A 57,671-nucleotide genomic window follows, 5' to 3' on the forward strand; every position below is an offset into this window, starting at 1 on the left:
TGGGCGTGCATGCGTTCCGGAGAAGAATTTAATACGGCCAAGCTTTTTAGCGAAAAACATCTCGCGAAAGCTTGACCGTGAACAGAGTATCTACAGGTCTTGCACGAAGCGCGGCTTGCCCGCGAAGACGATCGAACAAGCCAAACCCATCATCGGTCAGGGCTCCATCCCCAACTCATGCTTGACCAGCCCCAGCAATTTGCCGGTATCGATGGGCTTGAGCAAAAAATCCACCACGCTCAAATGCATGGCGGCGATGGCGTCTTTCACGTCGGCATCACCGGACACAATGATGATCGGCATCGCCGCCCGTACCGATTCACGGACCTGGCGGATCAGATCGAGGCCATCGACATTGCCCATCCGCAAATCGGTGATGATCAAACCAATCGCGGGTTTCTCTTCCAGCATTTTCAATGCTGTTTCGCCGCTCGCCGCGGTCAGGCAACGAATCCCGTCCAACCCGAGGATCTCTGACAGCAGCTCCCGGGCATCTTTATCGTCATCGACGATCAACACCCGTTGCGGCGGCAAGTCAGGTTCCTGCATGACTGCACTCAGCGCTTCACGCTCGGCGTCACTCAAAATATCGTGGTCGGACATGGCGTTCTCTACATGTTCAATTCATTTCCCTAGCACAGTGGTGAGACATCGCTAAGCAGACCTTCAATGTGCACTTCGTCGGAATATTTTCCAATAGGGGTTAGGTAAGGTTTTTCTCACATTTAGGTAGGGTTTTTCAGACGCAGCCTCACGTTTACGTCCTACCTAGACTTACGTCCAATGGGCACCCCGCTCGCAGGGGTCGACCATGGGTGAGTCATCCGACAACAACAACTCCAAAAAAGACTGCGGTAATGGTTATGAGTAAAGCGGACGCCTTCACACAGGCAGGGAAAACCGCGGTGTTGCAGAACATCCAGGGCACTCTGCAATTTCTTCAGCGATTCCCGCCTTTCAACCAGATGGAACACGCCCACCTGGCGTACCTGGTTGAACAATGTCAGCTGCGTTTTTATGCCCCCGGCGAAAGCATCATCAAGCCTGCCGAGGGCCCGGTTGAACATTTCTATATCGTCAAACAGGGCCGGGTCGTAGGCGAGCGCCCCCATTCGGCCAAGGGCGGTACCGAAACCACTTTCGAGATCACCACCGGCGAGTGTTTTCCCCTGGCGGCATTGCTGGGAGAGCGTGCGACGCGCACTGAACATCTGGCAGCCGAAGACACCTTTTGCCTACAGCTAAACAAACTCGCATTTATCAAGCTCTTCGCCATTTCCGGCACATTCCGTGACTTTGCCCTACGCGGCGTGAGCAGCCTGCTGGATCAGGTCAATCAGCAGGTCCAGCAGAAAGCCGTGGAAACCCTTGGCACGCAGTATTCGCTCAATACCCGTTTGGGTGAATTGGCCATGCGCCATCCGGTCATGTGCAGTCCGGCGACGCCCCTGCGCGAGGCCGTGACCCTGATGCACGAGCAGCAGGTGGGCAGCATTGTGGTGGTTGATGAACAGCAAGCGCCGCTAGGGATTTTCACCCTGCGCGACCTGCGGCACGTGGTGGCCAATGCTGCCGGTGATTTTGCCGAAGCCATCGAACGCCACATGACACCCTCGCCGTTTTACCTCACACCGGACCACAGCGCGTTCGACGCCGCGATCGCCATGACCGAGCGGCATATCGCCCATGTCTGCCTGGTCAAGGACCAACGCCTGTGTGGCGTGGTGTCCGAGCGCGATCTGTTTTCACTGCAGCGGGTCGACCTGGTGCACCTGGCGCGGACCATCCGCAACGCTCCGCGGGTGGAAAATCTGGTGGCCATGCGCGGCGAGATCGGCCAATTGGTCGAGCGCATGCTGGCCCACGGTGCGTCCTCGACCCAGATCACCCACATCATCACCCTGCTCAACGATCACACCGTGTGCCGGGTGATTGAACTGACCCTCGCCGAGAAAGGTGATCCGGGCGTCGCGTTCAGTTGGTTGTGTTTCGGCAGCGAAGGCCGTCGCGAGCAAACGCTGCACACCGATCAGGACAACGGCATTCTGTTCGAAGCCCGCGACGCAGCCCATGCTGCCGAAATCCGCGGCAAGTTGCTGCCCATCGCCCATCAGATCAACCAAAGCCTGGCGTTGTGCGGCTTCACCCTGTGCAAGGGCAACATCATGGCCGGTAACCCCGAGCTTTGCTTGTCCCGTGTCGAGTGGGCGCGTCGCTTCGCCGCGTTCATCCGCGAGGCCACGCCGGAAAACCTGCTGGGTTCGAGTATCTATTTCGATCTGCGTGTGGTCTGGGGCAACGAGCAAGGTTGTGAGCAGTTGCGCCGCGGGATTCTCGACCAGGTCGCCGACAACCGCTTGTTCCAGCGCATGCTGGCCGAAAACGCGTTGCGCAATCGCCCGCCTGTTGGGCGTTTCCGCGAGTTTGTACTAGCCCGAAAGAATGGCGAGAAAGCCACACTGGACTTGAAGATTCAGGGCCTGACGCCCTTCGTCGACGGGGCGCGACTGCTCGCCCTGGCCCATGGCATCGAAACCAACAACACCCTGGAGCGATTTCGCCAACTGGTGGACAAACAGATCATCGAGCCCCTGGACGGCGCGGCGTACGAAGAGGCCTATCACTTCATTCAGCAAACCCGCATGCAGCAACATCAGCTACAGACCCGGGAGAACCTGCCTTACTCCAACCGCGTCGATCCGGACAGTCTGAATCATCTGGACCGGCGGATCCTGCGTGAGTCCTTGCGTCAGGCGCAACGCCTGCAAAGCAGTCTGGCCTTGCGGTACCAATTATGAGCGATCAGCGATGAGTCTGTTTTCATGGTTGCGCCCGGGCGGCCCGAGCCTGTCCGGAGAACTGCAACAACGCCTGCAACGTTTGCCGGCGGTGAAAGAATTGAGCGAGTGCAGCCTGCGTGAACAACGCTGGGTGGTGCTCGACCTGGAAACCACCGGACTAAACCTGAACAAGGACCGCGTGCTGTCCATCGGTGCGGTGGTGATCGAAGACGGCGCGATCGACTTCAGCCAGCAGTTCGAGCGCACCCTGCAATGCGCCGAAGTCAAACTCGGCCCCAGCGTGCTGATTCATGGGATCGGCCCCAGCGCGATTGCTGCCGGCAGCGATCCGGCCCACGCACTGCTCGATTTCATGGAGTTTGTCGGCGACAGTCCGGTGCTGGCTTTCCACGCGCCATTCGACCAGCACATGCTCGGCCGCGCACTGAAAGAACATCTGGGTTACAAGTTGCAGCACCTGTTTATGGATGTTGCGGATATCGCCCCGCTGGTCTGCCCGCAGGCGCACATTCGCGAGGCCGGGCTGGACGAGTGGATCGACTGGTTCAAACTCGAAGTGTTCGAACGTCACAACGCCAGCGCCGATGCGCTGGCCACGGCGGAACTGGCGTTGATCCTGTTCAGCCGTGCACGACAGCAACAGATTCACAGTCCGTTGAATTTGCAGCAGCGGTTGAATCAGTGGAAACGACGGCAGCAAACCCCGTCGTTCTAGATTTTTTTGTCTGCTCTGGCGCCTTCGCGGGCAAGCCTCGGTCCTACAGAGATGTTTCGTTCAGGACGTTGACGAACGACACCATCTCTATAGGACCGAGGCTTGCCCGCGATGAACGAAGCCGCGGTCTTACAGCGAACAAGCATTTATCCCACCCGACCAGCGCCAATTGCGCACCCTCCTCGCCTCTGCCACAATCGCGAACAATTCTCGTTAGTTAACACTTCCCAAACGGTGATGCGGCGTGTCGTCAGTCCCAAGCCCTCAAAGTGAGCTCGTCGGTGCGTTATATCGCGACCATCGCGGTTGGCTATTGGCCTGGCTTCGTCGCAACGTCGCTTGCCCGCAACGAGCCGAAGACCTGAGTCAGGACACCTTCGTGCGTTTGCTCGGCCGTGAGGAACTCAAAGAGCCGCGCGAACCGCGGGCGTTTCTGGTGGCGATTGCCAAGGGCCTGCTGTTCGACTATTTCCGCCGCGCCGCGCTGGAACAGGCCTACCTCACCGAACTGATGCTGATCCCCGAAGCCGAGCAACCGTCGGTGGAAGAACAGCAAATGATCCTTGAAGACCTGAAAAACATCGATCGCCTGCTCGGCAAGCTGTCGAGCAAGGCTCGGGCGGCGTTTCTCTACAATCGTCTCGATGGCTTGAGCCACGCGCAAATCGCCGAACGCCTCGGCGTGTCGGTACCGCGTGTGCGCCAGTACCTGACCCAGGGCCTGCGTCAGTGCTACATCGCGCTGTACGGTGAGCCGACATGAACCCGCTCAGTTCCAAGCCAGTGTCGGCGCAGGTGCTCGATGCCGCCATTGCCTGGCAGCTGTCGCTGGATTCCGGTAATCCGGTGGAGCGCGAAGCGTTCAGCAAATGGCACGCCGCCCACGAAGAACATGCGCGTGCATGGCGCCAATTGGGCATGCTCGACCAACGCTTCAGCGTCGCCAGCGGCCCGGCCCGCACTGCCTTGCTGCAATCACGCGAAGGTATTCGCCGACGGGTACGCAAGCTCGGCAGCGGTCTGGCCAGCGTCGTAGCGGTGATCGGTCTGGCATTGTTTGCCGGTGAGCGGTATCTGCCGGTCGGTTACTGGTTGGCCGACCAACGCACCGCGACCGGTGAACAGCGCACCCTTCGCCTGGCCGACGGCACGCTGATCAACCTCAACACCCACAGTGCCGTGGACGTGCGCTTCGATGAGAAGCAGCGCCGGGTGGTACTCCAGGAAGGGGAAATCCTCGTTGAGACCGGCCATGGTGATGCCCGCCCGTTTATCGTCGAAACCCGCGAAGGCAGCATGCGCGCATTGGGCACACGGTTTCTGGTCAAGCGCGAAGAAGCAGGCACGCGCCTGAGCGTCTTGCAGTCGGCGGTGGCCGTTCATCCGCAATCGAGCGCTGACGAACAGATTTTGCGCGAAGGCCAGCAAGTACTGATTCGTAATGATGGCTTGGGATCGGTGGCTGCACTCAACCTCGGCGCAGATGCCTGGACCCGCGGCATGCTGGTGGTGGATAACGCGCGATTGGAAGACCTGGTGCATGAACTCGGCCGTTATCGCCGCGGGTATTTGGGCGTGACGCCGCAAGTAGCGGACCTGCGGATCACCGGCAGCTTCCCGCTGCATGACACGGACCTGGCCCTGAACGCGCTGTTACCGACGTTGCCAGTGCAGATTGAACAGCACACGCAATGGTGGGTGACGGTGGCGGCCAAGGCCGATGCCAAACCCTGAGAGGTGCTGTTTCTGGCATACGGCCTTCGCGGGCAAGCCTCACTCCTACCAGGTCGAGTCGTTCATTGAACGTGGGAACAACACAAAACTGTAGGAGCGAGGGTTGCCCTCGAAGAGGCCGTCAGACTTACAGTGATTGTTGAATCGAAATTATTTTCATCCAGCCCTATCACTTTTTGATTTTCGTTCGGCACCTAGGCAATTGAGAAGTATTCCCTTTCAGGAGCCGCCGTATGTCCCGTTCGCTAGACACCTTGTTGCGCCCCAGTTTGCTGGCGGTCGCCATCGCCCTTTGCACCCCTTTGGCCAGCAGTCAACTGGTCGCCGCTGAACAAGCGTCCAGCGTTCGCGCCTACAACCTGCCGGCCGCGCCATTGGCCAACACCCTGAACCAGATCGCCAGCCAGGCGGGCCTCGCCCTGTCGCTGAGCCCATCGCTGGCGGCGGGCAAGACGTCGGCTCCGGTCACCGGCCAATTCGATGCTGCCGGCGCTTTGCGTGAAGCATTGCGGGGCACGGGTTTGCAACTGGAACAGAGCGCCACCGGCAGCTACACACTGGTGGCGGTGCCTGAAGGTGTGATGTCGCTGCCGGCCACCAGCGTGATCGGCGTCGAAGCTGATCCTGAAAACGCGTGGGGGCCGGTGCAGGGTTATCTGGCCAAGCGCACGGCTGCCGGCACCAAGACCGACACCGCACTGGTCGAGGTGCCGCGTTCGATTTCCGTGGCAACCCGTGAGCAGATGGACGACCGTAACGTACAGAGTCTCGACGACGCCGTGCGCTACATGCCAGGCATCACCGCCAGCAGCTATGGCAGCGACACCCGCGCCGACTGGTTGCGAGTGCGCGGTTTCGAACCGACCCAGTTCCTCGATGGCCTGCCGCTGCCAAAAGGCGTGTATGCCAACCCGAAACAGGAAACCTGGAACCTCGACCGCCTTGCCCTGCTGCGCGGCCCAGCCTCGTCGATCTATGGTCAGACGCCGCCGGGCGGCCTGCTCGATATGGTCAGTCGCCGTCCCAGTGCTGAGTCGAGCAGCGAAGTCCAGCTGCAATACGGCAGCGACAATCATCGCCAGATCAATTTTGCCAGCACCGGCAAGATCGACGATGAAGGGCAATTCCTCTACGGTCTGAGCGGTGTAGTGCGCGACAGCGGAACCCAGATCGACCACGTCGACAACAAGCGCTACAACATTGCGCCAAGCCTGACCTGGAACATCGACGAAGACACCCGGTTCACCCTGCTCACGCAATTCACCCGGGACGATACCGGCATCACCAGCCAATTCCTGCCGATCCAGGGCACCAAAATCAACATGCCGTTCGGCGATGTTTCCCACCACAAGAACCTGGGCGACCCGGATTGGGAATACTACGACCGCACTTACTACGCGCTGGGCTACGCCTTCGAACATCGCCTCAACGATGTCTGGCAGTTCCGTCAGAACCTGCGCTACACCAAGTCTGACTTGTCCTTCCAGGGCATCACCGTCGGCGCGTACCCGTTCACCCAGGTCGACAATGAAGGCAACGTCGGCCGCTCGACCACCAGCGTCGACGAGGACATCAGCCAGTTTGCCGTGGACAACAACTTCCAGGCCGACTTCGCCACCGGCGATGTCAGTCACACCGTGTTGATTGGTTTCGATCACCAGCGCAGCAACACCAACTACACCTCGATCTTCGGCAGCGCACCGTCGACCAACGTGAACAACCCGGTGCGTGGCGTGGAAATCGTCCGTCCGCCACGCTCCAGCGCGTTCTACGACTACGACCAGAAAACCTATCAGACCGGTCTGTATGTCCAGGACCAGATGGCCCTCGACCAATGGCGCCTGACACTGGGCGGTCGTGAAGACTGGGTTCACACCGGCACCAAGTTCTTCAACAAGGGCGATGCCACAAATACTGAGCGCGACACCAACTTCAGCGGTAACGCAGCGATCAGCTACGTGTTCGACAACGGTTTTGTTCCTTACTTGTCGTACGCCGAGTCGTTCCAGCCGACCAGCAATGCCACGGCCTCGCCCACCGATTCGTTCAAACCGACCGAAGGCGAGCAGTGGGAACTGGGCATCAAGTACCAGCCGCCGGGCAGCGATACATTACTCAGTGCAGCGATCTACGACCTGACCCAGAAGAACGTGTCTGTCACCACCACCAACTCGGACAACGTTTCGATCACCAGCCAGACCGGTGAAGTAAAGGTCAAGGGACTGGAGCTGGAAGCCGTTTCCGATGTGACGGAGAACCTCAAGGTCATCGCCGCGTACACCCTGGCAAAATCCGAAGTGCAAAAAGGTGATTTCAAAGGCAATCGCCTGCAACTGATGCCAAACCAGCAGGCTTCGCTGTGGGCCGATTACACCTGGCACAACGGCGTGCTCGATGGTTTCGGCGTGGGCGGTGGCGTTCGCTACACCGGCAACACCTACGGCGATCAGGCCAACACCGAACTGGGCAAGGCCGATGCCTACACCGTGTTCGACGCAGCTGTTCACTACGACCTCGGCCGTCTGGACAACAGCTTGAAAGGCGCCTCGCTGGCGCTGAACGCGACCAACCTGTTCGACAAGGACTACATCTCGACTTGCGACAGTTTCTACTGCTACTACGGCGACCAGCGCAGCGTCGTCGCCAGTGCCACCTACAAGTGGTAAAGCGTTGATCTGACATGCCCTATGACCAGGCCGTCCTTAATGGGCGGCTTCGGTTTTTTCAAAGGCCAAGAAATGAAAAGCAAAACAATCCGCCGCTGGTCCTTTATCCACACCTGGTCCAGCCTGATTTGCACCGTGTTCCTGCTGATGCTGGCATTGACCGGCCTGCCCTTGATCTTCCATCACGAGATCGACCATCTGCTGGGCGATGCCCCAGAGTTGCAGGTCATGCCGGAGGACACCCCCCACCTGAATTTGCAGCAGTTGGTACAGGCGGCCGAGAAGCATCGCCCCGGCGAGGTCATGCAATATTTCGGTTTCGAGGATGACGAGCCCAATGCCGCCATCGCGATCATGGCTGCCACCGCCGGCACCGAGCCGAACTCATCCCATACCTTCATGCTCGATGCCCGTACCGGCGAAGCGCTGGAGATGCCATCGGCCAATGGCGGCTTCATGATGGTCATGTTGCGCCTGCACGTGGACATGTTTGCCGGCCTGCCGGGCAAATTGTTGCTGGCGTTCATGGGGTTGCTGTTCGTTGTCGCGATCGTTTCGGGCACCGTGCTGTACCTGCCCTTCATGCGTCGCTTGAAATTCGCCACCGTACGCCACGACAAATCCTCCCGCCTGCGCTGGCTCGACCTGCATAACCTGATCGGCGTGGTGACGCTGACCTGGGCACTGGTGGTCGGAGTAACCGGCGTGATCAGCGCCTGTGCCGACCTGCTGATCGCCGCGTGGCGCAACGACAGCCTGAGTGCGATGGTCGCGCCGTACCGCGACGCGCCACCGCTGACGCACCTGGCACCGGCCACTCAATTGCTCGATATCGCCAGGGAAGTTGCGCCAGGCATGCAACCCGACTTCATCGCCTTTCCCGGCACACGGTTCTCCAGTGAGCACCATTACGCCGTGTTCATGAAGGGCAGCACGCATTTGACCTCGCACTTGCTGACGCCGGTACTGATCGACGCCAGCACTTTGCAAGTCACCGCTGTGGCTGAACGTCCGTGGTACATGGACGCCATGGGCATGTCGCAGCCGTTGCACTTCGGTGACTACGGCGGCATGCCGATGCAAATTCTCTGGGCGACCCTGGATGTGCTGACCATCATTGTTCTCGGCAGTGGGGTTTACCTGTGGGTGGTCCGGCGCAAGGCTGCCAACCCTTTGCTGGAAAAAGCGGAGAGCGCGGCATGAGGCCTCGGCAGTCGAGTTTCTGGAAGGTATTTGCCACGCCCACGGTCATTGCGCTTTTCAGCGCGGCGGGATTGTTTGCCGCGTTGCTGGGGGATGGCGTCTGGGATTCGCTGAGCTGGCTGGGGCTCGGCATTCCTGCCGTCCTCGGCCTGCGGGGCTTGCTGCAACACCGCTGAACGTTGGAGCACGGCTTGCCGGCGATGGCGCCCGCAAGATCGCCATCGCGAGCAAGCCGGCTCCCGCCCGGATCGAGTCATGACGTTTGAGCTATGTGCTCAACACGCTATGCTGCCCGTCACCGCCACCGATCGAGACGCTGCCATGTCCGCCCCGAGCATGACCCTGTACCACAATCCGCTTTCGCCCTTCGTTCGCAAAGTCATGGTGCTGCTGCACGAAACCGGTCAACAGAATCGAGTGGCCCTGCAAAACTGCGTGCTCACCCCGGTCGACCCGGATCTGGCGCTGATCGACGACAACCCCTTGAGCAAAATCCCCGCCCTGCGTTTGGCCGACGGCAACGTCATCCACGACAGCCGGGTGATCCTCGACTACCTCGACCACCAGCACGTCGGCAACCCGCTGATCCCTCGCGAAGGTTCCGCCCGCTGGCGGCGCCTGACCCTCGCGTCGCTGGCCGACGGGATCATGGATGCCGCCGTACTGGTGCGCTACGAAGTCGCCCTGCGCCCCGCTGAAAAACACTGGGCCGCCTACCTCGACGGCCAACGCGACAAAATCCGCCGTGCTCTGGCGCTGCTGGAAAAAGACGCGATTGCCGAGCTGACCAGCCATTTCGACGTGGCGGCAATCAGTGTGGCGTGTGCCTTGGGTTACGTGGACTTGCGCCATCCTGATCTGGACTGGCGCACGGCCAATCCGCAATTGGCCGCGTGGTATTTCGAGGTGAGCCAGCGGCCTTCGATGATTGCGACGATGCCGAAGGTTTAGCCTGCGACGAGGAAACACTAGCAGTTCTGATAGTAGGCAAAGATTGAAAAAACTCCGAAGCTAAAGGCCGACGCTACCGACCTCGCCTGGAGCTCAGCCAATGCCTACTACAACTCGCGAAACCGTCCTCAGTCGCTACCGCTATGACCCACTCGATCGCTTGAGCGCTCAGACCGACATCCAGCGCTTTTACTGCAACAATCGTTTGGCCACCGAAGTGGGCGGCGGCGTACAGACCAGCCTGTTCCAGCACGACGACCAGTTGCTGGCTCAACGCCAGGTTCGCGCCGACAAGATCGACACCACCCTCCTCGCCACCGATCAGCAACGTTCAGTACTGAACGCCCTCGATGCAACCCGACCTCATGCCATTGCCTACACACCCTACGGCCATCGCCCGCCGGAAAACGGTTTGCTCAGCCTGCTCGGTTTCAACGGCGAACGGCCAGACTCGGTGACCGGGCATTATCATTTGGGTAATGGGTACAGGCAGTTCAATCCGGTGTTGATGCGGTTTAACAGTCCGGACAGTTGGAGTCCGTTTGGCAAAGGTGGATTGAATGCGTATGTCTACTGCGTTGGAGACCCCGTCAACTTTAGTGATCCGACAGGACATATGTTGAAAGGGAAAGGACCTATAGTGGCACCCGCTGCAGCAACAAAATCAAAAAACCTTATAAAGCAGAAAGCCAAATTGCTAAAAAAAATCGACGAACTGGAAAAAAAGGAAGTTGAAACAATTAAAAACCTTAGAGCTATTGATGAAAACCTGTCGAAACTCGGAGACCTGCCACCTAGTCATAAAACAAAAAGATTTAACCTCGACAGACTTACCGAAATTCAAAAAGAGCAAGAAAAACAAAAAGTCGAGTATTCAGACGCATTTACTCTCGAAGAACAAAAGTCACACTTGGAATTTGAAAAGCACCATACGAAACAGCAGATCGTAAAAACCGTAAATTCAGCCAAATCAATCGTAAAACAATTAACAGAAATCGAAGAAAATCTATCCTCCCAGCATCAACTAACAGCCGCCAACAGCCAATTAAACAAAAATATGAGCGCCATTCGTCATCCAAATCCAAATCCAAATCCAAATCCAAAGCAAGATTAGCAAGTCCCTTAGGGGCGGAAGCGGGTCGAAATTTACTTCCTGCAAAAAGAGCGTGGGATGACTTGGACTGGTGCTGCTGATCTGAATGGCAGACTGCGAATCCATTAGCGGCATTATTTTTGAGATGTGCCAGCCGGCTTAGATAATGGCGACAACGCCGAAGGTTCGATCCCATCCGAAATCAAACCCTGGCAATTCTGCCTTCCTTGCGCCCTCTTCATATCAACAATCCGGCTTATCCGCCGTAAACCGTCTCGCCGGATTCACCGCTGCCCCAAACTCACGCAACGCTTTGGCACCAATCAACAACGGATAATTAAAACTGCTGCGGTCAGTCAGGTTGACCTCGACTGTGCGTTTGACGTTACCCAGGCACAACTCCAGGTCAACCACCGGCCGCTTGGTCGGTGCAGCCACGTCTTCGTCTTCGTCCTCTTCGGAACGGGTCTTGATCTTGCTGATTCGTGCGACTTTGTGTTCGTAGACTTTGTTGCTCGCATCTTTGGTGGCGAGGCGGAACCGCACCCAGTCTTCGCCGTCGCGGGTGAAGGTTTCGATGTCTTTCGCCGACAGCGACGCTGTCAGGGCGCCGGTGTCCATCTTGGCCTTGAGCACTTCACCGCCGATTTCCGGCAAGGCGATGTATTCATAGCGCCCGTACAGGGTTGGCTCGGCGGCCAAAGCCGGCAGGGCGATGAGGGAAAGCAGGGCAAGGAGAGATTTCACGTAGTGGGCTTCCATGAGAAGTGAGCAGCGCAATTTTAGACCGTGGTTCACCTGATCGTTCCCCCGAGATTAGCGGCTCCATAGTGAAACATTCGTCACCACCGATTTGGCCTGCCGCCCGAAGCTGCTTATCATGGCGCGCCCAAACGCTTTCAAGAGTTGCCTATGCGCCGCCTGCTCACCGGCTGTTTCGTTGCCCTGCTGTTATTGCTCAACACCTTGGTCCTGATCGGGCCTTTGATGGTGTTTGCCCTGCTCAAACTGGTGTTGCCCGGTCGCCTGCGCGATTACGCCTCCTGGTCGGTGATGTGGATCGCCGAGACCTGGTCGGAAATCGACAAGCTGATCTTTCGCGTGTGCATTCCCACTCAATGGGACATTCGTGGTGGCGACGATCTGCGGCGCGACACCTCTTATCTGGTGATCAGCAACCATCAATCCTGGGTCGATATCCCGGCGCTGATCCAGACGCTGAACAGGCGCACGCCGTTCTTCAAATTCTTCCTCAAGAAAGAACTGATATGGGTGCCATTTCTGGGCCTGGCCTGGTGGGCGCTGGATTACCCTTTCATGAAGCGCTACACCAAGGCCTTCCTGACGAAGCACCCGGAGCTTGCCGGCAAGGATCTGGAAATCACCCGACAGGCCTGCGAGCTGTTCAAGCGCCAGCCAGTGACGGTGGTCAACTACCTGGAAGGCACCCGGTTTACCGCCGAAAAACGTGCGCAGCAGCAATCGCCGTTCACCCACCTGCTTAAACCCAAGGCCGGTGGCGTGGCATTTGTGCTGGCAGCGATGGGCGAACAACTGGATGCGATTCTCGACGTGACGGTGGTTTACCCACAGCAAACGATTCCCGGGTTCTGGGATTTGATCAGCGGCAACGTGCCCAGGGTCATCATCGACATCAAGACTCGCGAACTCGAGCCGACGCTGTGGCAGGGCGATTACGAAAACGATCCGCGGTTTCGTGAAACGGTCCAGAACTGGGTCAACCAGCTCTGGACCGAGAAGGACCAACGCATCGACGCCTTGCGCGCCGAAAGCCATTGAATCAACTGCTGGTACCGGCGCCCCAGATCCCGCCCAGGCTTTGCAACAGCGAACCACCGACACCCTGCTGACCGAAGTACTGCAGGATCACCGGGGCAAACACGCCGATCATGCCGGTGTCCATGCCCAGCGCGCTGAAGGCGTTGTTCAGGTCGGTGGTGTCCTTGATGTTGCCCAGGGCGTTGTCCAGGCCCGCGGCCTTGCCGCTTGATCCTAGTAAACCGGCGAGAGCACTCAGTTCACCGAGGCCGGACAATTGGTCAAGGCCCGGGACACTTTTGGCCAACGCCGAATAGTCGGTTGAACTCAACTGATTCTTCGCCAGCCCCAACATGGCCCCGGCGCCACCGATGGCTTGCTCCGGTGTCACATTCAATTGGCTGAGCGCACCCAGCAGGTCGGCTGTTTCAGCCGTCGGCGCGGCCTCGACGGCTGCGTTGTCGTCCTGCATGCCCGCAATCGCACTGGCCGCATCACCCAGGCTGAACTGAGCGAAGACCGGACTGGCGACCAGGGTCAACAGCGAAGCCAATGCTAAACCGCGTAAAATCTTCATCCGGGCATCCTCGTGTGTCACAAATAACGCCCGTTAACGAGCGCAAAGTTGCCGGTTTGACCGGGTAAGCGAGGGCATGTTCCGAAGGCTGGCATGCATTTCCTGCCCGCTCGTCACAAACACCTACGGCACTATCAGAACCGCTAGTAGGCAGCCCTGAACAGTTACTTCACAGTGAAATCCTGGATCGCACCTTCATTCAGTAAGCCCACCCATGCTGCCCAAATGCGAGACGCTGCTCTGCCGCTACCACTACGACCTTGGATCGACTGGTTGATTGCACGCCGACGGTACAAGCCACGACTCGACGCTTCTACCAGAAAGATCGCCTGACCACCGAGATTCAAGGCACGCTGCAACGGTCGATCATGCAGCACGACGATCAAGTACTGGCTCAGCAAAGTGGCGGGCTCACGCATTTGCTTGCCACCGATGAACAGCGCTCAGTGTTGAACGTACTCGACGCGGCTCGTCTCAATCCTCTCGCCTACTCCCCCTATGGTCATCGCCCGGCAGAGAACGGTTTGCTCAGCCTGCTCGGCTTCAACGGCGAACGTCCGGATCCGGTGACGGGGTGGTATTTGCTGGGCAATGGTTATCGGGCGTTTAACCAGGTGTTGATGCGTTTTAACAGCCCGGACAGTTGGAGTCCGTTTGGGGAGGGTGGGTTGAATGCGTATGGGTATTGTTTGGGGGATCCAGTGAATGAAAGGGATGATACTGGACATATGCCTCGTAGAAGTATTCTCCGGAAAAATACTAATGCGGCAAGTCGAAGTGAAGACCAAAGGCTACTTGGAACGTCTTCACAAAGCTTAACCACATCAAGGGACAGTTTGAGCGCGCCCATAGCCTCCACTAACCGGACAACTTCTCCCGATGCCGATATCACAGACAGAATAAAGTCAGATTTCGACATACTTAAAAATCCGGACAAAGCCTCCCAATACAGGGAAAGAATCACAAACGTCGATCTTAAAATTTCGGCAGCGTATGATCAGCCAGCAAACTACTACGCATGGAAACAAAAAAACAACTTACAAGAACAAGGTCTTTGGTTCAAACATAAAAACGATAAAATCAGCCCTCGCCCTTTAACCGCAAAACAAAAGAAAAGCTTAAATAAAGAAATAAACTCCCTTACGAAGCAAAAAGAAAAGCTCAACAAAAAACTGGAAAAAATACTATCTGAATCGGCCAAACAACAGGGAGCCTCAAAAAGAGACAACTGAGCTAACAATAAAATAAAAAAGGGCGACATCTCGTCGCCCTCCGCACACTTCAAAAATTTTACGCCGCACTAAACATCTTATGCGGATCAATCACAAACTTCTTCGGCACGCCCGCATCGAACTCGCCGTACCCTTGCGGTGCCTGATCCAGGCTGATTACCTGCACGCCCACCACTTCGGCAATGTTGATGCGGTCCCACATGATGGCCTGCATCAGTTGGCGGTTGTACTTCATCACCGGGGTCTGACCGGTGTGGAAGCTGTGGGATTTGGCCCAGCCGAGGCCGAAGCGGATGCTCAGGCTGCCCATTTTCGCGGCGGCGTCGACGGCACCTGGATCTTCAGTCACGTAGAGGCCAGGAATACCGATCTTGCCGGCTACGCGTACCACGCCCATCAGCGAGTTGAGTACGGTGGCCGGGGCTTCGTGTTTCACGCCGTCGTGGCCGTGGCCGCGGGCTTCGAAGCCGACGGCGTCGATGGCGCAATCCACTTCCGGTTCGCCCAGCAGCGCAGCGATTTGCTCGTGCAGCGGGGTGTCGAGGGACAGGTCGGCGATTTCAAAACCCTGGGCCTTGGCGTGGGCCAGACGGATGGTGTTGACGTCACCGACGATCACCACCGCCGCGCCCAGCAGGCGCGCCGAAGCGGCAGCGGCCAGGCCGACCGGGCCTGCGCCAGCGATGTACACGGTGCTGCCCGGGCCAACGCCAGCAGTCACTGCGCCGTGGTAACCGGTTGGCAGGATGTCGGAGAGGCAGGTCAGGTCACGGATTTTTTCCATGGCCCGGTCGCGGTCCGGCAGTTTCAGCAGGTTGAAGTCGGCGTACGGCACCATGGCGTATTCAGCCTGGCCACCGGTCCAGTCGCCCATGTCGACGTAACCGTAGGCACCACCGGGACGTGCCGGATTGACGCTCAGGCACACGCCGGTGTGCATTTCCTTGCAGGAACGGCAGCGCCCGCAAGCCACGTTGAACGGTACCGAAACCAGGTCGCCGATCTGCAGGTTCTCGACGTCGCTGCCCTTCTCGATCACTTCACCGGTGATCTCATGGCCCAGCACCAGGCCGGTTTGTGCGGTGGTACGGCCGCGCACCATGTGCTGGTCGGAACCACAGATATTGGTGGAAACCACGCGCAGGATGACGGCATGTTCAATCTTCCTGCCGCGCGGGTCCTGCATTTTCGGATAGTCGATTTTCTGTACTTCGACCTTGCCAGCGCCGAGATACACCACACCACGATTGCCAGACATGCTTTCACCTCGCTGTTGTTTTTATGTAGCGGTCGCGTCGCCTAGGATCGGCGGCGCGTTGATTGCTCGGGTTGTTGCCTGTGTGTCTTGTGTTGTCTGTTATGGCCTCATCGCTGGCAAGCCAGCTGCCACAGTGGACCGGGGCGGCCACAAGATTTGTGAGCGACACAAAACCCTGTGGGAGCTGGCTTGCCAGCGATAGCGATCTAAAGAACGACCGTTCTGTTCGCGTTCAAAAACACCCGCCGTTCAATGTGATAACCCACGGCCCGCGCCAAGGTCAGGCCTTCGATATCGCGCCCTTTGGCGATCAAGTCTTCGGGGTAATGACTGTGATCCACCACCTCCACGCCCTGGGCAATGATCGGTCCTTCGTCCAGGTCGTTGTTGATGTAATGCGCCGTGGCGCCGACCAGTTTCACGCCTTTGTTGTAAGCCTGGTGATAGGGCTTGGCGCCCTTGAAACCCGGGAGCAGGGAGTGGTGAATGTTGATCGCCTTGCCGTCGAGTTTGCGGCACAGCTCCGGCGACAACACTTGCATGTAGCGCGCAAGAATCACCAGTTCCGCACCGGACTCTTCGATCACCTGCCACACCTGACGTTCTTGCGACGGTTTGTCGTTCGGATCGAGCGGGAAGTGGTAGTAGGGAATCTGGTGCCAGTCGGCCAACGGTTTCAGGTCCGGGTGGTTGGAGATCACGGCGGCGACGTCCATCGACAATTGGCCGATGCGCTGGCGGTAGAGCAAATCGTTGAGGCAGTGATCGGCCTTGGAAACCATGATCACCACTTTCGGCCGGTAATGCGGCGGCGTCAGTTCAAAGGTCATGCCAAAGGATTCACCGCGCTCCTGCAAACCGGCGCGGAACGACTGTTCGTCGAAGCCGTCCGGCTGACGGAATTCCACGCGAATGAAGAAACGGCCCGAGAGCCGATCATCGAAGGAATGGTGTTCGGTGACGTAACAGCCCTGCTCAAACAGAAAGCGAGTCACCGCGTCCACGGTGCCGAGCACGCTGGGGCAGTCGGCGGTCAAAATCCATGTATCTGGGGCGCGGCTCATAGTGCGGTGACTCCTGCTACAAAAACCAGTAAACAGAGCGAACCCTGTGGCGAGGGAGCTTGCTCCCGCTGGGTCGCGCAGCGACCCCAAAACCAGCTACCGCGATCCTTCAGCAGGAACGCGGGCTCAGGATTCACGACTGCTTCGCAGCCGAGCGGGAGCAAGCTCCTTCGCCACAAAAGCAGTCGTGAGCACCGCGTCAGGCCTGAACGCTCAGGCCATACTCGGCGCAAGCATCCTGCAACCACAACCACCAGTAATCCGAGAAGCTGCGACGGATCAGCAGTTCCCAGGTGTCTTCACCGGTATGGCGGATCACCAGTTGCGACTTGGCGAACACCGTGCCGACAGCCTTGCCCACCGGGAAGTTGTTCGGGTGCACGTCGTAGCTGGTGGATTTCATCAGAACCTGGCGCACGTTCGGGCCGCTCAGTTCGAGGATCTGCTGGCCACCGCTGACGTTGACGATCTGGATGTGCAGGTCGCCCAGCGCTTCGCGCAGTTTTTGCTCGGCGGCGAACTCTTCGCCGGTCGGCACGATCAGCAGCCACTCATCCGGCCCCATCCATTGCAGGCTGGTTTCGCCCTTGACGATGACGGTCAGCGCGCCCGGCAATTCGATGCCCAGCGCTTTGTGCACGCCAGCGGCGAACGCGGCATCGTGGCCATCGCCACGGATAGTCAGGTGGCCGAGAAGTTTTTTCTCACGCACGGTCACGCCGGCATTCTTGCGACCTTTGCCCACCAGGCTGGCGAGGTCGGCGTGATGCAGCGACGACTCGGCCTTGGCCCCGGTGGTTGGGCGTTGTTGGTAAACATTGGCTGCGGTCATAAAGCACCTTTCCTGAATTCTTGCATGTTGATCGTTCCCACGCTCTGCGTGGGAATGCCGCCATGGACGCTCTGCGTCCGCTCTTTGGACGCGGAGCGCCTCTTTTCAGGGACGCGGAGCGTCCCGGGATGCATTCCCACGCAGAGCGTGGGAACGATCGACTGTGGTGTTACACGTTCTGGCGTTCGCCTTTCGGATCGAAGAACACCGAAGAAACGATTTCCGCCTCGATCACGCTGCCATCCGCCAGCGGCGCAAACACGCGCTCGCCCATACGGTTCAGGCCGCCCTTGACCACGCCCATGGCAAACGAATAGCCCAGGGAGTTGTGCGCGTAGCTGGAGGTCACGTGGCCGACCATGGTCATCGGGATCGCCTGCTTGGTGTTGAACACCAGTTGCGCACCTTCCGGCAGCCATTTGTTCGGATCGATCGGCTTGAGGCCAACCAGTTGTTTGCGCTGATCACGCACACAGTCTTCACGATTCATCCCGCGCCAGCCGATCCACGAGAACGGTTTGGTGCGACCGACACACCAGCCCATGTTCAAGTCGTCCGGCGTCATCGAGCCGTCGGTGTCCTGACCGACGATGATGAAGCCCTTCTCGGCCCGCAGCACGTGCATGGTTTCGGTGCCGTACGGCGTCAGGTTGTACTTCTTGCCGGCGTCGACGATTTTTTCCAGTACACCCATCGCATAGTCGGCTTGCACGTTGACTTCGTACGACAGCTCACCGGTAAACGAGATCCGGAACACCCGCGCCGGCACGCCACCGACCAGACCTTCTTTCCAGGTCATGAACGGGAACGCTTCGTTGCTCAAATCGATGTCAGTGACTTCGCTGAGCAGCTTGCGACTGTTCGGCCCGGACAACGTCATGGTCGCCCAGTGATCGGTCACGGAAGTGAAGTACACCTTCAGGTCCGGCCATTCGGTCTGCTGGTAGATTTCCAGCCATTGCAGCACGCGTGCAGCGCCGCCGGTGGTGGTGGTCATCACGAAATGGTTGTCGGCCAGGCATGCCGTCACGCCATCATCGAACACCATGCCGTCTTCTTTGCACATCAGGCCGTAGCGAGCCTTGCCCACGTCGAGCTTGGTCCAGGCGTTGGTGTAGATGCGGTTGAGGAACTCACGTGCATCCGGGCCTTGAATGTCGATTTTGCCCAGGGTCGAAGCGTCCAGCAGGCCAACGCTGTCGCGCACGGCTTTGCATTCACGTTTGACTGCGGCGTGCATGTCTTCGCCGGATTTCGGGAAGTACCAAGGGCGTTTCCACTGACCGACGTCTTCGAACTCGGCACCGTTTTTCAGGTGCCAGTGATGCAGTGCAGTGAAACGCACCGGCTCGAAGATGTGCCCACAGTGACGGCCGGCCACGGCGCCGAACGTTACCGGCGTGTAGTTCGGACGGAACATGGTGGTGCCCATCTGCGGGATGGTCACGTTCAGCGAGCGGGCGGCGATGGCCAGGCCATTGACGTTGCCAAGCTTGCCCTGATCGGTGCCGAAGCCCAGTGCGGTATAACGCTTGACGTGCTCGACCGACTCAAAGCCTTCGCGGGTCGCCAGTTCGATAGCGGCGGCGGTGACGTCGTTTTGCAGGTCGACGAATTGCTTCGGAGCCCGCGCGGTGTTCTTTTCGTGCGGCACCTGGAACAGCGCCAGGGTCGGTTCTTCGAGACGCGCCAGGGCTTTGGGCAAGGTCGCTTCGACCGGACCGAAACCGGCTTCGCTGGCCGCGCGCACGCCACCTTCAAAACCATCGGCCAGGGAATCACCAAGGCCATAGACGCCATTGATACCGCCGACACATACACGTTTTTGCGGAGCTTCGCCCGGTACGAAACCGAGGATGTCTTCACGCCAGATCGGCTTGCCGCCCAGGTGCGATGCCAGGTGCACCACCGGGCTGTAGCCGCCGGAGCTGGCGACGATGTCACAGTCGAGCCATTCGCCAGGGCTGGTGACTTTATGTCCCTTCACATCGATCGCGGCCACACGGGCTGCGGTCACACGCTTGGTGCCACGAGCTTCGATCACGGCGCTGCCAGTGAGGATACGGATACCTTTGGCGCGCGCTTCTTCAACCAACGCACCACGCGGATTGCTGCGGGCGTCAGCGATGGCGACCACTTGCAGGCTGGCGTCGAGCCAGTCCAGTGCCACGCGGTAGGCGTGATCGTTGTTGGTCGACAGCACCAGTTTCTTGCCCGGCGCCACGCCATAGCGACGCACGTAAGTCGAGACAGCGCCAGCCAGCATGTTGCCCGGCACGTCGTTGTTGCCGTAGACCAGTGGACGCTCATGAGCGCCGGTCGCGAGTACGACGCGCTTGGCGCGAACACGGTGGATGCGCTGACGCACCTGGCCAATCGGTGCGCGGTCGCCGAGGTGATCGGTGAGGCGCTCGTGAATGGTCAGGAAGTTGTGATCGTGGTAACCGTTGACCGTGGCGCGCGGCAACAGCAGCACGTCCGGGGTGTTCTTCAGCTCGGCGATAACGCTGGCGACCCATTCCACGGCAGGTTTGCCGTCGAGGCTTTCGCGGGAGTCGAGCAGGCTGCCACCGAACTCTTCCTGTTCGTCCGCCAGGATCACCCGGGCACCGCTGCGCGCAGCGGCCAAGGCAGCCGCCAAACCAGCAGGGCCGGCGCCGACGATCAGCACGTCACAGTGCTGGTTCATGTAGTCGTAGGTGTCCGGATCGTTCTCGGTCGGCGAGCGACCAAGACCGGCGGCCTTACGAATGTATTTCTCGTAAGTCATCCAGAACGATTGCGGGTACATGAAGGTTTTGTAGTAGAAACCCGGTGGCATCAGCTTGCCGCCGACCTTGCCGAGAATCCCCATCATGTCGTTGTTCACGCTTGGCCAGCCGTTGGTGCTGGTGGCGACCAAACCTTGATACAGCGCTTGCTGCGTGGCGCGTACGTTGGGAATCTGTGTGGCTTCGGTGGCGCCGATCTGCAAAACCGCGTTCGGCTCTTCGGCACCGGCGGCGAAGATGCCGCGCGGACGGGAATACTTGAAGCTGCGACCGATGATGTCGACGCCGTTGGCCAGCAGTGCAGCGGCCAGCGAATCGCCTTCGAAGCCCTTGTAGCTCTGGCCGTTGAAGGTGAAGCTCAACACTTTGTTGCGGTCGATCCGTCCGCCGTTGGACAGGCGATTGATCTGGCTCATACCTTCTCTCCCAGAGCCGTGCTGGCCGCTTTCGGGCTATCGGTCTTGTCGGTGAATTGTGGCTTGGTGCCGATCTTGTAGGTTTCGAGAATCTCGTAGGTCACGGTGTCGCGGGTGGCGTTGAAGTACTGACGGCAACCGGCGGCGTGAATCCACAGTTCATGGTGCAGACCGCGAGGGTTGTCGCGAAAGAACATATAGTCGCCCCACTCCTCGTCGGTGCAGCTGTTTGGATCCAGTGGACGCGGGATGTGCGCCTGGCCGGATGCGTGAAATTCCTCTTCGGAGCGCAGTTCGCCGCAGTGAGGACAGAAGATATGCAACATGGGGATTTCTCCTGTTAGTGGGCAACCGCAGCAGCGCCGTGTTCATCGATCAACGCACCGTTGTGGAAACGGTCGATGGAGAAAGGTGCGGCCAATGGGTGCATTTCACCCTTGGCCAGGCTCGCGGCAAACACGTTGCCCGAGCCAGGTGTTGCCTTGAAGCCACCGGTGCCCCAACCGCAGTTGAAGAACATGTTCGGTACCGGGGTTTTCGAGATGATCGGGCAAGCGTCAGGGGTGGTGTCGACGATGCCGCCCCACTGACGGTTCATGCGCACTCGCGACAGCACCGGGAACATCTCGACGATGGCCTGGATGGTGTGCTCGATCACCGGATACGAACCACGCTGGCCGTAGCCGTTGTAGCCGTCGATACCGGCGCCGATCACCAGGTCGCCCTTGTCGGACTGGCTGATGTAACCGTGTACGGCGTTGGACATGATCACGCTGTCGATAATCGGCTTGATCGGCTCGGACACCAGCGCCTGCAGCGGGTGCGATTCGATCGGCAGACGGAAACCGGCGAGCTTGGCCATGTGTCCGGAGTTACCGGCAGTGACCACGCCGACGCGTTTGGCGCCGATGAAGCCCTTGTTGGTTTCAACACCGATGCACACGCCGTTCTCCTTGCGGAAACCGATCACTTCGGTCTGCTGGATCAGGTCCACGCCCAAGGCATCGGCGGCACGGGCAAAGCCCCAGGCCACGGCATCGTGACGGGCGACACCGCCGCGACGCTGGACGGTTGCGCCCATCACCGGGTAGCGAGTGTTTTTCGAGCAGTCGAGGTACGGAATCTCGTCGGCCACTTGCTTGGCATCGAGCAGTTCGCCGTCCACGCCGTTGAGGCGGTTGGCGCTGACTCGACGCTCGGAATCACGAATGTCCTGCAGGGTGTGGCAAAGGTTGTACACGCCGCGCTGGGAGAACATCACGTTGTAGTTGAGGTCCTGAGACAGGCCTTCCCACAGTTTCATCGCATGCTCGTACAGGTGCGCCGACTCGTCCCACAGGTAGTTGGAGCGAACGATGGTGGTGTTGCGCGCGGTGTTACCGCCGCCCAGCCAGCCCTTCTCGACCACGGCCACGTTAGTGATGCCGTGTTCCTTGGCCAGGTAGTAGGCGGTCGCCAGACCGTGCCCGCCACCGCCGACGATAACCACGTCGTAGACCTTTTTCGGGGTCGGCGTGCGCCACATGCGCTGCCAGTTTTCGTGGTGGCTGAGGGAGTGTTTGAAGAGGCCGAAGCCCGAATAGCGTTGCATAGTCATTTACTCCAAAACCGCGCTCAGCGATAAACCGGGAAGTCCGCGCACAGGGCCGATACTTGCTGGGCGACATTGGCCTCGACATCGGCATCGCCGAGGTTGTCGAGGATGTCGCAGATCCAGCCGGCCAGCGTTACGCACTGGGTCACCTTGAAGCCGCGTGTGGTCACGGCCGGGGTGCCGATACGCAGGCCGGAGGTTACGAACGGCGACTGCGGGTCGTTCGGCACAGCGTTCTTGTTGACGGTGATGTGGGCGCGACCGAGTGCTGCGTCCGCCTCTTTGCCGGTGAGGCCCTGGCGGATCAGGCTGACCAGGAACAAGTGGTTATCGGTGCCGCCGGACACTACATCGTAGCCGCGTTTGATAAACACGCCGGCCATGGCCTGGGCGTTGTCGATCACTTGTTGCTGGTAAGCCTTGAAGCCTGGCTCCAGCGCTTCCTTGAAGCACACCGCTTTACCGGCGATGACGTGCATCAGCGGGCCGCCCTGGGCACCCGGGAAGACCGCGGCGTTGAGCTTCTTCTCGATTTCTTCGTTGGACTTGGCCAGGATCAGGCCGCCACGTGGACCGCGCAGGGTCTTGTGGGTGGTGGTGGTGACCACATCGGCATACGGCAGCGGATTCGGGTACAGGCCGGCAGCGACCAGGCCGGCCACGTGGGCCATGTCGACGAACAGCAGCGCTCCGACCTTGTCGGCGATCTGGCGGAAGCGCGGGAAGTCCAGGGTCTTTGAGTAGGCCGAGAAGCCGGCCACGATCATCTTCGGCTTGCACTCGACGGCCAGGCGCTCGACTTCGTCGTAATCGATCAGGCCGGTCTTGGTGTCGATGCCGTACTGCACGGCGTTGTAGAGTTTGCCCGAGGACGACACTTTGGCGCCGTGGGTCAGGTGACCGCCATGGGCCAGGCTCATGCCCAGAATGGTGTCGCCGGCGTTCAACAAGGCCAGGTACACGGCGCTGTTGGCCGAGGAACCGGAGTGCGGCTGGACGTTGGCGTAATCGGCGCCGAACAGCTGCTTGGCGCGTTCGATGGCCAGGGCCTCGACCTTGTCGACGTGCTCGCAGCCACCGTAGTAGCGCTTGCCCGGATAGCCCTCGGCGTACTTGTTGGTCAGGCCGCTGCCTTGCGCTTGCATCACGCGCTTGCTGGTGTAGTTCTCCGACGCGATCAGCTCGATGTGATCTTCCTGACGTTGCTCCTCGGCATTCATCGCCGCCAGCAGTGCATCATCGTAACCCTGGATCTGGTCTTGCTTGCTGAACATCGCGTCTCTCCCAGCGGCATCTGTGCGCCATTCGTCTCGGTGAGGCACTGGCGTTTCGGCAGTGCCCTTTGATAGCGATGGTATGACTGGCTTCGAAGGGTCAAATGCCTACGGGCGCCACGCAAAGGTGCGTTTACGACATGGCGTGAAATGGCCGAGCCAGTGGATGCCTTTGTGGCGAGGGAGCTTGCTCCCGCTCGACTGCGAAGCAGTCGCAAAAGCGATAACCACGAGCTGACGGGCAGACCGCATGCACAGGCGTCGGGTCTGCTGCGCAGCCCAGCGGGAGCAAGCTCCCTCGCCACAGGGGTCGGGTCAGGCGATGGCCTGTCGCACTGCGAGCAACACCAGGAAATGCACCGGATACAGCGCATACGCCCAGCGTCGCATCGGCGGTGGTTTTGCGTCACGGGCATGTCGCAACAGGAACAGCCCCAGCCATGGCGCAATCAGACAAGTGATGATGGCCGCCACAGCCACATGACTGCCCAGCCGAACGGAGTAATACAGCACCTGCCATTGATTGGCGGCCAGACAGACAAGCCCCGCAAGCAACGCGAAATACCAGGGACGATGGATCACCCACAGCAGTACCAACGGCAACAACACGCCAAAAAAACCGAACATCACACGCTGCGAAAAAAAACCCGCCAGCAGCAGTGCAGCCACCGCCAGCAAACGCGATTGAAGCGCCGGTTGCTGCCAGCCACGGGCCACCAGCAATCCAAGGACAAGTGTGGGCATGACGTTCAGCGTGTCGGGATTGGCAATAAACATCCGGTAAGGAACTTCACTGAGCGCACTGAACAGCAGCAACCAGCCCAGATAGCGCCGCTGCCCAGCGTTCGCCTGGGCCGGCTTGCGCGCCAGGTTCGCCGCCATCGCCAGACAAAACCACGGGAACGCCAAACGTCCCGGCACATACAACAGATCGACGGAATAACCGACATATCGCAGGTGATCGAGCACCATGCTCAGCAGCGCCAACCACTTGAGCAGGTCCAGTGCACCGTCGCGCTGCTTTACGGGCATAGTCATGTGCATAATTGCCCGGCATCCTTGTATCTTTCTGACAGAAACATCCCACGTACTCCCCGGACGATCTTCGGTAAAGTGCGCACCATCATTGACCACGAGGCGCTTCACCATAAGCGTCCCGATCACGGAAGCAGGCCATGACCGATAAGAGCCAACAATTCGCCAGCGACAACTATTCCGGCATTTGCCCTGAAGCCTGGGCGGCCATGGAACAGGCCAATCACGGCCACCAGCGCGCCTACGGTGACGACGAATGGACCGCCCGCGCCTCCGACGGATTCCGCAAACTGTTTGAAACCGATTGTGAAGTGTTTTTCGCCTTCAACGGCACCGCCGCCAACTCGTTGGCCCTGTCGTCGCTGTGCCAGAGTTACCACAGCGTGATCTGCTCGGAAACCGCCCACGTCGAAACCGACGAATGCGGCGCGCCGGAATTTTTCTCCAACGGTTCCAAGCTGCTGATCGCCCGTACTGAAAACGGCAAGCTGACACCGGAATCGATCCGCGAAGTCGCGCTCAAGCGCCAGGACATCCATTACCCGAAACCCCGCGTCGTGACCCTGACCCAGGCCACCGAAGTGGGCAGCGTCTATACCCCGGACGAAATCCGCGCGATCAGCGCCACCTGCAAGGAACTCGGGCTGAATCTGCACATGGACGGCGCGCGTTTTTCCAATGCGTGCGCATTCCTCGGTTGCTCGCCGGCAGACCTGACCTGGAAGGCCGGTGTCGACGTGCTGTGCTTTGGCGGTACGAAAAACGGCATGGCCGTGGGCGAGGCGATTCTGTTCTTCAACCACAAACTGGCGGAAGACTTTGACTATCGCTGCAAACAGGCCGGGCAACTGGCGTCGAAGATGCGCTTCTTGTCAGCGCCGTGGGTCGGCATCCTGGAAAACGACGCCTGGCTCAAATACGCCAACCACGCCAACCGCTGTGCGCAGTTGCTCGCCGAACTGGTCAGTGACATTCCCGGTGTCGAGTTGATGTTTCCGGTTCAGGCCAACGGCGTGTTCCTGCAACTCTCGGAACCGGCCATCGCCGCGCTGACAGGCAAGGGCTGGCGTTTCTACACCTTCATCGGTAACGGCGGCGCACGCTTCATGTGTTCGTGGGATACCGAAGAAGAACGTGTACGAGAGTTGGCCCGCGACATCCGTGAAGTGATGTCGCACTAATATGAACCGAACGTTCCCACGCTCTGCGTGGGAACGCCTCCAGGGACGCTCCGCGTTCCAGCTTCAACACCTGGGTGACGCCCAATACCGTTGTGACGCGGAGCGTCACGGGCTGCATTCCCACGCGGAGCGTGGGAACGATCAGTGGAAACGCCTACAGGGACGCTCCGCGTTCCAGCTTCAACACCTGTGCGACGTCGAACACCGTGGTGACGCAGAGCGTCACGGGCTGCATTCCCACGCGGAGCGTGGTAACGCCTCCAGGGACGCTCCGCGTTCCAGCTTCAACACCTGCGCGATGCCGAACACCGTTGTGACGCGGAGCGTCACGGGCTGCATTCCCACGCGGAGCGTGGGAACGATCAGTGGAAACGCGTTGTATTTTCCCACTGAGTCTGTGGCGCTGTCCGCTAGCCACCTCCCTCATCCCGGCTCACCCTAGTCATTCCCTGGCAAAGGAATGCAACCATGGGTCGTAGCCGCTACACCATCACCGAACCCGACAAACCACATTTCCTCACTTGCACCATCGTGGAATGGCTTCCGCTATTTATTCGCCCTTATATCGTCGACCACCTGCTCGATTGCTGGCGTTATCAGCAAATCCACCGGGGCTTGAAGATGTATGGCTATGTGGTTCTGGAAAACCACCTGCACTTTGTCGCCGAGGCTCCGGATCTCAACAGATGTGTCAGTCAATTCAAATCATTCACTGCCCGACAAATCATCGACGACCTGCAAAGCAAGGGAGCCGAACGCGCGTTACAGCGCCTGCGCTTCAGCAAACGAGCTCACAAGCAAGACCGGGTGTATCAGCTTTGGCAGGAAGGTTCGCATGCGGAAATGGTGTACAGCGAGGCAGTGATGCGGCAGAAACTTGATTACATCCATAACAACCCAGTGAACCGTGGCTATGTGGATCTGCCCGAACACTGGCGATACTCCAGCGCGAGAAACTATGCGGGGATGGAAGGGTTAATCGAAGTTCAACGTTGGTATTAGGTCGTGATCGTTCCCACGCTCCGCGTGGGAACGCCTCCAGGGACGCTCCGCGTTCCAGCTTCAACACCTGCGCGACGCCGAACACCGTCTTGACGCGGAGCGTCACGGGCTGCATTCCCACGCGGAGCGTGGGAACGATCAGTATCGAAGTTCAACGCTGGTTTTAGGTCGTGATCGTTCCCACGCTCTGCGTGGGAACGCCTCCAGGAACGCTCCGCGTTCCAACTTCAACACCTGGGTGACGCCCGATACCGTCGTGACGCGGAGCGTCACAGGCTGCATTCCCACGCGGAGCGTGGGAACGATCAGTTTCGCGGCTGTTAGAACTCGATGCGCACGTCGCCCTTCGGCACGCTGCAGCACGACAGGATGAACCCATCGGCTTCGTCTTCTTCGGTGATCCCGCCGTTGTGCTCCATCTCCACCTCGCCACCGAGCTTCATCACCTTGCAGGTGCCGCAGATGCCCATGCCACAGGCTTTCGGGATCATCAGCCCGACTTTCGCTGCAGCGGCGTGCACGGTTTCGCCGGGGGCCACGCGAATGCTCTTGCCCGAAGTGATGAATTCCACCTGATGCAAGTCCGCGGCATCGATTTCGGGCGCATCGGCCGCTTGTTCGGCTTGCTCGACCGCATCGGCACGGGCTTCCGGTGGCGTGGCGCCGAAGGATTCCTCGTGATAACGCTTCATGTCGTAGCCGGCGTTCTCCAGCAGGCGCTTGACCGCGTTCATGTACGGGGTCGGCCCGCAGCAGAACACTTCGCGCTCGAGGAAGTCCGGGACCATCAATTCCAGCATCTTGTGGTTCAGGTAACCGCGATAACCGGCCCAGGGCTCGCCCAGGCCGTGCTTCTCGCAGATCAGGTGCAGGCTGAAGTTGTCGATCCGCGACGCCATGTGCTCCAGCTCGCGGTGGTAGATGATGTCTTTCGGTGAACGGGCGCTGTGGATAAAGGTCATGTCGACGTTGGCGTTGGTGTCGTAGAACCAACGCGCCATGGACATGCATGGGGTGATCCCGACGCCGCCGCTGAGGTACAGCACTTTCGGGCTCGGGAAGTCGATGGCGTTGAACAAGCCCACCGGCCCGTGCACCGCCAGTTCCTGACCTTCGTGCAGGGTGTCGTGCAGCCAGTTCGAGACCTTGCCGCCCGGCACGCGCTTGATGGTCACCGAGAAGCTGTACGGCACCGACGGCGAGCTGGAAATGGTGTACGAACGCATGATCGGCTGGCCTTCGATCTCCAGCTCCAGGGTAACGAACTGCCCCGGCTTGAAGAAGAACATGATCGGCTGGTCGGCCATGAAACAGAAGGTGCGCACATCCCAGGTTTCCTGGATGACTTTGACGCAACGGACGATGTGTCGACCATTGGCCCAGGTCTGGGTGGTTACCGGGTTCAGGAAGTTGTTGGACATGCTGATCTCCACGGCCGACTGTCGGCCTTCATGTTGGCGATTCTGCGTATAGCGCAGATCAGCCATTTACCTATCTGCGACATTGACATGCTTATCGCGACCAGCCCGCAACTACCGGGGGTTGCGCGTCGGGAACAGATTGCACCATGTCGCCCATGGATAAGGTTCTGGCCAGCGGCGGCCCCACACTCGCCCCATACCAAGACACATTCTTTACACCTTGCGTAGCAACCGTTAGCAGTACACCTGATTAGCCACTTTCGCCGGCCACACAGAATGGCCTTGAGGATTAAACGATGGACGTCACTACTACCCTGAGCCTGGGCGATCCGCTGGAACCCGCACGCAAGGCCACCGCGCAGATGCTGCAAGAGCGTGAGCGCACGTTCTCGCTGCCGCAGCCGTTTTACTCGGACGAGCGTCTGTTTGATATCGACATGCAGGAAATCTTTCAGAAAGAGTGGTTGATCGCCGGCATGACCTGCGAAATTCCCGCCAAGGGCAACTACCTGACCCTGCAGGTTGGCAAGAATCCGATCATCGTGATCCGCGGCGCCGAAGGTGTAGTGCATGCGTTCCATAACGTCTGCCGTCACCGCGGTTCGCGCCTGTGCACCAGTGAAAAAGGCAAGGTCGCCAAACTGGTCTGCCACTACCACCAGTGGACCTACGAACTCGACGGTCGCCTGCTGTTCGCCGGCACCGAAATGGGCGCCGACTTCGACATGAAGCAATACGGCCTCAAACCGGTGAACGTGAAAACCGCCGGCGGCTACATTTTCATCAGCCTGTCGGAGAACCCGCCGGCCATCGATGACTTCCTGTCGACGCTCAGCCATTACATGGAACCGTACGACATGGAAAACACCAAGGTGGCGATCACTACCACCTTGATGGAAAAGGCCAACTGGAAACTGGTGCTGGAAAACAACCGCGAGTGCTACCACTGCAACGCGTCGCACCCGGAACTGCTGAAAACCCTGCTGGAATGGGACGACGTCACCGACCCGCGCGCCGACCAGGCATTCAAGGATCACGTTGCCGCTTCCGCCGCCGCCTGGGAAGCGGAAAAGATCCCTTACGCCCACGCCAGTTTCGGCCTGCGCAACCGCATCGTGCGCATGCCGCTGCTCAAGGGCACCGTATCGATGACCCTGGACGGTAAACAGGGCTGCCAAAAACTCATGGGCCGCATCAAGAACCCGGACCTGGGCTCGATGCGCATCCTGCACCTGCCGCACTCCTGGAACCACTGCATGGGCGACCACATCATCGTGTTCACCGTGTGGCCGATCAGTGCCCAGGAAACCATGGTCACCACCAAGTGGATTGTGCACAAGGACGCGGTCGAAGGCGTGGACTACGACGTCGAGCGCATGCGCCAGGTCTGGGACGCCACCAACGACCAGGACCGTCGCCTGGCTGAAGAGAACCAGCGCGGCATCAACTCCACCGCTTACCAGCCAGGGCCTTACTCCAAGACCTATGAGTTTGGTGTGGTGAACTTTGTGGATTGGTACAGCGAGCGCCTGTTGAGCAACCTGGGCGCCGAGCCTGCGCCATACCTCAAAGGCGTTCCTGTCCAAGGCTGACGCCACCGCCCCCTGTAGGGGCGAGCCTGCTCGCGATGGGCGTCAACGATGACGCTGGCAGCCTGGCACCCCGCGGGGTTCTCAGGTTAATCGCGAGCAGGCTCGCTCCTACAGGATTCTGTACGAAATATGATCTATTTCATTCAGAGCTATACGATCCGCGCCCTCCAGCTTTCCGCAAACAAGTTATCCACACCTCCACCCACAGCTATTGGGGACAAGTGTGGTTTCGCTGCAAAGTCTTTCCACAAAAGCCGAAGAAAATCCGTGACTTATCCAGAAGCGCGGATTTCAGTGATACCTGGTTGTTTTATGAACAGCCGCCCGCAAGCCGCTAAAACTCTGGCCTGCAGAGGATGGCAAACACCTTATCCACAGAAGCGCCAACAGACTTTGGGGGCAACTATTACGCCTCTGTGGAAAAGCGCTGAAAGCCGCGATTTTTCAGGGTTTGCGAACGCTATAGGAATTAAAAACCAAAACTTGATCAATTATTAACCAGAAGCCTGAATACCGCTGTTCATAAAGCCTTCAGCGTTAAGCGAACATCTTATCCACAGAAGCGCCAACAGAGATTGGGGGCAAGTATGGGTCTCCAGTTAATAAAAAAGCGCGGTAAAACCGTAACTTATGCTGGTTATTATTTGATCTAAGGCCTGCAGCCCACGGTTTATATGGACCGTAGCGAGGGGCGAACATGTTACCCACAGAAGCGCTAACAGGGATTGTGGGTAAACAGGATCAAACCTTGTTAAAAGGATTTCCTGCGCCGTGAACCACCTTCCCCCTGTCGGATCAATTGGCTGGACCTCACCGGTTCAGCGGGCGTCTGGGCAGGGTTAAAAGTACTCATTGGAATCTCAACTGTACCGGGTACTTGCCCATTCGCAAGGGTGAGAGTGTGCTGATTGGGCGGGGTGGGAAATGCCGTACCTTTGACCAGATTTCGAACGTTGCCTTTTACCGTCTCCCACAACGTGCCTGCGCGCAGACCATTAACAATCGCCGGGGTATATCGAACCATGGTAGCCACCGCGGATACCGTAGTAGCCACATTCGAGATATAAACGGCAGGAGCAAATTCGGCTAATTGCCCAACAGTACCTACGATCGCCGTTGTAGATGCAACGGTACTCAATCGTGCAGCGTGCAGCATCCAGCCAGTTGCCTTGGTTCCCACCAGGTTGGTCGTTACTATTCCCGCATGCAACGCGGTGGTGGCTGAAAGCTGTATGAGTTTGGCAAAAGCTTGTCCATATTCTCCCGAGGGATCAGTGAAATTGACCGGATCGCCCGAGCAATAGACATAGACATTCACCCCGCCCTTACCAAAAGGACTCAACCGATCCGGACTGTGAAACCGCATAAGCACCGGGTTATAGATCCGATGGCCGTTACCCAGGTGATACCAACCGGTTGGACGTTCTTTAAGTTGCCCGTTGAAGCCCAGATGCGTACCGGCCTGACTCACGCCGCTTTGCAAGCCATAGGGGGAATAGACAAAGGGATTGGGGCCCCCGCGGTCCAGCTCGGCGAGAACGCTTTGCTGGAGGTCGCTGGCGAGCAGCAGGGTACGGGAGTACAGCGGATCAGTTGCTGTAGAGGGTTCTACACGTCGAGTCTGGCCGGAGATGGGCATTAGCAGCGTCCTTGATGAGACCAGGTAATCCGCCGCGCCCTGCCATACCCGCCTCTGGCAGGCGGTGCTGGAGAAGCGGATGCCAACTGTTAATTACCCTAACAAAACGCCGGTAATGCCGACACTATCAGTTCTGCTAGGGTCGCCCGCCACCGGGGCTCCCGCTAAAGCCGATACATCAAACAAGCCTCGCCCTTGACCTCGAATCATCGGGTGCGGTGTGATCTGGCAGGTAACGACGCTGCGAAAGCCGTTTTCAACGTAGGCGCTCATGGCGCAGCAACGCGCCAGCGGCAAGCTTGTTTTTACGGGCGATGCAGCGTGAGCTTCAACGTCAGCGCACCACACCTTCCTCAATCAACAATTTGAGAATCGCCTCGGCCCCGGCTTGGGCCGTCACGCCTTTGAGTACTTGCCCTCCTCCGCCACTGGCCTTGGCCGTCGCGGCTTTCATCCGGTCCGCCCCGCTTTTGGCCTTGATCACTTTCAAGCGCTTTGGTCGCGGCTTGGCCGGTTGCAGCGTGGCAACCGCCAACAATTCATCGTCGACGACTTCAACCTCATCGGCCTGCAACACCCCGCGTCGCGCAGGACCGTAGGCGCTCTGACGAGGCTTGGGCGCGGCGTTATCTACAGTCGCCAAAAACGGCAGACGTACTTTCAAGCGACGACGCTGCCCGCGCGGCAAGGCTTGCAGCACCAGCGCCGAATCACCGTCGATGGACTCGACCTGTGCCAGCCCCACCACCAACGGCCAGCCAAGACCTTCCGCCAGCAGGAACGGCAGCATGCCCGAACCCTCGCCGGTTTCCGCCTGGCTGCCGGTCAGCACCACTTGCGCCCCCGCGTCACGCAAATAAGCGCTCAACACCGGCAATGCATCGGCGCCTTGCGGTTGTTCCAGCACATGCAGTTGCTCAAGGCCCATGCCGAGGTAGGCGCGCAGCGCCGGCTCGGCAATATCGCCGGCATGCAGTACCTGCAAGTTATCCCCAGCCAGTTGCAGACCCAGTTCCACCGCCCGCGCATCCTGCTCCGCACGGCGTGGCCGACCGGAGGTCGGGTGGGCGCCGATGGACACCAGGCTGATGATTTTCGTGCTCATAACCCTTTCCTTCCCTTAAGCCGCATCGCGCTTGGCGTCGTTGCGGTAAGCCTCTACCGCCGCGATCAAGGCTCGAAGAATCTCGGCGCTCTCGCCGATCACCGACAGGTCGGCCCGTTTGATCATGTCGCAGCCAGGGTCGAGGTTGATCGCCACCACCTTGTCGCAGGCACCGATGCCTTGCAGGTGCTGGATCGCCCCGGAAATACCCACCGCCACGTACACCCGCGCGGTAACCCAGGTACCTGACGCACCCACCTGGCGGTCACGGGCCATGAAGCCATCGTCCACCGCCACCCGCGAAGCACCTTCGGTGGCACCGAGCGCCGCGGCGGTCTGGTGGAACAAATCCCAATCCTTGACCCCGTTGCCGCCGGAGAAAATGAATTCGGCTTCGGCCATGGGGATCGCCGCCGGGTCCACCGCCACCGCCCCCAGATCCTCGATGCGCGAGAGACTGCGGGCGACGGTTGTGGATAACTCAACCGGCAACGCTTCGTGACGGGTTTCGCTGACCGGTTCGGCGCATTCAACGGCGGCCAGAATCAAACGCGCTAACGGGCGGGCCAAGTCTTGCAGACCGGCGCCGGCGCGGCCGATGCATTGCTCATCCTTGACCTGCCAGACACGCGTGGCCGGACGTTCGCCCAGCGCCGCGGCAAAACGCCGACCCAATTCGCCGCCACCGCTGCGGCTGTCCGGCAGTAGCCAGTGGCGCGGATTGAACTGGTTATCCACAGCTCGCAGGCCCTGGACCCGCTGCTCCGGTGCATAACCATTGAATGCTTCGCCATCAAGCACCAGCAGGCGATCGACACCTGCGTTGGCAAACGTACTTTCCTTGTGTTCACCGAAGACCACGGCCAACACGGCGCCGTCCTTGCCGGCAAGCTGATGGGCCAGGCCCAACAAGTCGCGGTCGTGGCTGCCCAAACGGCCACCGACCATGTCCGGCACCACGCAGATGTAGAACGCGGGCTGGGTCACTTGATGCAGCGGCAATTGCACTTCAACGGCGGCGGTGCGCTTGGCGGTCCCGCCCTGTTGAGCGCCACTGCGGTCGATGCGCTTGATCCCGTTGGGGCCGATAAAGCCGATGCCATGGGGATTCTTGCGGATGACCCCGTTAGGCCCCATCCAGCTGTGCTGCGCCGGTTGCATGGCGGCGTGCAGCGGATGCAGACGGTTACGGGCGATCCATTCGGCACGGGGGTCGCGGCGGATAATATCGCTCATCAATGCACCTCCGCGGGTTCACGTTTGGCCGGCGCGGCGGGCTTGGCCGCGTCCTCTTCAAGCAGCGCATCGGCCACCAGTTCGGCGATGTCCTTGATCAGTGGCCGCGGTTCGACCACGCCCTCGAGCATTGCCGTGCACTGTGGACAACCCACGGCCACCAGTTCGGCGCCGGTCTCGCGGATGTCTTCCATGCGCATGTCGGGAATCCGCTGCTTGCCCGGAATGTCGGTGATCGGCGCACCGCCGCCGCCGCCGCAGCAGCGCGAGCGGAAACCGGAACGTTGCATCTCTTTGACTTCAATCCCGAGCGCGCGCAGGACCTGACGTGGCGCCTCGTATTCGCCGTTGTAGCGGCCGAGGTAACACGGGTCGTGATAGGTCACGCTGTCGCCTTTGTGCTGGCCGAGATTGAGCGCGCCGGCCTCGATGACTTCTGCCATGTAGGTGCTGTGGTGCTGCACCAGGTAGTTGCCGTCGAAGGCGCCGTATTCGTTTTTCAGCACGTGGAAGCTGTGCGGATCGCAGGTGACGATGCGGTTGAAGCTGTACTTGGCCAGGGTCTGAATGTTGCGCTTGGCCAGCAACTGGAAGGTCGCTTCATCGCCCAGACGCCGAGCCACGTCGCCGCTGTCGCGCTCTTCGAGGCCGAGTACGGCGAAGTCGATTTTCGCCGCTTTCAGCACTTTGACGAACGCGCGCAAGGTGCGCTGGTTGCGCATGTCGAAGGCGCCGTCGCCGACCCAGAACAGCACGTCGGTGGATTTCTTTTCGCTGAGCAGGTTGAGGTTCAAATCCGCCGCCCAGTTCATCCGTCCGCCCGGTGCGAAACCGCCCGGGTTGTCGGTGGCGATCAGGTTTTCCAGGACTTCGGCGCCCTTGTTCGGGGTCGCGCCCTTTTCCAGGGTCAGATGGCGCCGCATGTCGACGATGGCGTCGACGTGCTCGATCATCATCGGGCATTCCTCGACGCAGGCGCGGCAGGTGGTGCACGACCACAGGGTTTCGGCGTCCACCAGGCCGTTGACGATCGGTTGATGCGGATTGCCAGCGTGTTCGCCGATGGCTTTGCCTGGATAGGGGCTGCCAGCGAACTTGGCATCAGTGCCGCCAGCGAGGCCGACGACCATGTCTTGAATTAGCTTTTTCGGGTTCAGCGGCTGTCCAGCGGCGAAGGCCGGGCACGCGGCTTCACACTTGCCGCACTGCACGCAGGCGTCGAAACCGAGTAGCTGGTTCCAGGTGAAATCCTTGGGTTTTTCCACGCCCAGTGGCGCATTCGGGTCGTTCAGGTCCAGTGGTTTCAAACCGGTGGAACGACCACCACCAAAACGCTCGGCGCGACGGTGCCAGGCCAGGTGCAGGGCACCGGCGAAGGCGTGTTTCATCGGCCCGCCCCAGGTCATGCCGAAGAACAGTTCCGACACGCCCCACAACACGCCGACACCAAGAATCGCCGCCAACAGCCAGCCACCGAAGTTTTCCGGGAGGATCCCGGCCACCGGCAGGGTCAGCAGGAAGAACGAGGCCGAGAACGCCAGCAGGCTTTTCGGCAGGCGCATCCACGGGCCTTTCGACAGGCGCGAAGGTGGATTGCGCCGACGCAGGTAAACGAAGATCGCGCCGACGAACATCACCGCCGACATCAACAACAAGGCATAACCGAGGATGCGGTTATGCAGACCGAAACCGTGCACCACAATCGCCAGCACGATCGACGCCACCGCGCCGCCGGCCGTGGCGACGTGGGTGTTGGCGATGTACTTGTCCCGCGCGACGACGTGGTGCAAGTCGACCATGTAACGCTTGGGCATGGCGAACAGACCGCCGATCAGGTCGACCTTCGAGGCTCGGCCCCGGCGCCACATGGCTACCCGCCGCAACGCGCCGAGAACCGCGAGGCCCAGGGCAGCGAACAACAGGATTGGAAGAAGGGTGTTCAACATAGGTGTTGCTCCCAAAGACACGGGGTCTGGCCGAATGATCGTTCCCACGCTCTGCGTGGGAATGCAGCCCGGGACGCTCCGCGTCCCAACAGCGGACGCAGAGCGTCCATTGAGGCATTCCCACGCAGAGCGTGGGAACGATCTATCAACAAGCTCTTAGAAATCCTTGCACAGCCGCAATGCGTCATAGATCGCCGCATGCACGTTACGCTGGGCCACGCAGTCGCCGATACGGAACAACAGATAGCCGTCGCCGCTCTGCTCCAGGCAAGGTTGCGGCTTGATCGCGAACAAGGCTTCGACGTCGATCTGGCCTTTGTTGCGCGAGCCTTCCTTCATCGCGTAGTAGATTTCCTCGTCCGGGCGCACACCGTTTTCGATGACCACCTGATCGACTACCCGCTCCTCTTTGGCGCCGGTGTATTCGTTTTCCAGCACCGCTACGAGCTTGTCGCCTTCGCGGTAGACCTTCTCCAGCATCATGTCGCCGGTCATGATCACTTCTTTCGGGTACATGCTGCGGTAGTAAGTCGGGAACGACGTACCGCCGATGGCGACGCCCGGCTTGATGTCGTCGGTGACAATCTCGACCTGGCTGCCCTTGTCGGCAATGAAGTCGGCGGTGGACATGCCGGTGAACTCGCAAATGGTGTCGTAGACCAGCACGTTCTTGCCTGGCGCCACCTTGCCGTCGAGGATGTCCCAGCTGCTGACCACCAAACCTTCAGCCGCGCCCCAGTGTTCGTTCTGCTCGATGAACGGATGGCCGCCGACGGCCAGCACTACCACGTCCGGACGCAGGTCCATGATGGTCGGCGCATCCGCCGCGGTCCCCAGGCGCAGGTCGACTTTCAAGCGTGCCAGTTCCAGTTGATACCAGCGGGTAATACCGGCGATCTGGTCCCGTTGCGGCGCCTTCGAGGCGGTGGTGATTTGCCCGCCGATGAATTCTTTCTTCTCGAACAGGGTGACGTCGTGGCCACGTTCGGCGGCAACACGAGCGGCTTCCATCCCCGCAGGACCGGCGCCGACCACCACCACTTTGCGTTTCACGCCGGTGGTTTTTTCGATGATGTGCGGCAGGCCCATGTATTCACGGGAGGTCGCCGCGTTCTGGATGCACAACACATCCAGGCCTTGGTACTGACGATCGATGCAATAGTTGGCGCCGACACATTGTTTGATCTGGTCGATCTGGCCCATCTTGATCTTGGCGATCAGGTGCGGGTCGGCGATGTGCGCGCGGGTCATGCCGACCATGTCGACGTAACCGCCTTCCAGAATACGCGTGGCCTGGTTCGGGTCCTTGATGTTCTGCGCGTGCAGCACCGGAACCTTGACCACTTCCTTGATACCGGCCGCCAGGTGCAGGAACGGCTCCGGTGGATAACTCATGTTCGGAATCACGTTGGCCAGGGTGTTGTGAGTGTCACAACCCGAACCCACGACGCCGATAAAGTCGAGCATGCCGGTGTCGTCGTAATACTTGGCGATCTGCTTCATGTCTTCATGGGACAGACCGTCCGGGTGGAACTCGTCACCGCAGATGCGCATGCCGACGCAGAAATCGTCGCCGACCTCGGCGCGCACGGCTTTCAAGACTTCCAGACCGAACTTCATCCGGCCTTCGAAGGTGCCGCCCCATTCGTCGGTACGCTTGTTGACGCGCGGGCTCCAGAACTGGTCGATCATGTGCTGGTGCACGGCCGACAGTTCGACACCGTCCAGGCCACCGGCCTTGGCGCGGCGGGCCGCTTGAGCGTAGTTACCGATCACCCGCCAGATCTCTTCCGGCTCGATGGTCTTGCAAGTGGCACGGTGCACCGGCTCACGCACGCCTGACGGCGACATCAGGGTCGGCCAGTTGAAACCGTCCCAGCGCGAGCGACGGCCCATGTGGGTAATCTGGATCATGATCTTGGCGCCGTGCTTGTGCATGGCGTCGGCCAGATTCTGGAAATGCGGAATGATGCGGTCGGTGGACAGGTTGACCGAACTCCACCATTCCTGCGGGCTGTCGATGGCGACCACGGACGAACCGCCGCAGATCGCCAGGCCGATCCCGCCCTTGGCCTTCTCTTCGTAATACTTGACGTACCGGTCGGTGGTCATGCCGCCGTCGGTCGCGTAAACCTCGGCGTGCGCGGTGCTGAGCACGCGGTTGCGGATGGTCAGTTTGCCGATCTGGATCGGCTGGAACATTGCTTCGAAAGCCATGGCGGGTTCCTCGACTTACAACGGCTTGACGATGAACAAGCCGTCTTCGTGGCCCTCTTCGGAGCCACCGTAGACTTGCTCGGCCACGGTGCGGATCTTGCTGCCGCGGGCGGCGAGGATCTGGTCCATCGCACCGGCAAACCAGCCAGTGAACATGTAGTCGACCTTGCGCCCGACCTTGCCGTACACGTAGACGAATGCCGAGTGTTCAAGCTTGACGCTGGCGGTGCCTTTGTCGAGATCGATGTCCTGGATCTTGAACAGGCCCCAACCACGTTGCGACAAACGCTTCATGTAGTGCTCGAACACCGCGACGCCTTCCAGGCCGTGGCACTCGGCTTCTTTTTCACACCAGTGCCAGGCGGATTTGTAGCCGGCCTTGTAGAGGATTTCGGCATAGGCTTCGGCGCCCAGCACTTCCTCGATGCCCATGTGGTTGTTGACGAAGAAATGCCGTGGCACGTACAGCATCGGCAGGGCGTCGGACGTCCAGACACCGGTTTCGCTGTCGACTTCGATAGGCAATTGCGGGGCGATCTTGGCCATGGAAACTTAACTCCAGAAAATTCGTTGTGTTGCCTGCGGCGCGGACGGCCGCAGGAAAGGATTCAGAAGTGCGGTGGCTTATTCGCCCCAGACGTCCTTTAGGACATTGACCCAGTTTTCGCCCATGATCTTGCGCACCACGCGCTCGGAATGGCCGCGCTTGAGCAGGGTTTCGGTCAGGTTCGGGAACTCGCCGACGGTGCGGATGCCCAGCGGGTTGATGATCTTGCCGAAGCTGGTCAGGCGGCGGGCATAGCCCTTGTCATGGGTCAGGTATTCGAAGAAGTCCTGGCCGTGACCCTGGGTGAAATCGGTGCCGATGCCGATGGCGTCTTCACCGACGATGTTCATGGTGTACTCGATGGCTTCGGCGTAGTCGTCGATGGTCGAATCAATGCCCTTGGCGAGGAACGGCGCGAACATGGTCACGCCGACGAAACCACCGTGGTCGGCAATGAACTTCAGTTCTTCATCGGACTTGTTGCGCGGGTGCTCCTTGAGCCCCGACGGCAGGCAATGGGAGTAGCAGACCGGTTTTTTCGATTCGAGGATGACTTCTTCGGAAGTCTTGGAGCCAACGTGGGACAAGTCGCACATCACGCCGACACGGTTCATCTCGGCAACGATTTCACGACCGAAGCCCGACAGGCCGCCGTCACGCTCGTAGCAACCGGTGCCCACCAGGTTCTGGGTGTTGTAGCACATCTGCACGATGCCAACCCCGAGCTGCTTGAACACCTCGACATAGCCGATCTGGTCTTCAAAGGCGTGGGCATTCTGGAAACCGAAAAGGATGCCGGTCTTGCCGACTTCCTTGGCCTTGCGAATGTCTGCCGTGGTGCGCACCGGCATCACCAGGTCGCTGTTCTCGCGGATCAGTTTCTGGCTGGCGGCAATGTTGTTGACGGTGGCCTGGAAGCCCTCCCACACCGACACGGTGCAGTTGGCTGCGGTCAGGCCGCCCTTGCGCATGTCTTCGAACAGTTCACGGTTCCACTTGGCAATAATCAGCCCGTCGATAACGATGCTGTCGGCGTGCAATTCGGCTGGGCTCATCAGGCTGTCCCCTTGTTAGCGATTCATGCGCCGAATCGTCTGCCGGCGCTTTGGGGCCAGCATATGCCTCGGTGCGGGGGCAGCCGGGTGCAAAAACGACAGGGGAATTGCCGAAAGCGTCAATCCGCGACAAAGGGTCGTCGCCAGGCACTGTTGGCGACCTGTTCAAGGCCGTCCGCTTGCGCCAGAATTCGCCGCATCACTGGAATAGAGCGGCGACCTGAATGAAATCCATCCTTGTGGCTTTGGCATTGATTGCGACCGGCGTACACGCAGCGCAGGAGTCCGACGACAATCCCTGCGACAAAGTCGAAAACGACGTCCAGACCCTGGAATGCTCGGCCTTCAGCAAAACCACCGCCGAAGACCTGCTCAGCGAAAACCTCAAGAGCCTGAACGAGCGCATGCAGTCGCTCTACGGCAAGAACCCGTCGCAACTGGCCGACATCACCGCCAAAATCAAGGCCGCCCAAGCCCAATGGCTGAAAACTCGCGACGCCGACTGCGCCGTCGAAGCCTTCCCGGCGACAACCGGCAGCAAGGCGTTCACCATGGCGCAGAACGATTGTGTGGCACGAATGAGTGATGAACGGTCGGAGTTTTTGGAGTCGATTGGGCAGGAGTAAACAAAAAGGATCGAAAACATGATGATCCCTCATGAGGTTGTCAGTCGTATTGTCGATGGAGCACTCCCAGTACGCGCCTGGCGCGAACATTTGAACCTTACCGAGGAGGAAGTGGCTGAACGAATGGGTATTTCCCCACTCGCGTATGCTGAACAGGAAACTACCCCCAGACCGCGTAAGGCCACACGCGAAAAAATCGCGGCGGCTTTTGGGATCACCGCCAGTCAACTTGAGCTGTAAGCTTCACGCCATCAGCCAGTCAAGGGATTCAACATGAAAGTCTGTGGCATCGAAATCAAGGGCAGCGAAGCGATCATTGCCGTGGCGTCTCTCGACGGTACGAACCTGGGTCACGTCGCCCTCAATACCAAGAAAATTGCCCTGGACGATGATGACGAGGCGGCCAACGTCAAGTTGTTTGCCGCGCAGGTGGCGTCGTTTGTCCGGGAGAACTCCATCGACCGCATCACGATCAAGAAGCGCAGCAAGAAAGGCGAATTCGCCGGTGGGCCGACCACGTTCAAGATCGAAGGGGTTTTCCAGTTATTGGAGAATTGCGAGGTGACGCTGCTGTCTCCGCAGACCATCACGGCGCAGTGCAAGAAATTCAGTGTCCAGCTGCCAGAGACGCTGAACAAGTATCAGCATGAGGCTTACAAGGCGGCGTGTTCGGCGCTGATGAAGAAATAACCGGTATTCCTGACAGAACAAATTAACTGTGGGAGCCAGCCCGCTGGCGATGGCGGTGCATCCGTCGATATTTATGTGTCTGCCAGACCGCTATCGCCAGCAGGCTGGCTCCCACAGGTTTTTCGTTGTTTTCAGAATCATGCTTTTGCGGTACGCCTGTCTTCTCGCGGACATCGCTCATATTTCGCCCGATAGCTGCGGGTGAAATACGATGGCGACTCAAACCCGCAGGCAATGCTCACTTCCAGAACGCTCATGTCCGTCTGGCGCAGCAATTGCCGCGCTTTTTCCAACCGTAACCGCAGATAGAAATTGCTCGGCGTATCGTTCAGGTGCAACCGAAACAGTCGCTCCAACTGTCGCCGCGTCACCTTGATCGATTCCGCCAACTCCAGCGTGCTCAGCGGCGGTTCGCTGTGCTGTTCCATCTCGCCGATCACGTGCACCAGCTTCTTGTTGCTGATGCCATAGCGTGTCGCGACTTCCATGCGCTGGTGGTCTTTGCGCGGGCGGATGCGGCCGAGCACGAACTGCTCGCTGACCTGGATCGCCAGTTCCGGGCCATGGGCCTGGGCGATCAAATCGAGCATTAAATCGATGGAAGCGGTGCCGCCAGCGGAAGTGATGCGCCGACGATCAATCTCGAACAGCTCCTGGGTAACGCTCAGCTGTGGATAGGATTCCTTAAAGGCGTCGATGGCTTCCCAGTGCAGCGTCAGACGATGACCCTCGAGCAGACCCGCTTCGGCGAGGATGAAGCTGCCGGTGTCGATGGCGCCGAGGGTCACGCCTTCGTTGTCCAGGCGGCGCAGCCAGTGCTCCAGCACCGGAGTGGCGAACTTCAACGGTTCGAAGCCGGCGACCACCAACAAGGTCGCGCCTTTTTTCAGTGGCTCCAGCGCCGCATCGGCGTTGACCGACATGCCGTTGCTGGCCAACACCGCCCCGCCATCGGCGCTCAGCACATGCCAGCGATACAACTCGCCACGAAAACGATTGGCGACCCGCAACGGCTCGATGGCCGAGATAAATCCAATGGCCGAGAAACCCGGCATCAACAAGAAATAGAAATCCTGGGACATGGAGCGCACTCGATGGCTAGTAGCGAGAGGGCGGGTAGCGTGAGGACGTTGATACGCCACTTGCCAGCGGCATTCAAGAGGTCAGGTCGCTGCAGTGCAAGAGCTGGTCGCCGCAGTGCGCTTTCATCGGTGCGTTGCTGCGTAACTTGGCATCACCGGCACGCAAAGATGACCGGATCCACAATAATGAAACTGCCGAGGAACCTGAGAATGAAACGACTGATCAGCAGCTGTGTTCTTGCACTCAGTGGTACCGCTTTGCTGAGCGCCAGCGTCATGGCCGCCGAACCCGCCTCTTGCCAGAACGTGCGCATGGGCGTGGTGAACTGGACCGACGTCATCGCCACCAGCGCGTTGACCCAGGTATTGCTCGACGGCCTCGGCTACAACACCAAACAAACCAGCGCCTCCCAGCAAATCATCTTCGCCGGGATCCGCGATCAGCGTCTGGACCTGTTCCTGGGTTACTGGAACCCGCTGATGACCCAGACCATTACGCCGTTCGTCGAGGCCAACCAGGTCAAGGTGCTCGAAGCGCCAAGCCTGAAAGATGCCCGCGCCACCCTCGCCGTTCCAACCTACCTCGCCGACAAAGGCCTGAAAACCTTCGCCGACATCGCCAAATTCGAAAAAGAACTGGGCGGCAAGATTTACGGCATCGAGCCTGGTTCGGGGGCCAATACCCAGATCAAGGCGATGATCAGCAAGAACCAGTTCGGCCTTGGCAAGTTCCAGTTGGTCGAGTCCAGCGAGGCCGGGATGCTTGCCGCCGTCGATCGCGCCGTGCGTCGCAAGGAAGCCGTGGTGTTCTTCGGCTGGGCGCCGCACCCGATGAACGTCAACGTGGACATGACCTACCTCTCCGGCAGCGAAAACGCCCTTGGGCCGGACGAAGGCAAGGCCACAGTATGGACCGTCACCGCGCCGAAATACGCCGAGCAGTGCCCGAACATCGGCCGCCTGCTGAGCAACCTGACCTTCTCCGCCGAAGACGAGAGCCGGATGATGCAGCCGCTGCTGGACCACAAGGACGCTTTCGAATCGGCCAGGCAATGGCTCAAGGATCACCCGCAGGACAAGAAACGCTGGCTTGAAGGTGTGACCACTTTCGACGGCAAACCAGCAGCTGAAAACCTGCAGCTGACCAGTAAGTAACCCGCTCCTTTTTCTGAACCGAACCACCGATTCGCAGCCCGACAGGGCTGCGAGCGGAACCACCACGCCTGAAGGAATCCGCCTCATGAACCACGACGTCATCATCACCTGCGCACTCACCGGTGCTGGCGACACGACCGCCAAGAGCCCACACGTGCCGGTCACCCCGAAACAGATTGCCGCTGCCGCCGTGGAAGCGGCCAAGGCCGGCGCCACCGTGGTTCACTGCCACGTTCGCGACCCGCAAACCGGCAAATTCAGCCGTGATGTGGCGCTGTACCGCGAAGTCATGGAGCGCATACGCGAAGCCGACGTCGATATCATCGTCAACCTCACCGCCGGCATGGGCGGCGACCTGGAAATCGGCGCCGGCGAGAACCCGATGGAGTTCGGCCCGAACACCGACCTGGTCGGACCGCTGACCCGCCTGGCCCACGTCGAAGAACTGCTGCCGGAAATCTGCACCCTCGATTGCGGCACCCTGAACTTCGGTGATGGCGACACCATTTACGTGTCCACCCCGGCCCAGCTGCGCGCTGGCGCCAAACGCATTCAAGAGCTGGGCGTTAAGCCTGAGCTGGAAATCTTCGACACCGGTCACCTGTGGTTCGCCAAACAGATGATCAAGGAAGGCTTGCTCGACAACCCGCTGTTCCAGCTGTGCCTGGGCATTCCCTGGGGCGCGCCGGCAGATACCACCACCATGAAAGCCATGGTCGACAACCTGCCTGCAGACGCCGTCTGGGCTGGCTTCGGCATCGGCCGCATGCAAATGCCGATGGCGGCGCAAGCGGTGTTGCTGGGCGGCAACGTGCGTGTCGGCCTGGAAGACAACCTGTGGCTGGACAAGGGCGTACTGGCGACCAACGGCCAATTGGTCGAACGCGCCAGCGAAATCCTCAGCCGCCTCGGCGCCCGCGTACTGACCCCGGCTGAAGGCCGCAAGAAAATGGGCCTGACCCAGCGCGGTTAACCATCTGCATAAAACCTGTAGGAGCAAAGCTTGCTCGCGATGATGTCAGTACATCCAACGCATTGTCTGCGACCTTAATGCCGCTATCGCGAGCAAGCTTTGCTCCTACGGGGTTCATCGAATCTTTCAGGAAATCACCATGAGCTTTATCACCGAAATCAAAACCTTCGCCGCGCTGGGCAGCGGCGTCATCGGCAGCGGTTGGGTATCCCGCGCCCTCGCCCATGGCCTCGACGTGGTGGCCTGGGACCCGGCGCCCGGTGCCGAAGCCGCATTGCGCAAGCGTGTCGCCAATGCCTGGGGTGCACTGGAAAAACAGGGTCTGGCACCCGGTGCCTCGCAGGATCGCCTGCGTTTTGTCTCGACCATCGAAGAATGCGTTCGCGACGCCGATTTCATCCAGGAAAGTGCCCCGGAACGCCTTGAGCTGAAACTGGACCTGCACAGCAAGATCAGCGCCGCCGCCAAGCCCAATGCCCTGATTGGCTCCAGCACCTCGGGCTTGCTACCCAGCGAGTTTTACGAGAGCTCGACCCACCCGGAACGCTGCGTAGTGGGTCACCCGTTCAACCCGGTTTACCTGTTGCCATTGGTGGAAGTCGTCGGCGGCAAAAACACGGCACCCGAAGCCGTGCAAGCGGCGATGAAGGTCTACGAATCACTCGGCATGCGCCCGCTGCACGTGCGCAAGGAAGTGCCAGGGTTCATAGCCGACCGTCTGCTTGAAGCGCTGTGGCGTGAGGCGCTGCACCTGGTCAACGACGGCGTGGCAACCACCGGCGAGATTGACGACGCGATCCGTTTTGGCGCGGGTCTGCGCTGGTCATTCATGGGCACGTTCCTGACCTACACGCTCGCCGGCGGCGATGCCGGTATGCGCCACTTCATGGCACAGTTCGGCCCGGCGTTGCAGTTGCCATGGACTTATCTGCCGGCCCCCGAACTGACTGACAAGCTGATCGACGATGTGGTCGATGGCACCAGCGATCAGTTGGGCAAGCACAGCATTTCGGCGCTGGAGCGCTATCGTGATGATTGTCTGCTGGCGGTGCTTGAGGCGGTGAAGACCACCAAAGAGAAGCACGGGATGAGTTTCAGCGAGTGATGTGTTGATCGTTCCCACGCTCTGCGTGGGAATGCAGCCCGGGACGCTCCGCGTCCCAACGACGTGACGCAGAGCGTCACAGGAGGCGTTCCCACGCAGAGCGTGGGAACGATCGTGCCTGGAGATAAACATGCCCACCCTCACCACCTACCAGACCAGAATCATCCCCGACTGGGTCGACTACAACGGCCATCTGCGCGATGCCTTTTACCTGTTGATTTTCAGCTACGCCACCGATGCCCTGATGGATCGCCTCGGCATGGACAGCAACCATCGAGAAGCCAGCGGCAACTCGTTGTTCACCCTGGAACTGCACCTCAATTACCTGCACGAGGTGAAGCTCGATGCCGATGTCGAAGTGCATACCCGGATCATCGCCCACGACAGCAAACGCCTGCACCTCTACCACAGCCTGCATCGGGTCGGTGATGACACAGAGCTGGCGGGCAACGAGCAAATGCTTCTGCATGTCGACCTTGCCGGACCTCGTTCCACGCCCTTCAGCGAACAGACCCTGGACAAGCTGCAAGCCATCGTCGCCGAGCAAACCGACCTGCCAACCCCTGAATACATCGGCCGAGTGATCGGGTTACCACCCAAAAAATAACCAGGAGATCGCCATTGAACACCGCCGCCGCTTTTGCCGACTTCCGTACTTATCCGTTGATCAGCGCGCTGACAGGCGTGCAGGCTTTGGCGGATCGGGTTCTGGTGAAGTGGGCCGACAATCGCATCAGCCCCTTCCACCACCCATGGCTGCGTGACAACTGCCCCTGCTCGCAATGCGTCTATAGCGTGACACGTGAGCAGGTGCTGGAAATTGTCGACGTGCCGGAAAACCTGATGCCGGCGCAAACCACTGTCGACGCTCAAGGTTGCCTGTGCATCGAGTGGCAGGACGGCCACTTCAGCCGCTTCGATCCAGGCTGGCTGAGGGCACATGCCTATGACGACGAGTCCCGCGCCGAACGCTTGGCCAACAAGCCCAAAGCCAGGCTTTGGCACAGCGACTTGTCGTTGCCGGTGTTCGAATATCAGGCGCTGATGACCGACAACGACGCCTTGCTGCAATGGCTGCTGGCGGTGCGCGATATCGGCTTGACCCAGGTCCGTGGCGTACCCACCGAACCCGGTTCCTTGAAGCTGATCGCCCAGCGCATTTCGTTCATCCGCGAAAGCAATTTCGGCGTGCTGTTCAATGTGCAATCCAGGGCCGACGCCGACAGCAACGCCTACACCGCCTTCAACCTGCCGCTGCACAGCGATTTGCCGACGCGGGAGCTACAACCGGGGCTGCAATTCCTGCATTGCCTGATCAACGATGCTGAAGGCGGCGAGAGTATTTTCGTCGACGGTTTTGCCATTGCCGATGCGTTGCGCCTGGAAGATCCGGAGTCATTCAAAAGCCTTTGCGAAATCCCCGTGGAGTTTCGCAACAAGGACCGTCACAGCGATTACCGTTGCCTGGCACCGATCATCGCCCTGAATGCACTGGGACAGGTCTCTGAAATCCGCATGGCGAATTTTCTGCGCGGTCCGTTCGATGCGTCGGTGGAGCAGATGCCCAGGCTCTATCGCGCTTACCGGCGCTTCATTGCGATGACCCGCGAGCCTCGATTCCGCTTGATGCAGCGGCTCAATCCCGGCGAGCTGTGGTGCTTCGACAACCGCCGCACCCTGCATGCACGCAATGCCTTCGACCCCGCCACCGGGGCGCGGCATTTCCAGGGCTGCTATGTCGACCGGGATGAGTTGCTGTCGCGCATTTTGGTGCTACAGCGCTAGACCGCGTCATCGTTCATCGCGGGCAAGCCTCGCTCCTACAGGATTTGCGTCGTTCGATAATAATGTGAACAACACAAGACCCTGTAGGAGCAAGGCTTGCCCGCGATGGCACCTGCACAGACACACAAAAAACCCGGATAAAAAAAGCCCCGATCAAGCCGTGACAGGATCGAGGCAGAGGGTACTGTTGAGGAGCTGCCATGCGAGGGTGACCAAACCTTCGTGAAGCGAGCTGAGTCCAGTGTGCCCACTCAGCTCGCTGGCAAGTTAGTCGAAAACGACCTGTTCATAGCCATTGCGGCCATTGCGACAAATCGCCCTTGCCCACACCAGGCACCCCCACCAGAATCGAACCACGACACCGTTCCCAGAAGAAGGATTTGCGTCATGATGCACGCCGATTTGATTGACCAGGAAGACCTGTTGGGCCAGCTCAAGTCGCTGGGTTTTCAAGTACCGATCGGTTCCACCGCCGAGCAGGCTTGCGAGTGTGCGGTGCGGGGCTTGAACGATGAACGGGCAATCGTGCTGCGTACCATGGTCAAGCAGATGTACACCAGCAGCGCGACCATCCTGCCGGCCGTGCGCCAGGCTATCGACAAACAATTGTTGCCGGCGTTGGCGCAGTATCAGCAGAGCCATAGGGGCTGATTTTCAGCACTGAGCGGCTTCTCCTTGTGGCGAGGGAGCTCGCTCCCGCTCGACCGCGAAACGGTTGCAAAAACAGCGAATGCGGATTGTCAGAACGACCGCATTTGCCGGTTTTGGGGCTGCTGCGCAGCCCAGCGGGAGCGAGCTCCCTCGCCACAGTAGTCCGAGAGTTTTAGAGCCTTACGCTGGCAAACGTCGACTCATTGCGCGCCTGGCTCAGCGCTGACAACGGCCCGGACAGCGGCGACAGTACCAGCGCTTGTGGCAGCGGCATCATCGCCACTTGCTGTGTCGTGTTGGAACCCACACGCTCGTCACGCGGCGGTATGCCGAAGTATTCGCGGTAGCACTTGGAGAAGTGCGGCGTGGAAACGAAGCCACACACCGACGCCACCTCGATGATCGACATCGGCGTTTGCTTGAGCAGCTGCCGCGCACGGATCAGACGCAGCTTCAGGTAGTAACGCGACGGTGAGCAGTGCAGGTATTTCTGGAACAGCCTTTCCAGCTGACGACGCGAGACGGCGACATACACCGCCAGTTCGTCAAGGTCGATCGGCTCTTCGAGGTTGGCTTCCATGAGCGCAACGATTTCCTGCAACTTCGGCTGATTGGTGCCGAGCATGTGCTTGAGCGGCACACGCTGGTGATCCTGTTCGTTGCGGATACGTTCGTAGACAAACATTTCCGAGATCGCGGCAGACAACTCACGGCCGTGATCGCGGCTGATCAGGTGCAGCATCATGTCCAGCGGCGCGGTGCCACCGGAGCTGGTGAAACGGTTGCGGTCGAGGGTGAACAGGCGAGTACTCATGGCTACCCGCGGAAAAGCTTCCTGCATCGCCGCCAGGCATTCCCAGTGCACGCTGCAATCGAAACCATCCAGCAAACCGGCGCAAGCCAAGGCCCAGCTGCCAGTGCATACCGCGCCGAGGCGACGGGACTGACGCGCCTGGCTTTGCAGCCATGACACGTGTTCGCGGGTAACAGTGCGTTGAATGCCGATACCGCCGCAGACAATCACGGTGTCGAGTGGCGGTGCTTTGTGCATGGAGGCGTCAGGGGTGATTTGCAAACCGTCACTGGCCCAGACCTGGCCGCCATCGACAGTGAGTGTGGTCCAGCGATACAACTCCCGGCCCGACAACTGGTTGGCCATTCGCAATGGTTCTACAGCGGACGCCAGGGAAATCAGCGTGAAATTGTCCAGCAGCAGAAAGCCGATGGATTGAGGCGCACGGTTCTGGGGTTGGGCCCCGGAGTTGAACGACGTCATCGCAGTATCTCCTCACACAAAGCGGGTGATGGCCTCAGGCGGAGGCTCTTGTTATTGCCATCGTTCTCACGCTGGAGACGGGCTTTGTAATGACAGAGCAATTGCCATGCCTAAATTTGAATGCACGTTCAATAACTCCTAAAAACGACGTCGGAATGTGTCTATATATGACGCGCGGCGAGTAGGGGTTAAGAGTGCCATCAGGCGAGACAAGTGCTCTGCCCCGTTGCGTGTGAGCAAATCGGTAGCACTTGTGGGAACAGGGCTGGGAGCTTTTGCAAAGAGTGTCACCACAGGCGCAGGTGACGAGTGGTCAGCTTCGTTTTTCATACCTGACCGGGCAGTCACGATTTACCTGTTAGCGACGCGCCAAAAGGTGGCGCCTTTTAAATCGAGTGTTCATTTAGCGCGCAGTTTTGACTGGTCTGGCGCTATCGCTGGCAAGCCAGCTCCCACAGGAATTTATGGTGTGATCAAGATATCAGCTWCACCAGAGAAYCTGTGGGAGCTGACTTGCCAGGCCTCACAGGCATGATGGTGTGACCAAGGTGTCAGCTACACCAGAGAACCTGTGGGAGCTGACTTGCCAGGCCTCTTGCCAGGCCTCACAGGCATGATGGTGTGACCAAGGTGTCAGCTACACCAGAGAACCTGTGGGAGCTGGCTTGCCAGCGATTGGGGTCACCTCGGTTTCAGCACTCCACGGCGCTCACCGCCAACCCACCCCGCGAGGTCTCCTTGTATTTGTCATGCATATCGGCACCGGTATCACGCATGGTGCGAATCACCCGGTCCAGCGAAATGAAATGCTGACCATCACCGCGCAGAGCCATCTGCGCGGCGTTGATTGCCTTGACCGCGGCAATCGCATTGCGCTCGATGCACGGCACCTGCACCAGGCCGCCCACCGGATCGCAGGTCAACCCAAGATTGTGCTCCAGACCGATTTCCGCCGCGTTGCACAGTTGCTCCGGTGTTGCGCCAAGGATTTCCGCCAGCCCTGCCGCCGCCATGGCGCAAGCCGAACCGACTTCACCCTGGCAGCCGACTTCGGCACCGGAGATCGAAGCGTTCTTCTTGCAGAGAATCCCGACCGCTGCCGCGCCGAGGAAGTAATCGACGACATTGGCGTCGGTCACGTCTTCGCTGAATTTCATGAAGTAGTGCAGCACCGCCGGAATGATTCCCGCCGCGCCATTGGTCGGCGCCGTGACCATGCGCCCGCCGGCGGCGTTTTCTTCGTTGACCGCGAGGGCGAACAGGTTGACCCACTCCATGGCGCTGAGAGTGGAGCCGATCACGTTGGGCTTGTTCAGTTCCTGCAAGCTGCGATGCAACTTGGCCGCGCGCCGCCGCACGTTCAGGCCACCGGGCAGAATGCCCTCGTGCTTGAGGCCGTGTTCGACGCAATCCTGCATGGCGCGCCACAGCGTCATCAGGCCGCTGCGGATCTCCTCTTCGCTGCGCCAGACCTTTTCGTTGGCCAGCATCAATTGCGCCACGCGCAGGTTGTGCTTCTTGCACAGTTCCAACAGCTCGGCGGCGCTGGAAAAGTCGTACGGCAACACCGTGCGATCAAGGTCGACGACTCCGCTGGAGGCCTGTGCCTCGTCGACGACGAAACCGCCGCCGACCGAATAGTAGGTGTCACGATGCAACTCGCCTTCATCGCCTTCGACAACCAGGGTCATGGCGTTGGGATGGAACGGCAGGTTTTCGTCAATCAGGCGCATGTCCCGAGCCCAGATGAACGGCACCGACAGGCGTCCGTCGAGCAACAGCGTGTCGGTCTCGCGCAAGGTGGCGATGCGGATGCCGATTTGCGACGGATCGATCGCGTCCGGCCACTCGCCCATCAAACCCATGATCACTGCGTTGTCGCTGCCGTGACCAATGCCAGTGGCGGACAAAGAACCATAGAGCTGAACTTCAACGCGCCGCACTTGCTCAAGCAGTCCCCGCTCGCGCAAACCCTGGACGAACAGCGCCGCCGCGCGCATCGGCCCCACGGTGTGCGAACTGGAAGGGCCGATGCCGATTTTGAACAGGTCGAAAACACTGATAGCCATTACTGCCGGACTCCTGGATGTGCCAACTCCAGGCGCAAAAGCGCCCGGTGACGGAGCTGCTACGCTCAAGCTGCAATCCGTCAGGATGGCCGCATCATCAGGCTTTTGACGTGTCGTTCGACGTCTCACACCGACGCACTCATGTCCACGAACGCCGCGTGTCTTTTACGTCGCGAATTCGCCGTTTTTTTGCGACTCAGACGGACAAAAGAGCCCGAAAAAAGCTGTAAACGACGTCACTGACACTGGATGCGACCATCCCTGTACTGGTTACGACGCACCCTGTAGGCGTCAGATTTTCACTGGTACATGATCGTATCGACTCGATTGCAAGGCGCCGTGGTAGAGCTGTCTCCAAAACGCCATCCAACCGCAACCTATAAGTGCGGTGGTCCAATCGGAACACTGCCAAAAAAAACACCAAGGAGTCCATCCATGAAAGGTTCTTCGTCGTTGTTGTTGGCCGTCATGCTTAGTCTGCCGGTTCTGGCGCAAGCCGCCGAACCGGCCCAATGCAGCACCGTAAACTTCTCGGATGTCGGCTGGACCGACATCACAGCAACGACCGCGACCACCAGCGTCGTGCTCAACGCCCTCGGCTACAAGACCAAGACCACCATGATTTCCGTGCCCGTGACCTACAAGTCTCTGGCCGACGGCAAGAACATGGACGTGTTCCTGGGCAACTGGATGCCGACCATGGAAAACGACATCAAGGCCTACCGCGAGGCCGGCACCGTAGAAACCGTACGCACCAACCTCAAGGGTGCCAAATACACCCTCGCCGTTCCCCAGGCCCTGTACGACAAAGGGCTGCATGATTTCGCCGACATCGCCAAATTCAAGAAAGAACTCGACGGCAAGATCTACGGCATCGAGCCGGGCAACGACGGTAACCGGCTGATCCAGAGTATGATCGACAAGAACGCCTTCGGCCTGAAAGACGCTGGTTTCAAGGTCGTCGAGTCCAGCGAGGCGGGCATGCTGTCGCAAGTCGACCGCGCACAGAAACGCGACACCGCCGTGGTGTTTCTGGGCTGGGCACCGCACCCGATGAACAAGCGTTTCAAGATTCAATACCTGACCGGCGGCGACGACTTCTTCGGCCCCGACTTTGGCGCCGCTACCGTGGCGACCAACACCCGCAAAGGCTACGCCGAAGAATGCAGCAACGTCGGTCAGCTGCTGAAAAACCTCGAGTTCACCGTCGACATGGAAAGTGAACTGATGGGCAACATCCTGGACGACAAAATGAAGCCTGACGCGGCCGCCAAGGCCTGGCTGAAAAAGAATCCCCAGGTGCTCGATACCTGGCTCGCTGGCGTGACCACCATTGACGGTAAACCTGGCCTGGACGCCGTGAAAGCCAAGCTGAATCAGTAATCGCTTACGCCGGGCGGGCTAGCCCGCCCGGGCTGTTTATTTCCTTGCATGCGGACGTTCACTACCATGCTGATTGATCAGAAAATACCTTTAGGCCAGTACATTGCAGGCTTCGTTGAATGGTTGACGCAACACGGCGCCAACACCTTCGACGCAATTGCCGTGTCACTGGAAACGATGATCCACGGCGTGACGTTTGCGCTGACCTGGTTCAACCCGCTGGTCTTGATCGGCCTGATCGCACTACTGGCACACTTCATCCAGCGTAAATGGGGGCTGACCGCCTTCGTCATTGCTTCCTTCCTGCTGATCCTCAACCTGGGATACTGGCAGGAAACCATGGAAACCCTCGCCCAGGTGTTATTCGCCACCCTGGTCTGCGTGTTGATCGGCGTGCCGTTGGGCATCGTCGCCGCGCATAAACCGATGTTCTACACCATGATGCGTCCTGTACTCGATCTGATGCAGACCGTACCGACCTTCGTGTACCTCATTCCTACCTTGACCCTCTTCGGTCTGGGTGTGGTCCCGGGCCTGATCTCGACGGTGGTGTTCGCGATTGCCGCGCCCATCCGCCTCACTTACCTGGGTATCCGCGATGTGCCGCAAGAACTGATGGACGCCGGCAAGGCCTTTGGCTGCTCGCGTCGCCAACTGCTCACACGGATCGAATTGCCCCACGCCATGCCGAGCATCGCAGCCGGCATCACCCAGTGCATCATGCTGTCGCTGTCGATGGTAGTGATCGCGGCACTGGTGGGCGCCGACGGACTCGGCAAACCGGTGGTCAACGCACTGAACACTGCTGATATCGCCCTGGGCTTCGAAGCAGGCCTGGCGATCGTACTGCTGGCGATCATGCTCGACCGTATCTGCAAACAACCCGACGCCAAAGTAGGGGGTGACGCATGAGCATTATTCGCTTCGAAGACGTCGACGTGATCTTCACCAAAGATCCGCGCGAAGCACTGAAACTTCTCGACCAGGGCCTGACCCGCAGCGAGATCCTGAAAAAGACCGGGCAGATCGTCGGCGTCGAAAAGGCCAGCCTGGATATCGAAAAAGGTGAAATCTGCGTCCTGATGGGCTTGTCCGGCTCAGGCAAGTCCAGCCTGCTGCGTTGCATCAACGGCCTCAACACCGTCAGCCGCGGAAAGTTGTTCGTCGAGCACGAAGGCAAGCAGATCAACATTGCCTCCTGCTCCGCCGCCGAACTGAAAATGATGCGCACCAAGCGCATCGCGATGGTGTTCCAGAAGTTCGCCCTGATGCCTTGGCTGACGGTGCGCGAGAACATCAGTTTCGGCCTGGAAATGCAGGGTCGTCCGGAGAAGGAACGCAAGAAACTGGTCGATGAAAAACTCGAACTGGTAGGCCTGACCCAGTGGCGCAACAAGAAACCCGATGAGCTGTCGGGCGGTATGCAGCAGCGCGTGGGCCTGGCCCGTGCGCTGGCGATGGACGCCGATATCCTGCTGATGGACGAACCGTTCTCGGCACTCGACCCGCTGATCCGTCAGGGCCTGCAAGACGAACTGCTGGAGCTGCAACGCAAGCTGAGCAAAACCATCGTGTTCGTGAGCCACGACCTCGACGAAGCCCTGAAGCTCGGTAGCCGTATTGCGATCATGAAAGACGGCCGGATCATCCAGTACAGCAAACCGGAAGAAATCGTCCTCAACCCGGCGGACGACTATGTGCGGACCTTCGTGGCCCATACCAACCCGTTGAACGTGCTGTGTGGTCGCAGCCTGATGCGCACCCTGGACAACTGCAAACGCATCAACGGTTCGGTGTGCCTCGATCCGGGCGGCGATTCGTGGCTGGACCTGGCTGAAGGCAACACCATCAAGGGGGCTCGCCAGAACGGCTCGGCGCTGGACTTGCAGAACTGGATCCCGGGGCAGGCAGTCGAAGGCCTGGGTCGCCGACCGACGCTGGTGGATTCGAATATCGGCATGCGTGATGCGCTGCAGATCCGCTATCAAACGGGCAACAAGCTGGTCTTGCACGACAACAACAAAGTGGTCGGCATCCTTGGCGACAGCGAGCTGTACCACGCACTGCTCGGCAAGAACCTGGGGTAAGGCAACTGACACAAAAACGCCGCGAGAGATCGCGGCGTTTTTGTTAGTACAGATAAATGACCTGCAATACTGACAACTGTGGCGAGGGAACTTGCTCCCGCTGGGCTGCGATGCGGCCCCATAACCAGAGACTGCGCTAGTTCAGACAGACCCCGTGAACCGGATTTACGACTGCTTCGCTGCCGAGCGGGAGCTAGCTCCCTCGCCACACAGGTCTGCGCTGCATTGATTGCACCGCAGCGCCTCACACCTTAGCTATTTTTGATCGTTCCCACGCTCTGCGTGGGAACGATCATGACTTGCATTGATTGCACCGCAGCGCCTCACACCTTAGCTATTTTTGATCGTTCCCACGCTCTGCGTGGGAACGATCATGACTTGGAATACCGACAACTGTGGCGAGGGAGCTTGCTCCCGCTGGGCTGCGAAGCGGCCCCATAACCAGAGACTGCGCTAGTTCAGACAGACCCCGTGAACCGGATTTACGACTGCTCCGCAGCCGAGCGGGAGCTAGCTCCCTCGCCACACAGGTCTGCGCTGCATTGATTGCACCGCAGCGCCTCACACCTTAGCTATTTTTGATCGTTCCCACGCTCTGCGTGGGAACGATNTTGCACCGCAGCGCCTCACACCTTAGCTATTTTTGATCGTTCCCACGCTCTGCGTGGGAACGATCATGACTTGGAATACCGACAACTGTGGCGAGGGAACTTGCTCCCGCTGGGCTACGAAGCGGCCCCATAACCAGAGCCTGCGATAGTTCAGACAGACCCCGTGAACCGGATTTACGACTGCTCCGCTGCCGAGCGGGAGCAAGCTCCCTCGCCACACAGGTCTGCGGTGCATTGATTGCACCGCAGCGCCTCACACCTTAGCTATTTTTGATCGTTCCCACGCTCTGCGTGGGAACGATCATGACCTTGGAGTACTGACAACTGTGGCGAGGGAGCTTGCTCCCGCTGGGCTGCGAAGCGGCCCCATAACCAGAGCCTGCGATAGTTCAGACAGACCCCGTGAACCGGATTTACGACTGCTCCGCTGCCGAGCGGGAGCAAGCTCCCTCGCCACACAGGTCTGCGGTGCATTGATTGCACCGCAGCGCCTCACACCTTAGCTATAGACCCGGCCAAGCAGCTGCCGATGGCTTTCGAACTGATCGAGTACGTCCCGTGTGATCTGCTCCTGGGTGAAGCCCATCAGGTCGTAGTCCTGGCTGCCGTTGTGCAGGTACACCTCTGCGCGGTAATAACGCTGACGCGCCTCATCAGACTGGGCCGATTCAGTCGGCGTTGCCAGATAGCCGTCCAGGCTGACTTCGTAGACAAACGGATTGCCCTCTTCCATCTCGACCCGCACACCCATGCAACGCTTGGACTTGCCCAGCAGCGTCTGCACTTGCAGGCCTTGCGCACGCATTTGCGTGGTCGCGTCCTGCAAGGCCGGCGTCACATGCTTGTCCATGAAACGCTGGACCACCGACTGGCTCGGCTGCAGGTCCAGTTGGGTCAGGCGCTCGCTGAAGCCACGGCGACCGCGCGCGGCCAACTCCGCTTGCTCCTGTTCGATCTGCACGTCCTGGCGCATGGCCTTGTGCAGGCCGAACATGAAGCACACCAGCACCACCGAGAACGGCAGACCGGCCAGCACCACCATGGTTTGCATGGCTTCGAAGTTACCGGCGAACAACAGGCCGATGGTCACCAGAGTGATCACTACCGACCAGAAGATCCGCAACCAGTGCGGCGCATCTTCGTCGACGTTACCGCCCTTGCAGGAAAGATTCGCCATCATCACCGCGCCGGAATCCGCCGGGGTCAGGAACAGCACGAAACCGACGAAAATCGACACGCCGATCACAACCTTCGACGCCGGGTAGTGCTCCAGCAACTGGTAGATCGCCATGGACGGCTGTTCCAGCGCCGTTTTCCCAAGCTCTACCGCCCCATGGTTCATCACCAGGTCCAGGGCCGAGTTACCGAAGATCGACAGCCATGCCAGGGTGAAGCCCAGCGGAATCAGCAACACGCCGGCAACCAGTTCACGCACGGTACGCCCACGGGAAATACGCGCGATGAACATGCCTACGAATGGCGCCCAGGAAATCCACCAGGCCCAGTAGAACAAGGTCCACAGGCCCAACCAACGGTCGGACTTGGCACTGTCGCCTTCGTACACATACAGATCGAATGTCTTGAGCACCACGCCATTGAGGTAGTCACCGACGTTCTGCACGAAGCCGTTGAGCAGATGCAGGGTCGGGCCGAACAGCAGCACGAAAATCAGCAAGCCGCTGAACAGAACGATGTTGAGGTTGGACAGGCGACGAATACCGTTTTCCACGCCCGACACGGCAGCAATCGTTGCCACGGTGCTCATCACAATGATCACGATCAGCAGATTGGTATTGCTGTGCTCCATGCCGAACAGGTTTTCCAGGCCCGACGATACCTGCAGCGAACCAATCCCCAGGTTCGTCACCAACCCTAGCAGGGTGACGAACATGCCAAAGCCGTCCACCGCATGACCGGCGGCACCCTTGACCCAACGCTCGCCCACCAGCGGATACAGCGCCGAACGCAATGCCAGCGGCTGGTTATGACGGTACGCAAAATAGGCAACGGCCAGCCCCACCAGCGCATAGATCGCCCAGCCATGCAGGCCCCAGTGCAGGAACGTCAGCTGAACCGCCTGACGCGCCGCAAGGTTGCTGGCGGCTACGCCTTCCGGCGGGTTGAAGTAATGGTCCAGAGGCTCGGATGCGCCAAAGTACAACAGCGAAATGCCGATACCGGAAGAAAACAGCATCCCCGCCCAGGCGCCGTAGCTGAAATCCGGGGTATCGTCCTTGCTCCC

General features: G+C 59.5%; 49 protein-coding genes and 1 pseudogene (1 of these 50 running past the window's edge). 27 read left to right on the forward strand and 23 right to left on the reverse strand.

Features of this window, described 5'->3' with window-relative positions; translation table 11 throughout:
• Positions 1–156: 156 nt before the first annotated feature.
• Positions 157–603, reverse strand: a complete 447-nt coding sequence (locus ASD60_RS10100; protein WP_056853869.1) for a response regulator — start codon at positions 601–603, stop codon at positions 157–159.
• A 254-nt stretch (positions 604–857) separates the two neighbouring features.
• Here ASD60_RS10100 and ASD60_RS10105 point away from each other — a divergent pair, with 254 nt between their 5' ends.
• The 9 genes from ASD60_RS10105 to ASD60_RS28145 all read left to right on the forward strand — a co-directional run bounded on the left by ASD60_RS10105 (position 858) and on the right by ASD60_RS28145 (position 11,184).
• On the forward strand, positions 858–2,798 hold the full coding sequence (locus tag ASD60_RS10105) for a putative nucleotidyltransferase substrate binding domain-containing protein (RefSeq protein ID WP_177336568.1): 1,941 nt from the start codon (positions 858–860) through the stop codon (positions 2,796–2,798).
• A 10-nt stretch (positions 2,799–2,808) separates the two neighbouring features.
• Complete coding sequence (locus tag ASD60_RS10110) at positions 2,809–3,516, forward strand: 3'-5' exonuclease (RefSeq protein ID WP_056853870.1); 708 nt, start codon at positions 2,809–2,811, stop codon at positions 3,514–3,516.
• Positions 3,517–3,760: 244 nt separating this feature from the next.
• On the forward strand, positions 3,761–4,279 hold the full coding sequence (locus ASD60_RS10115; protein ID WP_056853871.1) for an RNA polymerase sigma factor: 519 nt from the start codon (positions 3,761–3,763) through the stop codon (positions 4,277–4,279).
• Positions 4,276–5,250, forward strand: a complete 975-nt coding sequence (locus ASD60_RS10120) for a FecR domain-containing protein (protein WP_056853872.1) — start codon at positions 4,276–4,278, stop codon at positions 5,248–5,250. Before ASD60_RS10115 ends, ASD60_RS10120 begins: the two co-directional genes overlap by 4 nt.
• Positions 5,251–5,483: 233 nt before the next feature.
• Positions 5,484–7,916 carry a TonB-dependent siderophore receptor gene (locus ASD60_RS10125; protein ID WP_056853873.1) on the forward strand — a complete coding sequence of 811 codons (2,433 nt, stop codon included), beginning with the start codon at positions 5,484–5,486 and terminating at the stop codon, positions 7,914–7,916.
• Between the two features lie 72 nt (positions 7,917–7,988).
• Positions 7,989–9,119 carry a PepSY-associated TM helix domain-containing protein gene (locus ASD60_RS10130; protein WP_056854368.1) on the forward strand — a complete coding sequence of 377 codons (1,131 nt, stop codon included), beginning with the start codon at positions 7,989–7,991 and terminating at the stop codon, positions 9,117–9,119.
• Positions 9,116–9,295, forward strand: a complete 180-nt coding sequence (locus tag ASD60_RS10135; protein WP_056853874.1) for a hypothetical protein — start codon at positions 9,116–9,118, stop codon at positions 9,293–9,295. The genes ASD60_RS10130 and ASD60_RS10135 overlap by 4 nt, the downstream gene beginning before the upstream one ends.
• 145 nt (positions 9,296–9,440) lie before the next feature.
• Entirely contained in the window at positions 9,441–10,070 is a 630-nt protein-coding gene (locus tag ASD60_RS10140) for a glutathione S-transferase (protein WP_056854369.1), read from the forward strand.
• A 100-nt stretch (positions 10,071–10,170) separates the two neighbouring features.
• Entirely contained in the window at positions 10,171–11,184 is a 1,014-nt protein-coding gene (locus tag ASD60_RS28145) for an RHS repeat-associated core domain-containing protein (RefSeq protein ID WP_082557556.1), read from the forward strand.
• A 222-nt stretch (positions 11,185–11,406) separates the two neighbouring features.
• On the opposite strand, the gene rloA2 is transcribed toward ASD60_RS28145, so the two are convergent.
• Complete coding sequence (gene rloA2 / locus ASD60_RS10150; RefSeq protein ID WP_056854370.1) at positions 11,407–11,910, reverse strand: retropepsin-like aspartic peptidase RloA2; 504 nt, start codon at positions 11,908–11,910, stop codon at positions 11,407–11,409.
• A gap of 165 nt (positions 11,911–12,075) precedes the next feature.
• Here rloA2 and ASD60_RS10155 point away from each other — a divergent pair, with 165 nt between their 5' ends.
• The gene (locus tag ASD60_RS10155; RefSeq protein WP_056853875.1) at positions 12,076–12,963 is read left to right on the forward strand and encodes an acyltransferase; all 888 of its coding nucleotides are present in this window, start codon (positions 12,076–12,078) and stop codon (positions 12,961–12,963) included.
• A 1-nt stretch (position 12,964) separates the two neighbouring features.
• On the opposite strand, the gene ASD60_RS10160 is transcribed toward ASD60_RS10155, so the two are convergent.
• Complete coding sequence (locus ASD60_RS10160) at positions 12,965–13,519, reverse strand: DUF2780 domain-containing protein (protein WP_056853876.1); 555 nt, start codon at positions 13,517–13,519, stop codon at positions 12,965–12,967.
• 260 nt (positions 13,520–13,779) lie between these two features.
• Here ASD60_RS10160 and ASD60_RS29845 point away from each other — a divergent pair, with 260 nt between their 5' ends.
• Complete coding sequence (locus ASD60_RS29845) at positions 13,780–14,751, forward strand: RHS repeat-associated core domain-containing protein (RefSeq protein WP_442965992.1); 972 nt, start codon at positions 13,780–13,782, stop codon at positions 14,749–14,751.
• Between the two features lie 58 nt (positions 14,752–14,809).
• Here ASD60_RS29845 and fdhA read toward each other — a convergent pair whose 3' ends face one another.
• From fdhA to ASD60_RS10210, 8 genes are all read right to left on the reverse strand, one after another.
• Positions 14,810–16,009 carry a formaldehyde dehydrogenase, glutathione-independent gene (fdhA, locus tag ASD60_RS10175; RefSeq protein ID WP_007981376.1) on the reverse strand — a complete coding sequence of 400 codons (1,200 nt, stop codon included), beginning with the start codon at positions 16,007–16,009 and terminating at the stop codon, positions 14,810–14,812.
• Between the two features lie 206 nt (positions 16,010–16,215).
• The gene (purU, locus tag ASD60_RS10180; protein WP_056853879.1) at positions 16,216–17,073 is read right to left on the reverse strand and encodes a formyltetrahydrofolate deformylase; all 858 of its coding nucleotides are present in this window, start codon (positions 17,071–17,073) and stop codon (positions 16,216–16,218) included.
• Between the two features lie 199 nt (positions 17,074–17,272).
• A complete protein-coding gene (locus ASD60_RS10185; RefSeq protein WP_056853880.1) occupies positions 17,273–17,905 on the reverse strand; it encodes a sarcosine oxidase subunit gamma in 633 nt (210 codons plus the stop codon).
• A 169-nt stretch (positions 17,906–18,074) separates the two neighbouring features.
• Positions 18,075–21,092, reverse strand: a complete 3,018-nt coding sequence (locus tag ASD60_RS10190; protein ID WP_056853881.1) for a sarcosine oxidase subunit alpha — start codon at positions 21,090–21,092, stop codon at positions 18,075–18,077.
• On the reverse strand, positions 21,089–21,418 hold the full coding sequence (locus ASD60_RS10195) for a sarcosine oxidase subunit delta (RefSeq protein ID WP_047534309.1): 330 nt from the start codon (positions 21,416–21,418) through the stop codon (positions 21,089–21,091). Before ASD60_RS10195 ends, ASD60_RS10190 begins: the two co-directional genes overlap by 4 nt.
• A gap of 14 nt (positions 21,419–21,432) precedes the next feature.
• Positions 21,433–22,683 carry a sarcosine oxidase subunit beta gene (locus ASD60_RS10200; RefSeq protein ID WP_007980419.1) on the reverse strand — a complete coding sequence of 417 codons (1,251 nt, stop codon included), beginning with the start codon at positions 22,681–22,683 and terminating at the stop codon, positions 21,433–21,435.
• A 23-nt stretch (positions 22,684–22,706) separates the two neighbouring features.
• Positions 22,707–23,960: a serine hydroxymethyltransferase gene (glyA, locus tag ASD60_RS10205; protein WP_056853882.1), complete on the reverse strand. Its 1,254-nt coding sequence runs from the start codon at positions 23,958–23,960 to the stop codon at positions 22,707–22,709.
• Positions 23,961–24,275: 315 nt separating this feature from the next.
• Positions 24,276–24,992, reverse strand: coding sequence for a TraX family protein (locus ASD60_RS10210; RefSeq protein ID WP_442965995.1), 717 nt, complete (start codon positions 24,990–24,992; stop codon positions 24,276–24,278).
• 143 nt (positions 24,993–25,135) lie between these two features.
• Here ASD60_RS10210 and ASD60_RS10215 point away from each other — a divergent pair, with 143 nt between their 5' ends.
• Together ASD60_RS10215 and ASD60_RS10220 are read left to right on the forward strand one after the other, a co-directional pair.
• Positions 25,136–26,176, forward strand: coding sequence for a threonine aldolase family protein (locus ASD60_RS10215; RefSeq protein ID WP_056853884.1), 1,041 nt, complete (start codon positions 25,136–25,138; stop codon positions 26,174–26,176).
• 468 nt (positions 26,177–26,644) lie between these two features.
• Positions 26,645–27,178, forward strand: a complete 534-nt coding sequence (locus tag ASD60_RS10220; RefSeq protein WP_056853885.1) for an REP-associated tyrosine transposase — start codon at positions 26,645–26,647, stop codon at positions 27,176–27,178.
• A gap of 320 nt (positions 27,179–27,498) precedes the next feature.
• On the opposite strand, the gene gbcB is transcribed toward ASD60_RS10220, so the two are convergent.
• A complete protein-coding gene (gbcB, locus tag ASD60_RS10225) occupies positions 27,499–28,599 on the reverse strand; it encodes a glycine-betaine demethylase subunit GbcB (protein ID WP_056854371.1) in 1,101 nt (366 codons plus the stop codon).
• A gap of 296 nt (positions 28,600–28,895) precedes the next feature.
• Between gbcB and gbcA the strand changes: the two genes are divergently transcribed.
• Positions 28,896–30,191, forward strand: a complete 1,296-nt coding sequence (gbcA, locus tag ASD60_RS10230; RefSeq protein WP_056853886.1) for a glycine-betaine demethylase subunit GbcA — start codon at positions 28,896–28,898, stop codon at positions 30,189–30,191.
• Between the two features lie 129 nt (positions 30,192–30,320).
• On the forward strand, positions 30,321–30,689 hold the full coding sequence (locus ASD60_RS28815; RefSeq protein ID WP_156386259.1) for a hypothetical protein: 369 nt from the start codon (positions 30,321–30,323) through the stop codon (positions 30,687–30,689).
• Positions 30,690–30,942: 253 nt separating this feature from the next.
• Here ASD60_RS28815 and ASD60_RS28165 read toward each other — a convergent pair whose 3' ends face one another.
• The 7 genes from ASD60_RS28165 to ASD60_RS10265 all read right to left on the reverse strand — a co-directional run bounded on the left by ASD60_RS28165 (position 30,943) and on the right by ASD60_RS10265 (position 39,936).
• Entirely contained in the window at positions 30,943–31,830 is an 888-nt protein-coding gene (locus ASD60_RS28165; RefSeq protein WP_082557561.1) for an RHS repeat-associated core domain-containing protein, read from the reverse strand.
• A gap of 334 nt (positions 31,831–32,164) precedes the next feature.
• A complete protein-coding gene (gene etfB, locus ASD60_RS10240) occupies positions 32,165–32,935 on the reverse strand; it encodes an electron transfer flavoprotein subunit beta (RefSeq protein ID WP_056853888.1) in 771 nt (256 codons plus the stop codon).
• A 15-nt stretch (positions 32,936–32,950) separates the two neighbouring features.
• Positions 32,951–34,171 (reverse strand): electron transfer flavoprotein subunit alpha, encoded by a 1,221-nt coding sequence (etfA, locus tag ASD60_RS10245; RefSeq protein ID WP_056853889.1) that lies wholly within the window; start codon positions 34,169–34,171, stop codon positions 32,951–32,953.
• Positions 34,171–36,117: a dimethylglycine demethylation protein DgcB gene (gene dgcB, locus ASD60_RS10250; RefSeq protein WP_056853890.1), complete on the reverse strand. Its 1,947-nt coding sequence runs from the start codon at positions 36,115–36,117 to the stop codon at positions 34,171–34,173. Before dgcB ends, etfA begins: the two co-directional genes overlap by 1 nt.
• A gap of 156 nt (positions 36,118–36,273) precedes the next feature.
• The gene (dgcA, locus tag ASD60_RS10255; RefSeq protein WP_056853891.1) at positions 36,274–38,334 is read right to left on the reverse strand and encodes a dimethylglycine demethylation protein DgcA; all 2,061 of its coding nucleotides are present in this window, start codon (positions 38,332–38,334) and stop codon (positions 36,274–36,276) included.
• A gap of 15 nt (positions 38,335–38,349) precedes the next feature.
• Complete coding sequence (locus ASD60_RS10260; protein ID WP_007975505.1) at positions 38,350–38,880, reverse strand: DUF5943 domain-containing protein; 531 nt, start codon at positions 38,878–38,880, stop codon at positions 38,350–38,352.
• Positions 38,881–38,958: 78 nt separating this feature from the next.
• Positions 38,959–39,936, reverse strand: a complete 978-nt coding sequence (locus ASD60_RS10265; RefSeq protein WP_056853892.1) for a dipeptidase — start codon at positions 39,934–39,936, stop codon at positions 38,959–38,961.
• A 224-nt stretch (positions 39,937–40,160) separates the two neighbouring features.
• Here ASD60_RS10265 and ASD60_RS10270 point away from each other — a divergent pair, with 224 nt between their 5' ends.
• The 3 genes and pseudogenes from ASD60_RS10270 to ASD60_RS10280 all read left to right on the forward strand — a co-directional run bounded on the left by ASD60_RS10270 (position 40,161) and on the right by ASD60_RS10280 (position 41,252).
• Positions 40,161–40,562 (forward strand): lysozyme inhibitor LprI family protein, encoded by a 402-nt coding sequence (locus tag ASD60_RS10270; RefSeq protein ID WP_056853893.1) that lies wholly within the window; start codon positions 40,161–40,163, stop codon positions 40,560–40,562.
• Between the two features lie 18 nt (positions 40,563–40,580).
• Positions 40,581–40,802, forward strand: a pseudogene (locus ASD60_RS10275) (helix-turn-helix domain-containing protein); the annotation flags it as partial.
• 33 nt (positions 40,803–40,835) lie between these two features.
• On the forward strand, positions 40,836–41,252 hold the full coding sequence (locus tag ASD60_RS10280; RefSeq protein ID WP_056853894.1) for a DUF3010 family protein: 417 nt from the start codon (positions 40,836–40,838) through the stop codon (positions 41,250–41,252).
• 137 nt (positions 41,253–41,389) lie between these two features.
• On the opposite strand, the gene ASD60_RS10285 is transcribed toward ASD60_RS10280, so the two are convergent.
• Complete coding sequence (locus ASD60_RS10285; protein WP_056853895.1) at positions 41,390–42,334, reverse strand: GlxA family transcriptional regulator; 945 nt, start codon at positions 42,332–42,334, stop codon at positions 41,390–41,392.
• A 210-nt stretch (positions 42,335–42,544) separates the two neighbouring features.
• Here ASD60_RS10285 and choX point away from each other — a divergent pair, with 210 nt between their 5' ends.
• From choX to ASD60_RS10315, 6 genes are all read left to right on the forward strand, one after another.
• Entirely contained in the window at positions 42,545–43,489 is a 945-nt protein-coding gene (choX, locus tag ASD60_RS10290; RefSeq protein ID WP_056853896.1) for a choline ABC transporter substrate-binding protein, read from the forward strand.
• A gap of 85 nt (positions 43,490–43,574) precedes the next feature.
• Positions 43,575–44,462, forward strand: coding sequence for a 3-keto-5-aminohexanoate cleavage protein (locus tag ASD60_RS10295; RefSeq protein ID WP_056853897.1), 888 nt, complete (start codon positions 43,575–43,577; stop codon positions 44,460–44,462).
• A 139-nt stretch (positions 44,463–44,601) separates the two neighbouring features.
• Positions 44,602–45,567, forward strand: a complete 966-nt coding sequence (locus ASD60_RS10300) for an L-carnitine dehydrogenase (protein WP_056853898.1) — start codon at positions 44,602–44,604, stop codon at positions 45,565–45,567.
• A gap of 130 nt (positions 45,568–45,697) precedes the next feature.
• Positions 45,698–46,174, forward strand: coding sequence for a thioesterase family protein (locus tag ASD60_RS10305; protein WP_056853899.1), 477 nt, complete (start codon positions 45,698–45,700; stop codon positions 46,172–46,174).
• Between the two features lie 14 nt (positions 46,175–46,188).
• A complete protein-coding gene (locus ASD60_RS10310) occupies positions 46,189–47,352 on the forward strand; it encodes a gamma-butyrobetaine dioxygenase (protein ID WP_056853900.1) in 1,164 nt (387 codons plus the stop codon).
• Positions 47,353–47,739: 387 nt separating this feature from the next.
• Positions 47,740–48,003: a hypothetical protein gene (locus tag ASD60_RS10315; protein ID WP_056853901.1), complete on the forward strand. Its 264-nt coding sequence runs from the start codon at positions 47,740–47,742 to the stop codon at positions 48,001–48,003.
• A gap of 172 nt (positions 48,004–48,175) precedes the next feature.
• Here the strand turns inward: ASD60_RS10315 and ASD60_RS10320 are convergent, their stop codons facing one another.
• Both ASD60_RS10320 and ASD60_RS10325 read right to left on the reverse strand, forming a co-directional pair.
• Entirely contained in the window at positions 48,176–49,279 is a 1,104-nt protein-coding gene (locus tag ASD60_RS10320) for a GlxA family transcriptional regulator (protein ID WP_047534337.1), read from the reverse strand.
• Between the two features lie 692 nt (positions 49,280–49,971).
• The gene (locus ASD60_RS10325; protein WP_056853902.1) at positions 49,972–51,348 is read right to left on the reverse strand and encodes an L-serine ammonia-lyase; all 1,377 of its coding nucleotides are present in this window, start codon (positions 51,346–51,348) and stop codon (positions 49,972–49,974) included.
• A gap of 435 nt (positions 51,349–51,783) precedes the next feature.
• Here ASD60_RS10325 and ASD60_RS10330 point away from each other — a divergent pair, with 435 nt between their 5' ends.
• From ASD60_RS10330 to choV, 3 genes are all read left to right on the forward strand, one after another.
• Positions 51,784–52,731, forward strand: coding sequence for a choline ABC transporter substrate-binding protein (locus tag ASD60_RS10330; protein WP_056853903.1), 948 nt, complete (start codon positions 51,784–51,786; stop codon positions 52,729–52,731).
• Between the two features lie 66 nt (positions 52,732–52,797).
• Entirely contained in the window at positions 52,798–53,643 is an 846-nt protein-coding gene (choW, locus tag ASD60_RS10335) for a choline ABC transporter permease subunit (protein ID WP_056853904.1), read from the forward strand.
• Complete coding sequence (gene choV, locus ASD60_RS10340) at positions 53,640–54,818, forward strand: choline ABC transporter ATP-binding protein (RefSeq protein WP_056853905.1); 1,179 nt, start codon at positions 53,640–53,642, stop codon at positions 54,816–54,818. Before choW ends, choV begins: the two co-directional genes overlap by 4 nt.
• A 1,110-nt stretch (positions 54,819–55,928) precedes the next feature.
• Here the strand turns inward: choV and ASD60_RS10345 are convergent.
• On the reverse strand, positions 55,929–57,671 hold the 3' portion of the coding sequence (locus ASD60_RS10345; protein WP_177435023.1) for a BCCT family transporter. The gene runs 198 nt beyond the window's last position; only the last 1,743 of its 1,941 coding nucleotides appear in the window; its start codon lies off the right edge, out of view — the gene reads right to left on this strand; the stop codon is at positions 55,929–55,931.

The organism is Pseudomonas sp. Root562 (genome assembly GCF_001427125.1).
Taxonomy (GTDB): Bacteria; Pseudomonadota; Gammaproteobacteria; order Pseudomonadales; family Pseudomonadaceae; genus Aquipseudomonas.

Excerpts from the sequence above, each read along its gene's own strand:
- dgcA (WP_056853891.1), bottom strand. The coding sequence starts at position 38,334 with ATGGCTTTCGAAGCAATGTTCCAGCCGATCCAGATCGGCAAACTGACC.
- ASD60_RS10155 (WP_056853875.1), top strand. The coding sequence starts at position 12,076 with ATGCGCCGCCTGCTCACCGGCTGTTTCGTTGCCCTGCTGTTATTGCTC.
- ASD60_RS10300 (WP_056853898.1), top strand. The coding sequence starts at position 44,602 with ATGAGCTTTATCACCGAAATCAAAACCTTCGCCGCGCTGGGCAGCGGC.
- ASD60_RS10270 (WP_056853893.1), top strand. The coding sequence starts at position 40,161 with ATGAAATCCATCCTTGTGGCTTTGGCATTGATTGCGACCGGCGTACAC.
- ASD60_RS10295 (WP_056853897.1), top strand. The coding sequence starts at position 43,575 with ATGAACCACGACGTCATCATCACCTGCGCACTCACCGGTGCTGGCGAC.
- ASD60_RS10215 (WP_056853884.1), top strand. The coding sequence starts at position 25,136 with ATGACCGATAAGAGCCAACAATTCGCCAGCGACAACTATTCCGGCATT.
- ASD60_RS10280 (WP_056853894.1), top strand. The coding sequence starts at position 40,836 with ATGAAAGTCTGTGGCATCGAAATCAAGGGCAGCGAAGCGATCATTGCC.
- ASD60_RS10110 (WP_056853870.1), top strand. The coding sequence starts at position 2,809 with ATGAGTCTGTTTTCATGGTTGCGCCCGGGCGGCCCGAGCCTGTCCGGA.
- fdhA (WP_007981376.1), bottom strand. The coding sequence starts at position 16,009 with ATGTCTGGCAATCGTGGTGTGGTGTATCTCGGCGCTGGCAAGGTCGAA.
- ASD60_RS10120 (WP_056853872.1), top strand. The coding sequence starts at position 4,276 with ATGAACCCGCTCAGTTCCAAGCCAGTGTCGGCGCAGGTGCTCGATGCC.
- ASD60_RS10105 (WP_177336568.1), top strand. The coding sequence starts at position 858 with ATGGTTATGAGTAAAGCGGACGCCTTCACACAGGCAGGGAAAACCGCG.
- ASD60_RS10125 (WP_056853873.1), top strand. The coding sequence starts at position 5,484 with ATGTCCCGTTCGCTAGACACCTTGTTGCGCCCCAGTTTGCTGGCGGTC.
- choV (WP_056853905.1), top strand. The coding sequence starts at position 53,640 with ATGAGCATTATTCGCTTCGAAGACGTCGACGTGATCTTCACCAAAGAT.
- purU (WP_056853879.1), bottom strand. The coding sequence starts at position 17,073 with ATGAGCCGCGCCCCAGATACATGGATTTTGACCGCCGACTGCCCCAGC.
- ASD60_RS10130 (WP_056854368.1), top strand. The coding sequence starts at position 7,989 with ATGAAAAGCAAAACAATCCGCCGCTGGTCCTTTATCCACACCTGGTCC.
- ASD60_RS10315 (WP_056853901.1), top strand. The coding sequence starts at position 47,740 with ATGATGCACGCCGATTTGATTGACCAGGAAGACCTGTTGGGCCAGCTC.
- etfA (WP_056853889.1), bottom strand. The coding sequence starts at position 34,171 with ATGAGCGATATTATCCGCCGCGACCCCCGTGCCGAATGGATCGCCCGT.
- gbcA (WP_056853886.1), top strand. The coding sequence starts at position 28,896 with ATGGACGTCACTACTACCCTGAGCCTGGGCGATCCGCTGGAACCCGCA.
- gbcB (WP_056854371.1), bottom strand. The coding sequence starts at position 28,599 with ATGTCCAACAACTTCCTGAACCCGGTAACCACCCAGACCTGGGCCAAT.
- ASD60_RS10265 (WP_056853892.1), bottom strand. The coding sequence starts at position 39,936 with ATGAGCCCAGCCGAATTGCACGCCGACAGCATCGTTATCGACGGGCTG.
- ASD60_RS10185 (WP_056853880.1), bottom strand. The coding sequence starts at position 17,905 with ATGACCGCAGCCAATGTTTACCAACAACGCCCAACCACCGGGGCCAAG.
- ASD60_RS10210 (WP_442965995.1), bottom strand. The coding sequence starts at position 24,992 with ATGCCCGTAAAGCAGCGCGACGGTGCACTGGACCTGCTCAAGTGGTTG.
- ASD60_RS10100 (WP_056853869.1), bottom strand. The coding sequence starts at position 603 with ATGTCCGACCACGATATTTTGAGTGACGCCGAGCGTGAAGCGCTGAGT.
- dgcB (WP_056853890.1), bottom strand. The coding sequence starts at position 36,117 with ATGTTGAACACCCTTCTTCCAATCCTGTTGTTCGCTGCCCTGGGCCTC.
- ASD60_RS28165 (WP_082557561.1), bottom strand. The coding sequence starts at position 31,830 with ATGCCCATCTCCGGCCAGACTCGACGTGTAGAACCCTCTACAGCAACT.
- etfB (WP_056853888.1), bottom strand. The coding sequence starts at position 32,935 with ATGAGCACGAAAATCATCAGCCTGGTGTCCATCGGCGCCCACCCGACC.
- ASD60_RS10200 (WP_007980419.1), bottom strand. The coding sequence starts at position 22,683 with ATGCAACGCTATTCGGGCTTCGGCCTCTTCAAACACTCCCTCAGCCAC.
- ASD60_RS10195 (WP_047534309.1), bottom strand. The coding sequence starts at position 21,418 with ATGTTGCATATCTTCTGTCCTCACTGCGGCGAACTGCGCTCCGAAGAG.
- ASD60_RS28815 (WP_156386259.1), top strand. The coding sequence starts at position 30,321 with ATGATCTATTTCATTCAGAGCTATACGATCCGCGCCCTCCAGCTTTCC.
- ASD60_RS10260 (WP_007975505.1), bottom strand. The coding sequence starts at position 38,880 with ATGGCCAAGATCGCCCCGCAATTGCCTATCGAAGTCGACAGCGAAACC.
- ASD60_RS10160 (WP_056853876.1), bottom strand. The coding sequence starts at position 13,519 with ATGAAGATTTTACGCGGTTTAGCATTGGCTTCGCTGTTGACCCTGGTC.
- ASD60_RS10330 (WP_056853903.1), top strand. The coding sequence starts at position 51,784 with ATGAAAGGTTCTTCGTCGTTGTTGTTGGCCGTCATGCTTAGTCTGCCG.
- ASD60_RS10140 (WP_056854369.1), top strand. The coding sequence starts at position 9,441 with ATGTCCGCCCCGAGCATGACCCTGTACCACAATCCGCTTTCGCCCTTC.
- ASD60_RS10135 (WP_056853874.1), top strand. The coding sequence starts at position 9,116 with ATGAGGCCTCGGCAGTCGAGTTTCTGGAAGGTATTTGCCACGCCCACG.
- ASD60_RS10285 (WP_056853895.1), bottom strand. The coding sequence starts at position 42,334 with ATGTCCCAGGATTTCTATTTCTTGTTGATGCCGGGTTTCTCGGCCATT.
- choW (WP_056853904.1), top strand. The coding sequence starts at position 52,798 with ATGCTGATTGATCAGAAAATACCTTTAGGCCAGTACATTGCAGGCTTC.
- ASD60_RS10305 (WP_056853899.1), top strand. The coding sequence starts at position 45,698 with ATGCCCACCCTCACCACCTACCAGACCAGAATCATCCCCGACTGGGTC.
- ASD60_RS10190 (WP_056853881.1), bottom strand. The coding sequence starts at position 21,092 with ATGAGCCAGATCAATCGCCTGTCCAACGGCGGACGGATCGACCGCAAC.
- glyA (WP_056853882.1), bottom strand. The coding sequence starts at position 23,960 with ATGTTCAGCAAGCAAGACCAGATCCAGGGTTACGATGATGCACTGCTG.
- ASD60_RS28145 (WP_082557556.1), top strand. The coding sequence starts at position 10,171 with ATGCCTACTACAACTCGCGAAACCGTCCTCAGTCGCTACCGCTATGAC.
- choX (WP_056853896.1), top strand. The coding sequence starts at position 42,545 with ATGAAACGACTGATCAGCAGCTGTGTTCTTGCACTCAGTGGTACCGCT.
- ASD60_RS10325 (WP_056853902.1), bottom strand. The coding sequence starts at position 51,348 with ATGGCTATCAGTGTTTTCGACCTGTTCAAAATCGGCATCGGCCCTTCC.
- ASD60_RS10220 (WP_056853885.1), top strand. The coding sequence starts at position 26,645 with ATGGGTCGTAGCCGCTACACCATCACCGAACCCGACAAACCACATTTC.
- ASD60_RS10320 (WP_047534337.1), bottom strand. The coding sequence starts at position 49,279 with ATGACGTCGTTCAACTCCGGGGCCCAACCCCAGAACCGTGCGCCTCAA.